48 protein-coding genes and 1 tRNA gene (2 of these 49 cut by a window edge) are annotated in these 57,367 nt (G+C 65.8%); 23 read left to right on the top strand and 26 right to left on the bottom strand.

Annotation, left to right across the window (positions count from 1 at the left end):
* The 8 genes from KF910_RS01740 to KF910_RS01705 all read left to right on the top strand — a co-directional run.
* Nucleotides 1-2,216: the 3' portion of an RHS repeat domain-containing protein gene (locus KF910_RS01740; RefSeq protein ID WP_292258480.1), read on the top strand. Its footprint begins 1,975 nt before the window's first position; only the last 2,216 of its 4,191 coding nucleotides appear in the window; its start codon lies beyond the left edge, outside the window; the stop codon is at nucleotides 2,214-2,216.
* Nucleotides 2,217-2,266: 50 nt separating this feature from the next.
* The gene (locus KF910_RS01735; RefSeq protein WP_292258479.1) at nucleotides 2,267-2,620 is read left to right on the top strand and encodes a hypothetical protein; all 354 of its coding nucleotides are present in this window, start codon (nucleotides 2,267-2,269) and stop codon (nucleotides 2,618-2,620) included.
* Nucleotides 2,621-2,649: 29 nt separating this feature from the next.
* On the top strand, nucleotides 2,650-3,786 hold the full coding sequence (locus KF910_RS01730; protein WP_292258478.1) for an RHS repeat-associated core domain-containing protein: 1,137 nt from the start codon (nucleotides 2,650-2,652) through the stop codon (nucleotides 3,784-3,786).
* 2 nt (nucleotides 3,787-3,788) lie between these two features.
* Nucleotides 3,789-4,328, top strand: a complete 540-nt coding sequence (locus tag KF910_RS01725) for a hypothetical protein (protein ID WP_292258477.1) — start codon at nucleotides 3,789-3,791, stop codon at nucleotides 4,326-4,328.
* Between the two features lie 191 nt (nucleotides 4,329-4,519).
* On the top strand, nucleotides 4,520-6,397 hold the full coding sequence (locus tag KF910_RS01720) for an RHS repeat-associated core domain-containing protein (RefSeq protein WP_292258476.1): 1,878 nt from the start codon (nucleotides 4,520-4,522) through the stop codon (nucleotides 6,395-6,397).
* A 205-nt stretch (nucleotides 6,398-6,602) separates the two neighbouring features.
* The gene (locus tag KF910_RS01715; protein ID WP_292258475.1) at nucleotides 6,603-7,997 is read left to right on the top strand and encodes an RHS repeat-associated core domain-containing protein; all 1,395 of its coding nucleotides are present in this window, start codon (nucleotides 6,603-6,605) and stop codon (nucleotides 7,995-7,997) included.
* A gap of 348 nt (nucleotides 7,998-8,345) precedes the next feature.
* Nucleotides 8,346-9,818: an RHS repeat-associated core domain-containing protein gene (locus KF910_RS01710; RefSeq protein ID WP_292258474.1), complete on the top strand. Its 1,473-nt coding sequence runs from the start codon at nucleotides 8,346-8,348 to the stop codon at nucleotides 9,816-9,818.
* 335 nt (nucleotides 9,819-10,153) lie between these two features.
* Nucleotides 10,154-10,693 carry an RHS repeat domain-containing protein gene (locus KF910_RS01705; RefSeq protein WP_292258473.1) on the top strand — a complete coding sequence of 180 codons (540 nt, stop codon included), beginning with the start codon at nucleotides 10,154-10,156 and terminating at the stop codon, nucleotides 10,691-10,693.
* A 217-nt stretch (nucleotides 10,694-10,910) separates the two neighbouring features.
* Here KF910_RS01705 and KF910_RS01700 read toward each other — a convergent pair whose 3' ends face one another.
* From KF910_RS01700 to KF910_RS01685, 4 genes are all read right to left on the bottom strand, one after another.
* A complete protein-coding gene (locus tag KF910_RS01700; RefSeq protein ID WP_292258472.1) occupies nucleotides 10,911-11,273 on the bottom strand; it encodes a hypothetical protein in 363 nt (120 codons plus the stop codon).
* Nucleotides 11,274-11,387: 114 nt separating this feature from the next.
* On the bottom strand, nucleotides 11,388-13,466 hold the full coding sequence (locus KF910_RS01695) for a recombinase family protein (RefSeq protein WP_292258471.1): 2,079 nt from the start codon (nucleotides 13,464-13,466) through the stop codon (nucleotides 11,388-11,390).
* Nucleotides 13,466-13,738, bottom strand: a complete 273-nt coding sequence (locus tag KF910_RS01690) for a hypothetical protein (protein WP_292258470.1) — start codon at nucleotides 13,736-13,738, stop codon at nucleotides 13,466-13,468. The genes KF910_RS01695 and KF910_RS01690 overlap by 1 nt, the downstream gene beginning before the upstream one ends.
* Nucleotides 13,735-13,917 (bottom strand): hypothetical protein, encoded by a 183-nt coding sequence (locus KF910_RS01685; protein ID WP_292258469.1) that lies wholly within the window; start codon nucleotides 13,915-13,917, stop codon nucleotides 13,735-13,737. Before KF910_RS01685 ends, KF910_RS01690 begins: the two co-directional genes overlap by 4 nt.
* A 116-nt stretch (nucleotides 13,918-14,033) precedes the next feature.
* Between KF910_RS01685 and KF910_RS01680 the strand changes: the two genes are divergently transcribed.
* Entirely contained in the window at nucleotides 14,034-14,612 is a 579-nt protein-coding gene (locus tag KF910_RS01680) for a helix-turn-helix domain-containing protein (RefSeq protein WP_292258468.1), read from the top strand.
* Nucleotides 14,613-14,738: 126 nt separating this feature from the next.
* On the opposite strand, the gene KF910_RS01675 is transcribed toward KF910_RS01680, so the two are convergent.
* The 3 genes from KF910_RS01675 to KF910_RS01665 are packed head-to-tail and all read right to left on the bottom strand — an operon-like array spanning nucleotide 14,739 to nucleotide 19,512.
* On the bottom strand, nucleotides 14,739-17,291 hold the full coding sequence (locus KF910_RS01675; protein ID WP_292258467.1) for a GIY-YIG nuclease family protein: 2,553 nt from the start codon (nucleotides 17,289-17,291) through the stop codon (nucleotides 14,739-14,741).
* On the bottom strand, nucleotides 17,288-18,862 hold the full coding sequence (locus KF910_RS01670) for an Eco57I restriction-modification methylase domain-containing protein (RefSeq protein ID WP_292258466.1): 1,575 nt from the start codon (nucleotides 18,860-18,862) through the stop codon (nucleotides 17,288-17,290). The genes KF910_RS01675 and KF910_RS01670 overlap by 4 nt, the downstream gene beginning before the upstream one ends.
* A complete protein-coding gene (locus tag KF910_RS01665; RefSeq protein WP_292258465.1) occupies nucleotides 18,859-19,512 on the bottom strand; it encodes a DNA methyltransferase in 654 nt (217 codons plus the stop codon). Before KF910_RS01665 ends, KF910_RS01670 begins: the two co-directional genes overlap by 4 nt.
* A 133-nt stretch (nucleotides 19,513-19,645) precedes the next feature.
* Here KF910_RS01665 and KF910_RS01660 point away from each other — a divergent pair, with 133 nt between their 5' ends.
* The gene (locus KF910_RS01660) at nucleotides 19,646-21,898 is read left to right on the top strand and encodes an AAA family ATPase (protein ID WP_292258464.1); all 2,253 of its coding nucleotides are present in this window, start codon (nucleotides 19,646-19,648) and stop codon (nucleotides 21,896-21,898) included.
* Nucleotides 21,895-23,181 carry an McrC family protein gene (locus tag KF910_RS01655; protein ID WP_292258463.1) on the top strand — a complete coding sequence of 429 codons (1,287 nt, stop codon included), beginning with the start codon at nucleotides 21,895-21,897 and terminating at the stop codon, nucleotides 23,179-23,181. Before KF910_RS01660 ends, KF910_RS01655 begins: the two co-directional genes overlap by 4 nt.
* Before the next feature lie 102 nt (nucleotides 23,182-23,283).
* Here KF910_RS01655 and KF910_RS01650 read toward each other — a convergent pair whose 3' ends face one another.
* The 6 genes from KF910_RS01650 to KF910_RS01625 all read right to left on the bottom strand — a co-directional run bounded on the left by KF910_RS01650 (nucleotide 23,284) and on the right by KF910_RS01625 (nucleotide 30,908).
* Nucleotides 23,284-25,821 (bottom strand): S8 family peptidase, encoded by a 2,538-nt coding sequence (locus KF910_RS01650; RefSeq protein WP_292258462.1) that lies wholly within the window; start codon nucleotides 25,819-25,821, stop codon nucleotides 23,284-23,286.
* Nucleotides 25,821-26,927, bottom strand: coding sequence for an AAA family ATPase (locus tag KF910_RS01645; RefSeq protein ID WP_292258461.1), 1,107 nt, complete (start codon nucleotides 26,925-26,927; stop codon nucleotides 25,821-25,823). The genes KF910_RS01650 and KF910_RS01645 overlap by 1 nt, the downstream gene beginning before the upstream one ends.
* 229 nt (nucleotides 26,928-27,156) lie before the next feature.
* Nucleotides 27,157-28,395, bottom strand: coding sequence for a type II toxin-antitoxin system HipA family toxin (locus KF910_RS01640; RefSeq protein WP_292258460.1), 1,239 nt, complete (start codon nucleotides 28,393-28,395; stop codon nucleotides 27,157-27,159).
* Nucleotide 28,396: 1 nt separating this feature from the next.
* Nucleotides 28,397-28,735 carry a helix-turn-helix domain-containing protein gene (locus tag KF910_RS01635; protein ID WP_292258459.1) on the bottom strand — a complete coding sequence of 113 codons (339 nt, stop codon included), beginning with the start codon at nucleotides 28,733-28,735 and terminating at the stop codon, nucleotides 28,397-28,399.
* Nucleotides 28,736-28,873: 138 nt separating this feature from the next.
* On the bottom strand, nucleotides 28,874-30,733 hold the full coding sequence (locus KF910_RS01630; protein WP_292258458.1) for a site-specific integrase: 1,860 nt from the start codon (nucleotides 30,731-30,733) through the stop codon (nucleotides 28,874-28,876).
* 99 nt (nucleotides 30,734-30,832) lie between these two features.
* A tRNA-Lys gene (locus KF910_RS01625) sits at nucleotides 30,833-30,908 on the bottom strand.
* Nucleotides 30,909-31,075: 167 nt separating this feature from the next.
* On the opposite strand from KF910_RS01625, the gene KF910_RS01620 reads away from it, so the two are divergent.
* Both KF910_RS01620 and KF910_RS01615 read left to right on the top strand, forming a co-directional pair.
* Entirely contained in the window at nucleotides 31,076-32,503 is a 1,428-nt protein-coding gene (locus KF910_RS01620; RefSeq protein ID WP_292258457.1) for an amino acid permease, read from the top strand.
* Nucleotides 32,503-32,856: an Hpt domain-containing protein gene (locus KF910_RS01615; protein WP_292258456.1), complete on the top strand. Its 354-nt coding sequence runs from the start codon at nucleotides 32,503-32,505 to the stop codon at nucleotides 32,854-32,856. Before KF910_RS01620 ends, KF910_RS01615 begins: the two co-directional genes overlap by 1 nt.
* Here the strand turns inward: KF910_RS01615 and KF910_RS01610 are convergent.
* Nucleotides 32,853-33,197 (bottom strand): chorismate mutase, encoded by a 345-nt coding sequence (locus KF910_RS01610; RefSeq protein ID WP_292258455.1) that lies wholly within the window; start codon nucleotides 33,195-33,197, stop codon nucleotides 32,853-32,855. The genes KF910_RS01615 and KF910_RS01610 overlap by 4 nt on opposite strands.
* Nucleotides 33,169-33,993 (bottom strand): ferredoxin--NADP reductase, encoded by an 825-nt coding sequence (locus tag KF910_RS01605; protein WP_292258454.1) that lies wholly within the window; start codon nucleotides 33,991-33,993, stop codon nucleotides 33,169-33,171. The genes KF910_RS01610 and KF910_RS01605 overlap by 29 nt, the downstream gene beginning before the upstream one ends.
* A 113-nt stretch (nucleotides 33,994-34,106) precedes the next feature.
* Between KF910_RS01605 and KF910_RS01600 the strand changes: the two genes are divergently transcribed.
* From KF910_RS01600 to KF910_RS01590, 3 genes are read left to right on the top strand one after another with little or no spacing between them, the layout of a single operon-like run.
* Nucleotides 34,107-36,383, top strand: coding sequence for a S9 family peptidase (locus tag KF910_RS01600; protein WP_292258453.1), 2,277 nt, complete (start codon nucleotides 34,107-34,109; stop codon nucleotides 36,381-36,383).
* A gap of 34 nt (nucleotides 36,384-36,417) precedes the next feature.
* Nucleotides 36,418-36,900, top strand: a complete 483-nt coding sequence (locus tag KF910_RS01595; protein ID WP_292258452.1) for a low affinity iron permease family protein — start codon at nucleotides 36,418-36,420, stop codon at nucleotides 36,898-36,900.
* Nucleotides 36,897-37,163: a SemiSWEET family sugar transporter gene (locus KF910_RS01590; RefSeq protein ID WP_292258451.1), complete on the top strand. Its 267-nt coding sequence runs from the start codon at nucleotides 36,897-36,899 to the stop codon at nucleotides 37,161-37,163. The genes KF910_RS01595 and KF910_RS01590 overlap by 4 nt, the downstream gene beginning before the upstream one ends.
* On the opposite strand, the gene KF910_RS01585 is transcribed toward KF910_RS01590, so the two are convergent.
* The 4 genes from KF910_RS01585 to KF910_RS01570 form a co-directional block, all read right to left on the bottom strand.
* Complete coding sequence (locus KF910_RS01585; RefSeq protein WP_292258450.1) at nucleotides 37,160-37,975, bottom strand: hypothetical protein; 816 nt, start codon at nucleotides 37,973-37,975, stop codon at nucleotides 37,160-37,162. The genes KF910_RS01590 and KF910_RS01585 overlap by 4 nt on opposite strands.
* 88 nt (nucleotides 37,976-38,063) lie before the next feature.
* Entirely contained in the window at nucleotides 38,064-38,576 is a 513-nt protein-coding gene (locus KF910_RS01580) for a hypothetical protein (protein ID WP_292258449.1), read from the bottom strand.
* Between the two features lie 266 nt (nucleotides 38,577-38,842).
* On the bottom strand, nucleotides 38,843-39,493 hold the full coding sequence (locus tag KF910_RS01575; RefSeq protein WP_292258448.1) for a 3-oxoacid CoA-transferase subunit B: 651 nt from the start codon (nucleotides 39,491-39,493) through the stop codon (nucleotides 38,843-38,845).
* Nucleotides 39,493-40,197, bottom strand: coding sequence for a CoA transferase subunit A (locus KF910_RS01570; protein ID WP_292258447.1), 705 nt, complete (start codon nucleotides 40,195-40,197; stop codon nucleotides 39,493-39,495). Before KF910_RS01570 ends, KF910_RS01575 begins: the two co-directional genes overlap by 1 nt.
* A gap of 394 nt (nucleotides 40,198-40,591) precedes the next feature.
* On the opposite strand from KF910_RS01570, the gene KF910_RS01565 reads away from it, so the two are divergent.
* The 4 genes from KF910_RS01565 to KF910_RS01550 are packed head-to-tail and all read left to right on the top strand — an operon-like array spanning nucleotide 40,592 to nucleotide 44,702.
* Complete coding sequence (locus tag KF910_RS01565; RefSeq protein ID WP_292258446.1) at nucleotides 40,592-41,473, top strand: DUF459 domain-containing protein; 882 nt, start codon at nucleotides 40,592-40,594, stop codon at nucleotides 41,471-41,473.
* 5 nt (nucleotides 41,474-41,478) lie between these two features.
* The gene (locus KF910_RS01560; RefSeq protein ID WP_292258445.1) at nucleotides 41,479-42,738 is read left to right on the top strand and encodes a GDSL-type esterase/lipase family protein; all 1,260 of its coding nucleotides are present in this window, start codon (nucleotides 41,479-41,481) and stop codon (nucleotides 42,736-42,738) included.
* On the top strand, nucleotides 42,739-44,142 hold the full coding sequence (locus KF910_RS01555; RefSeq protein ID WP_292258444.1) for an MBOAT family O-acyltransferase: 1,404 nt from the start codon (nucleotides 42,739-42,741) through the stop codon (nucleotides 44,140-44,142).
* A 14-nt stretch (nucleotides 44,143-44,156) separates the two neighbouring features.
* The gene (locus tag KF910_RS01550) at nucleotides 44,157-44,702 is read left to right on the top strand and encodes a hypothetical protein (protein WP_292258443.1); all 546 of its coding nucleotides are present in this window, start codon (nucleotides 44,157-44,159) and stop codon (nucleotides 44,700-44,702) included.
* Between the two features lie 82 nt (nucleotides 44,703-44,784).
* Here the strand turns inward: KF910_RS01550 and KF910_RS01545 are convergent, their stop codons facing one another.
* From KF910_RS01545 to KF910_RS01535, 3 genes are all read right to left on the bottom strand, one after another.
* Complete coding sequence (locus tag KF910_RS01545) at nucleotides 44,785-46,104, bottom strand: PepSY-associated TM helix domain-containing protein (protein WP_292258442.1); 1,320 nt, start codon at nucleotides 46,102-46,104, stop codon at nucleotides 44,785-44,787.
* An 11-nt stretch (nucleotides 46,105-46,115) separates the two neighbouring features.
* Nucleotides 46,116-48,227, bottom strand: a complete 2,112-nt coding sequence (locus KF910_RS01540) for a TonB-dependent receptor family protein (protein ID WP_292258441.1) — start codon at nucleotides 48,225-48,227, stop codon at nucleotides 46,116-46,118.
* 75 nt (nucleotides 48,228-48,302) lie between these two features.
* Nucleotides 48,303-48,665: a hypothetical protein gene (locus KF910_RS01535; protein WP_292258440.1), complete on the bottom strand. Its 363-nt coding sequence runs from the start codon at nucleotides 48,663-48,665 to the stop codon at nucleotides 48,303-48,305.
* A 174-nt stretch (nucleotides 48,666-48,839) separates the two neighbouring features.
* Between KF910_RS01535 and KF910_RS01530 the strand changes: the two genes are divergently transcribed.
* The 3 genes from KF910_RS01530 to KF910_RS01520 are packed head-to-tail and all read left to right on the top strand — an operon-like array spanning nucleotide 48,840 to nucleotide 54,344.
* Nucleotides 48,840-49,568 (top strand): ImuA family protein, encoded by a 729-nt coding sequence (locus KF910_RS01530; RefSeq protein WP_292258439.1) that lies wholly within the window; start codon nucleotides 48,840-48,842, stop codon nucleotides 49,566-49,568.
* The gene (locus KF910_RS01525) at nucleotides 49,480-51,018 is read left to right on the top strand and encodes a Y-family DNA polymerase (RefSeq protein ID WP_292258438.1); all 1,539 of its coding nucleotides are present in this window, start codon (nucleotides 49,480-49,482) and stop codon (nucleotides 51,016-51,018) included. The genes KF910_RS01530 and KF910_RS01525 overlap by 89 nt, the downstream gene beginning before the upstream one ends.
* Nucleotides 51,015-54,344: an error-prone DNA polymerase gene (locus KF910_RS01520; protein WP_292258437.1), complete on the top strand. Its 3,330-nt coding sequence runs from the start codon at nucleotides 51,015-51,017 to the stop codon at nucleotides 54,342-54,344. The genes KF910_RS01525 and KF910_RS01520 overlap by 4 nt, the downstream gene beginning before the upstream one ends.
* A 6-nt stretch (nucleotides 54,345-54,350) precedes the next feature.
* Here the strand turns inward: KF910_RS01520 and gspM are convergent, their stop codons facing one another.
* The 4 genes in view from gspM to gspJ are tightly spaced (each overlapping or abutting the next) and all read right to left on the bottom strand, a layout consistent with a single transcriptional unit that may run on beyond the window.
* A complete protein-coding gene (gene gspM / locus KF910_RS01515) occupies nucleotides 54,351-54,794 on the bottom strand; it encodes a type II secretion system protein GspM (protein ID WP_292258436.1) in 444 nt (147 codons plus the stop codon).
* Nucleotides 54,791-55,891 (bottom strand): type II secretion system protein GspL, encoded by a 1,101-nt coding sequence (gene gspL, locus KF910_RS01510; RefSeq protein ID WP_292258435.1) that lies wholly within the window; start codon nucleotides 55,889-55,891, stop codon nucleotides 54,791-54,793. The genes gspM and gspL overlap by 4 nt, the downstream gene beginning before the upstream one ends.
* Nucleotides 55,888-56,871 (bottom strand): type II secretion system minor pseudopilin GspK, encoded by a 984-nt coding sequence (gene gspK / locus KF910_RS01505; protein ID WP_292258434.1) that lies wholly within the window; start codon nucleotides 56,869-56,871, stop codon nucleotides 55,888-55,890. The genes gspL and gspK overlap by 4 nt, the downstream gene beginning before the upstream one ends.
* Nucleotides 56,868-57,367 carry the 3' portion of a type II secretion system minor pseudopilin GspJ gene (gspJ, locus tag KF910_RS01500; RefSeq protein ID WP_292258433.1) on the bottom strand. It continues 85 nt past the right edge of the window, so 500 of the gene's 585 nt are visible here — the last part of the coding sequence; the start codon falls outside the window, past its right edge; its stop codon occupies nucleotides 56,868-56,870. Before gspJ ends, gspK begins: the two co-directional genes overlap by 4 nt.

The following is a 57,367-nucleotide window of genomic DNA, read 5'->3' as shown; positions in this document are numbered from 1 at the left end:
ATGACCTGCAGGGCCGCAAGATCCGCGATTCGGCCTTCGTCGGCTCGACCCATCCGCTGATCACCCAATACAGCTATGACGCCGCCGGCCGGCCCACCTGCACGGCGGTGCGGATGAATACGGCGGTGTTCGGAAGCCTGCCGACCTCGGCCTGCACCGGCTCGGCCGCCGGGAACTGGGGCCGCGACCGGATCACCACCAACAGCTATGACGTGGCCGACCGGGTGGTCCAGGTCCAGCAGGGCGACGGGGCGGGCGCCACGCGGGTTCTGATGGCCCAGGCCTACACCACCAACGGCAAGGTCAGCTGGATGGAGGACGGGGTCGGCAACCGTTCGGCCTTCACCTACGACGGGTTCGACCGTGTGTATCGGCTGAACTATCCGTCGGCGACGGTGGGGGCGCATGCGGCCAATCCGTCGGACTATGAGCAGTACGGCTATGACGCCAACGACAATCCGACGACCAAGCGGACGCGTTCGGGCGACAGTTTCGTCACCAGTTTCGACACCCTGAACCGGATCACGGCGATCGACGCGCCGGTGGGGTCGAACGACGTCTGGTACGTCTATGACAATCTGAGCCGGCGCACCTCGGCCAGCCACGCCTCGGGGACGCCGGCGTGCGGAACGACGGCGGTGTGCATGACCTGGGACGCCCTGGGCCGCCAGCTGACGGAAACCCAAGTCCTGGGCGTCATGACGATGCAGTACGACCTGGCGGGACGCCGGACGCACCTGTTCTATCCGGACGCGTTCGAGATCCGTTACAGCTACGACCTGGACGATGCGCTGAGGCTGGTGACCCAGGCGGGGGTCTCGACGATCGCGGGCTTCACCTATGACGACCTGGGCCGCCGCACGGCCCTGACGCGGGGCAATGGGGTGACGACCACCTATGGCTATGACGGGGCGTCGCGGATGAACGCCCTGGCGCACGACCTTACGGGGACGGGGTCGGACGTGACCTATGGCTTCATCTACAGCCCGGCCAGCCAGGTCGTGGTGCGCCAGATCAGCAACCCGGCCTATCTCTACACCCCCTCGGCGGGGGCCCAGGCCCTGACGCGCAACGGTCTGAACCAGCCGACCTCGGTCAACAGCGTGGCCATGAGCTCGGACGCGCGGGGCAATCTGACCAACGACGGGACGCGGGCCTATGCGTTCGACAGCGCCAACCGGATGACGGGGACGGGGACCTCGACCCTGGCCTATGACCCGCTGGACCGGCTGGTGGAGATGACGGGGACCGCCGGGGGGATCTACCTCTACGACGGGGACATGATCGCCGGGGCGGCGGCCAACGGCGGGGGAACGACCATCGTCAACCGTCTGATCCGGGGGCCGTGGCCGGACGAGCTGCTGGTGGCCTATCAGGGCAACACGGCCGCGACGCCGCTGTGGAGCCTTCAGGACCACCAGGCCTCGACCATCGCCATCACCGACGCGGCGGGCACGGCTCCCTACACCCTGGCCTATGACGAATACGGCCAGCCGCGGGCGGGCAACGCCGGCCGGATGCTGTTCACCGGCCAGCTCTGGCTGCCGGACTTCGGCCTCTACCACTACAAGGCCCGCGCCTATCACCCCGGCCTGGGCCGGTTCATGCAGACCGACCCGGTGGGGTATGAGCAGGGGATGAACCTGTATGCCTATGTGGGGCTCGATCCGGTGAACAGGACCGATCCGAGTGGGATGAGTTGCGCTTCAATCGGAGCGTTAGGACTAAGCGGCTCCTGTATGGAATCTCGTAACTTCAATCCGAAGACGAACGCATTTCGGCGCACGGCGGTTGGCAGTGGAGAGTTGGACCAACACGCGTCGTCCATGAGTCCTGAAGCCCTTAGAAACCGCAATGAAGTAGTGTATAGACTTGACGTCACAGATGCAGGAGTGACGCATCAAGACATCACCAATCCCGGCGCCACTCCCTCAAGGTCGGAAACAACATCCGCAAAAATTGCTGGTGCAGCCGCGGTAGCGCATTCGCATCCAGATATTGGAGGCCAAGGACCAGGCCCAAGTAGCATCGACTGGCGCCATTCCGCCCAATTTGGTCTCGCTAACTATATTCTGGAAGGCGATGCCGTTGTTGTTCTGGAGATATCAGAAGGTCAAGCAAGCGCTAGAGTAGTTTCTGGGCGCCTCACGCCGGGCCAGAGACAGACGATTTTAAGGGCCCTGGACGCTATTCAGAACCACGGTGAAGGTCAATGAATAAGTGCGCGATATTTTCTCTTTGCATTTTGTTACCATCGTGCGCCGGGGTGCATGATAATGCATCAAATCCAATTGATTTATTTGAAAATCCTAATATATACACAAATAATATCGTAACTGCTTGCGGCATGCTTACGATAAGTGGAGAAGATCAAAATATCCGCAAAACTGTAAACCGTGATTCCGTAGTTGGAAAAGTATATGAGTTGGGAGTTCGTGTTGAAAAATTTGATCCAAATCTAATTATTTCAAACAAATTTATGTGCGTTACAGGAGTTCTTGTAAGAACCGGCTGTGATGACGAGAACATTTGCTCTTGGTCAAACTCCTCCCATGCAATATCTGTTCTCGACACGAATGCGCTGTATGGAAGGACCGGTAGAACACCTGCAACGGACTGAACCAGCCGACCTCGGTCAACAGCGTGGCCATGACCTCGGACGCGCGGGGCAACCTGACCAACGACGGCGTGCGGGCCTATGCGTTCGACAGCGCCAACCGGATGACGGGCACGGGGACCTCGACCCTGGCCTATGACCCGCTGGACCGGCTGGTGGAGATGACGGGGACGGCCGGAGGCGTCTACCTCTACGACGGCGACATGATCACGGCGGTCAAGGTCCCGGCCGCCCCCAACATCAACAACCGTCTGATCCGGGGCCCGTGGCCGGACGAGCTGCTGGTGGCCTATCAGGGGAACACGGCCTCGACGCCGCTGTGGAGCCTTCAGGACCACCAGGCCTCGACCATCGCCATCACCGACGCGGCGGGAACGGCGCCCTACACCCTGGCCTATGACGAATACGGCCAGCCCAGGACCGGGAACGCCGGCCGGATCATGTTCACCGGCCAGCTATGGCTGCCGGACTTCGGCCTCTACCACTACAAGGCCCGGGCCTATCACCCCGGCCTGGGCCGGTTCATGCAGACCGACCCGGTGGGCTACGAACAGGGGATGAACCTGTACGCCTATGTGGGGCTGGATCCGGTGAACAGGACCGATCCGACGGGGACTACTTGCGTAAACAACGGCACAACCGAAAGGCCGAATTACGCCTGTAAAATTGACGAGGTGAAAGGCACGCCAAGCACGGAGCAACGCGCCCAGATCGCAGCTTATGAGCGGGCGTATACGAGTTCAGTGAATCTACTAATGTCCAACCCTAGCAGACCGGCTAGCACGAGCGTTCCCGTAGTGGGACGGAATGGCCAAGCGACCGGCGAAACGCGAGAAGTGAGAACTACTGCTGGCGAAATAGGTCAGGAGTTGATTGGCCGAACGTTTGTTGCTGATGTTGCCGGATCGGGAGGAAGGGGTGTGACAGCGACGACAGACTCGTTCGGTCGAGCAAACACCACTACAGTGTTCCCCTTGGGATTAGGTGGTGGATACGGTCGAAATGCAACCGAACGCCAGACTCAACGCATGAGGACAACAGTCCACGAAGGCATTCACGGTTCACGTGGAGAGGGGCGTGCATTTGTTGATCCCGCCTCTCCGAGTACCCGAGCGCTCACACACCAACAACCCTACTCAGACCTGGTTGATCAACTTATGGGATGGTAAAAATGACATTTAGATGGATTCTCCGATCCATCCTTACTGCGGGAATGCTGTCAGGTTGCGGAACGCAAGCCGCATACAGTCAGTCAAACGAAACTGAATACCGCTTTGAAGGACAACTATTATCCATAAGTTCTGGATCGGTTATCAGGCGCTTTGATGGTGGAGAAGAAATTTTTCTAAGCTCAAAATTAGAGTGCTCTACATCGGAATACAGCTGCGTATTTGCGGCATTTCCTTTTGTTGTACCTAAAGGTGATTTTTTTGATGGGGTAGAATACGGTTTTCACGGATACAATTTCTACCCAGAATGCGCGGCGAAATTATCTACAGTTTGTGATGCTTGGATCATTAGATTTGTCTCGATCGACAGGCGCGAATCGGAGGTTGCCGACCAAGGTTTCTTTATTTATGAGCCGCAATTTGGCGTGAGAGCGTTTGCTCGTTTTGACAACGAGCAAGGCCCCAGCAGAAAACTCTCTCTTGGCCCAGTTTGGTATTACGCGGACAAAATTCCGCTGCTCGCCCCCGACCCAATTGATTAGTCTGTATAATCATAAACAAAGACGTGACGGAGTTAAGAGGCTTGAGGGCGAGATAAAAGCGGTATCGTAACTTATTGCTTCGAAATCGGTTTTAGAGACACCGACGACTTAACTCTGAGTTGCCTCTCTTTAGAGTCTTAACGGCGCCTTCTGAGACTTGTTCGTTGCGGCGTGACCGATCAAACTCCGACATGGTCATCAGACGGGAAACCAAGCAGGGCTTCACCTATGACGATCTGGGCCGCCGCACGTCCCTGACGCGGGGCAATGGGGTGACGACCACCTATGGCTATGACGGGGCGTCGCGGATGAACGCCCTGGCGCACGACCTGGCGGGGACGGGGTCGGACGTGACCTATGGCCTGATCTACAACCCGGCCAGCCGGGTGGGGGTGCGGTCGATCAGCAACCCGGCCTATCTCTACACCCCCTCGGCGGGGGCCCAGGCCCTGACGCGCAACGGGCTGAACCAGCCGACCTCGGTCAACAGCGTGGCCATGAGCTCGGACGCGCGGGGCAACCTGACCCACGACGGGACGCGGGCCTATAGCTACGACAGCGCCAACCGGATGACGGGCACGGGAACCTCGACCCTGGCCTATGACCCGCTGGATCGGCTGGTGGAGATGACGGGGACGGCCGGGGGCGTCTACCTCTACGACGGGGACATGATCACGGCGGTCAAGGTGCCGGCGTCGCCGACGATCAACAACCGGCTGATCCGTGGCCCGTGGCCGGACGAACTGCTGGTGGCCTATCAGGGGAACACGGCCTCGACGCCGCTGTGGAGCCTGCAGGACCACCAGGCCTCGACCATCGCCATCACCGACGCGGCGGGCGCGGCGCCCTACACCCTGGCCTATGACGAATACGGCCAGCCCAGGTCCGGCAACGCCGGCCGGATCATGTTCACCGGCCAGCTATGGCTGCCGGACTGGGGCCTCTACCACTACAAGGCCCGGGCCTATCACCCCGGCCTGGGCCGGTTCATGCAGACCGACCCGGTGGGCTACGAACAGGGGATGAACCTGTATGCCTACGTCGGGCTCGATCCGGTGAACAGGACCGATCCGAGCGGGAAGTGCGTATGGGATGTGTGCGTTGTTGAGGCGACGGTAGCGGTAGCAGTAACTGGCGCGGTTATCGCCTGCATAGCCGCCGATTGTCTCCGGCCTGTCACTGATGCGATTGTTAGCGGAGCTGGAGCGGTCTGGGACTGGTTGAAGGGCCCCGTTCGCAACACTCCGACCGTGGAAACAACCGATCCGATCCCGGCTCCCGATAGTGCAACTCCAAGTGATCGCCCGACCGGAGCGGATGGTAAGACGGGTTCGACAGGTGGCCCTGGTGCTGGACGGCGCTTTCCGGCTGAAACGCCTGAGGTTCGAGCAGGGAAAGAAGGCGTACCATGCGCGTATTGTGGGCAAGCAACGACCAACGAACCTGGACATCCGAATTCTCGCGAACGAGATCACATCGATCCACGATCTAGAGGCGGGAATAATACGCCAGAAAATGAACGTGACTCATGTCGAACATGTAATCGTGGCAAAGGGGCACGAAATCCAGATGAATGGACGCCTATCGCAATGATAAACAAAGCAATTGATGGTGTATTAATTTCATTCCCTATTGGAGATGGAGACAATTTCTTTTTCGAAAATATCCACGCTAATAAAATTGGAGATCGGCTGGCTGTTCTCGATAACTCTCCTTTTTATGCGTATGGGGTAAGCCTGAATGATATCGTCAATTACAAGATATATGAAGATGGTAGATTGGAGTTCATTCAGGTCGCCAAATCTGGCGGGCATTCTTGCTACAGGATACGAGTTCCCGGTAATGACGGGGCTAAAGAATTTCTTAAGCGCTGGCCTGATTTTGAGCGTCACGGATGTAGTTATGAGGGGACATTCTCGAGTGGGTCCTACTACCTCGCATCCATAGATGTTCCTCCATCAACGAAGATAGATGCGGTCTACGGGTTGCTGGAGGAAGGTCTCCGCGACGGGATATGGGATTTCGAAGAAGCGAACTTTGCGAATACTCCTAGTAAAGACCAGCTTTAAGTCCGGAGTGTAAGTTCTGAGCGACCTCGGTCGAGAGATCCAAAAGGTTGCGCTTCCAAAAAAGCGGCGGCTTGCTGGGCGCCGCCATTCGCCATGGCCCGGACGCCGCCGAGGTTTCAGCCATCGAACGCGCCGGACGCACCTGTTCTATCCGGACGCGTTCGAGATCCGCTACAGCTACGACCTGGACGATGCGCTGAAGGGTGTGACCCAGGCGGGGGTCTCGACCATCGCGGGCTTCACCTATGACGACCTGGGCCGCCGGACGTCCCTGACGCGGGGCAATGGGGTGACGACGACCTATGGCTATGACGGGGCGTCGCGGATGAACGCCCTGGCGCACGACCTGGCGGGGACGGGGTCGGACGTGACCTATGGCCTGATCTACAACCCGGCCAGCCAGGTGGGGGTGCGGTCGATCAGCAACCCGGCCTATCTCTACACCCCCTCGGCGGGGACCCAGGCCCTGACGCGCAACGGTCTGAACCAGCCGACCTCGGTCAACAGCGTGGCCATGAGCTCGGACGCGCGGGGCAACCTGACCCACGACGGGACGCGGGCCTATAGCTACGACAGCGCCAACCGGATGACGGGCACGGGAACCTCGACCCTGGCCTATGACCCGCTGGACCGGCTGATCCAGATGGTGGGGACGACGGGGGCGCGATACCTCTACGACGGAGACATGATCGCCGGGGCGGCGGCCAACGGCGGGGGAACGACCATCGTCAACCGCCTGATCCGGGGCCCGTGGCCGGACGAGCTGCTGGTGGCCTATCAGGGCAACACGGCCTCGACGCCGCTGTGGAGCCTGCAGGACCACCAGGCCTCGACCATCGCCATCACCGACGCGGCGGGCACGGCCCCCTACACCCTGGCCTATGACGAATACGGCCAGCCCAGGACTGGCAACGCCGGCCGGATCATGTTCACCGGCCAGCTATGGCTGCCGGACTTCGGCCTCTACCACTACAAGGCCCGGGCCTATCACCCCAGCCTGGGGCGGTTCATGCAGACTGACCCGGTGGGCTACGAGCAGGGGATGAACCTGTATGCCTATGTGGGGCTGGATCCAGTGAACAGGACTGATCCGAGTGGCAGATGTGTCTGGGATCTGTGCGTTACCGAGACGTATTTGGTTGCTGCTGGTGCGACTGCTGTGGCTACCGTGGCAATAGCCTCGTGCAGTGCTAACGCTTCATGTCGAGATGGCTTAGTTCAGGCCGGGGCGGCAATCGCGGGGGGAATTAGGACCGGCGCAGAGGCGGGCCGTGAATTATTCGGTAACATCCTCAACAATGATCGCGATGATCGCGCCGCACAAGATCGTCGCAGAGGCTCTCGACCTACGAACGCTCCGCGAGGAACAAGACCAATCGACCAGTCTGACATTGATCGCGGCGGTATTCACGATATCAAGGATGGTATAGGCGCCCAGCCGGATGACTGGGTTGGTGTAACTCCAGATGGAGGCATCGTTACCACGGACCCTAAAACTGGACTCTCTGTTGATCAGGGCAATATCAGCGATCACGGTGTAGAGAGAGGTCGTGATAGACGAGGCCGAGGGCAAACTAGACATCGAGATGATCGAGAATAGACATGGCTAGGTTTGAAATAGCAATTTGGCACCCAACCATGAAGGTTGAGGAAATTGAAAAAAAGGTAGACATGCGAGCAAAGCTCTCGTGGTCTTTTGGTTCAGAAAGAATAACTGGATCTGGGACGAATAGAGAAACGTATTGTCGGTTTGATATCGGCACGCACACGAAATATAATGGCCCCGATATTTTGCATCTTATCAAGCCATTTGAATCTTTTATATCGGATTATGTAAATATAATAAGTAGTGCAACATGCATATTGTATATTACTCTGAATGTATGCGACCCAGAATGTTATTTAGACAGTAATACAATTGAATATATATCAAGTATTGGGATTGGAGTTGTTTTTAGGGCGTCTGACAAATAAGATATTATCGTCCCGTTACAGCCACGACCTGGACGATGCGCTGAAGGGTGTGACCCAGGCGGGGGTCTCGACCATCGCGGGCTTCACCTATGACGACCTGGGCCGCCGGACGTCCCTGACGCGGGGCAATGGGGTGACGACGACCTATGGCTATGACGGGGCGTCGCGGATGAACGCCCTGGCGCACGACCTGACGGGGACGGGGTCGGACGTGACCTATGGCTTCATCTACAACCCGGCCAGCCAGGTGGGGGTGCGGTCGATCAGCAACCCGGCCTATCTCTACACCCCCTCGGCGGGGACCCAGGCCCTGACGCGCAACGGTCTGAACCAGCCGACCTCGGTCAACAGCGTGGCCATGAGCTCGGACGCGCGGGGCAATCTGACCAACGACGGGACGCGGGCCTATACGTACGACAGCGCCAACCGGATGACGGGCACGGGAACCTCGACCCTGGCCTATGACCCTCTGGACCGGCTGATCCAGATGGTGGGGACGACGGGGGCGCGATACCTCTACGACGGCGACATGATCGCCGGGGCGGCGGCCAACGGCGGGGGAACGACCATCGTCAACCGCCTGATCCGGGGCCCGTGGCCGGACGAACTGCTGGTGGCCTATCAGGGCGACACGGCCGCGACGCCGCTGTGGAGCCTTCAGGACCACCAGGCCTCGACCATCGCCATCACCGACGCGGCGGGCACGGCTCCCTACACCCTGGCCTATGACGAATACGGCCAGCCCAGGACTGGCAACGCCGGCCGGATGATGTTCACCGGCCAGCTATGGCTGCCGGACTTCGGCCTCTACCACTACAAGGCCCGGGCCTATCACCCCGGCCTGGGCCGGTTCATGCAGACCGATCCGGTGGGCTACGAACAGGGGATGAACCTGTATGCCTACGTCGGGCTCGATCCGGTGAACAGGACCGATCCGACGGGGATGTTTAAGCCTGGAGATAAGTTCGCAACTGCCCAAGAAGCTTCTGTAGATGCCCTAAATTTCTACGCTAACGAAGCTGGAGATAGTATAAAGGAATATTCTGGATCTACTTATCAAAGCTCTGACGGATCGTTTGTCGCCACAGAAGCTGAAGTATTATCTCCATCCGGAGGCCAAGCAAATTATCGCACCGACTCTGTCCAAATTTGGCATACACACACAGGTTATATCAGGCGAGAATCTAACGGGGATGTTAGAGCTAGCGGACCTAGGGACGATGAGTATGCCTCGGATTATATGTCCGAAGTAGACATTATGGCCGCAAATATGGCATCTGATAGTGCTAAATTCTCGCGATATGAAAGCACCTTAGTAAGAGGTCCAAGCGGGATAATACGCCAATATACGCCAGGACAAGGCGCCCCCGTAATCGTTCAGCAGCCATCTGGACAACTTACTAGAGCGCCGCAGAACATGCGTGACATAAGGAAACTTTATCGATGAAATTTAAGTCTCTAACATTTACATGCTTAATGATATCTGGATGCTCATCAGTATCGGATATGAATCAGCGAACAGAGAATTCATATCTTATGATAGCAAAAGATAGTGGGTGGACCATTAGTGAATGGCAGGAGGCGTTAATTAGGGTCAATATAGATGGATCGGTAGATATTCTGACAAATCCCCCAGATTTTTCTCAAAATAATTCCATACCAACTGGAGACATGGGGAGGGGGTCAACGGTATACTACATCGGACGGGATGGAAAAATTAAAGGACATACTCGTCAAAGGTGACTCAAGCGTAAGCTGACGGAAACCCAGGTCCTGGGCGTCATGACGATGCAGTACGACCTGGCGGGCCGCCGGACGCACCTGTTCTATCCGGACGCGTTCGAGATCCGTTACAGCTACGACCTGGACGATGCGCTGAAGGGTGTGACCCAGGCGGGCGTCTCGACCATCGCGGGCTTCACCTATGACGACCTGGGCCGCCGGACGTCCCTGACGCGGGGCAATGGGGTGACGACCACCTATGGCTATGACGGGGCGTCGCGGATGAACGCCCTGGCGCACGACCTGGCGGGGACGGGGTCGGACGTGACCTATGGCCTGATCTACAATCCGGCCAGTCAGGTGGGGGTGCGGTCGATCAGCAACCCGGCCTATCTCTACACCCCCTCGGCGGGGGCCCAGGCCCTGACGCGCAACGGTCTGAACCAGCCGACCTCGGTCAACAGCGTGGCCATGAGCTCGGACGCGCGGGGCAACCTGACCAACGACGGAACCCGGGCCTATACGTACGACAGCGCCAACCGGATGACGGGGAGATCTGGGAAGATGACGATGGTGGGTGATGTAGGGAATGGACTGTAAGGCGATATGGTGCAGCAAAATCATCATGTTATGCGGATTTGTGCAGCCTGATTTTGGATAAGAATCGTATAGAGGCGCCATTTTGCTCAATGGTGGGTTATTCACCATACGAACCCCACCAGTCTGCGGAACGTCACGGTCGTCTGCAGCGACAATGGACGGCTGCAGAGGGTTAGGTGTCGGGCACGGCCCATGAGCGGTTCGACGGATAGCGACATCAGTTCAACGTGCCGCCGGGCCCTGGGTCAGCGTATGCGGCGAGCACCGCAGCGACGGCATCGGCTTCCGAGCGGTCGATCAACTCGACGCCTATGGCGGCCGTCCAGCCATCTGCGTCCGATGCCAGGTAGCAGTGCTTCTGAACGACCTCGTCCGCCGAACCCGCCCCAAGAAGAGCGCGCATGTCGGCACTGATCTTGTCGGCGATCCACTCGGCCTGGGGCAGATCGATGCAGCGTTCGACCTTCAGAATCGCGAAAACGCCGTCGCCATCCGGCGCTGGCCGAACGGCGACGGCGACCCGCTGGCTGTTCGGCCTGAACTCAAACGATTGCAGGTGGTCAGCGAGGCGGTGCTTCATTCGTGCCCCCCGACCGGACGCGGCCCGCTGAAGTCGATGACGACAGTCGCCGCCTTGTCGGGGCACCGCCTCATCGAAGTAGCAGTGCTGACGACCGAGGTTCAATCAGTCCAATCACTCGGCAGGCTCATCATCAGAACGCGGCGGGCCGATCACGACCACCACGGCCTCGGGCGGACTGATGCGCATGACCGGGATGGTCTGGGTCATGGGCGGCTCGGCGATGCGGGCTTTCCACTCGGCATCGCTCAGGCCACGGTCCATCCAGACGTAGCCAGTGGCGGGGCCGCGCATGTTGACGCAGCGGGTGAAGCCCTGGGCCTGGAGATAGGCGACAGCGTTGCGGGCGCGTTGCTCGGGCGAGCGGTCCGCGTCAGGGCCTGTCGTCGGTCCGGCGTCGCCCAGAGCCTTTGCCATCCCCGCCATGGAGACTGGCACGTCGGCCTCGTCGAGCAGGCGAGCGATGATCGGCAGGTCAGCGCGGACCGTGGCCAGGCGGGGATCGCGCCACACCAGGGGATAGGAGAAGGCCCAGACGGAAGTCGCGTTATCCAGACCGAACATGGGCCGATGTCCATCCTTGGCAACGCGATCGACGTTGAGGCTGGCGAGATCGATCAGGGCCGCCATCGGCCCCTCCACAGTAACGGTCATGTCGCCGGCGCCGCGCCCATCGGCGACCGACCCCGGCTTCGGCTCCAGCACGATCCTGGTGATCAGGCCGCGCAGCAGTTCCTTGGCGCGCGCCGCCTCAGCGTCGTCGGCCTGAAGGGCTTGGTGCAGGTCGTCCAACGTCGTGGAGATCGAACCGATGATCGCCTTGACGTCGCCGATCACGGGCGGCGGCGGAGCGCGGCGGGCCTGCTGCTCCAGCCGGCGCTTCTCGGCCCCCAGCTGGTTCATATCTTCTCTCAGCATCTGACTGGCGAACGAGTCTTCGGTCTCAGCCCTCAGTTGAACCCTCAGATTGCTGATTTCCTGATCGATCGCCTTGAGCCGCGCCGTCTGGCTTTCGACGCGAGCGGCGTGGTCGGCGCGGGCGCGCTCGACCTCCTCGCGGAGCGCCGTCAGCGCCGGGCCGGCGACGGCCGTGTTCAGGACGTGGACCTTGATGCGGTCGAAGATGGAGGTTTCGACCGCCTCGCGCGGCACGCGGCGGGGGTTGGAGCAGATGCCCTTTTGCTGGCGGCCCGTGCAGACATACTTTCCGTCACTGACGATGCAGCTGGAACCGCAGACCCCGCAGCTGACCTTGCCGGTGAAGACGTATTCGACCTTACGCTTGGTGTGGAAGGGGCGGTCGAAGTTCTCGGCCAGGCGGGCCTGGTTACGGTCCCACAGGTCTTGGTCGATGATGGCCAACTCCGGATGCTGCGTGATCATGCGTTCCGAGTGGGCCGTGAAGCGCGTTTTCATCCGCCCCTTGCGGCGACGGCGGCTGGTCTTCCGGAAGTGGTATTCACCGATGTAGATGGGGTTGCGCAGGATGCCCAAGCCGCCATGGCGGTTGCCCAAGAGGGCGCCGGGCCGCCAGTCCTTGCCCTTGGGGCCGGGGATGCCGTCCGCGTTCAGGTCCGCGCAGATTTGGAAGGTGGTGCGACCGGCGTCGAACTCCGTGTGGATGCGGATGACGATGACCTGCTTCTTGGGGTCGATCTCTCGCAGTCCGTTAATAGGGTCGCCCTTGTCGTCCAACTTGTGGACCTTGCGGTAGCCGTAAGGAATTGAGCCGGACATGCGGCCTTTGCTGATCGCCAGTTCCTGCCCGCGCTTGGATTTGAATACGTTCTGCTTGATGAACTCCTTGTTGTGGACGGCCTTGAATGCCAGTTCCGCGTCGGAGAGCACGCCATTGGCGACCGTGCAGATGACGATGTCCAACTCTTCCAGGTCCTTGACGATCTTGTGCATATCGGCCGCATCGCGGCTGGTGCGGTCGATGTCCTCGACAAGGAGCACGTCAAATTCGCCCCGTTCGGCCGCCGCCATCATCTCGAACAGGCCAGCGCGGCCCATGGTGGTGGTGCCGGATTTTTCCGCATCGCTGAAACGATTGACCTCGACCCACTGCTTCTCCGCCGCGTAGGCGACGCAGAGCCGCTCTTGACCCTCGATGGAGGTCTGCTTCTGGCGGCTGCTAGAGAAGCGGCTGTAGTAGACGACCCGGCTGCCGGGCGGCGGCATCGCGCGCATCAGTGCGCCACCGCCATCAGGGGGGCGCCGTCCAACGGATCGTCGCCCTGGACAATGAACTCGTAGAACTCGTCGCCCACGATGCTGAACAGCTGATCGAAGTCGTCGCCCAGACGATAGATCAGGTCGCCCAGCGCCTCCTCTTCGCCGGCCGCGTCCTGCGCGAGGGTCACCACGCGCCCGCCGGCGTCCTGAACTTGCTGGAAGACGGCCCGGAGCACGGCGCGGTCGATCGGCGGCGGGCCGGAGAGGTGGATGGCGACGCGGTTCATTGACCGGCCTCCTTCACCTGGGCCCGCGCCGACAGGCGCGCCACCGCGAGAGCGAAGGGAAGCAGCAGGGTGTCGAGTTCGCCCATGCCCTCGCTCATCTCGGCCTCGTGACGGCGGCGGCGGTCCTTCGCCAGGGTCTCGGCCATGTCGTGGCCGCTGACGTCGATCTTCGAGATCATCTTCCTTCCTCCTGTAATTGCGCTTGCGCTATGCGCCGGCGCGGTCCATAACGTAACCAACATCCAATACCGTGTCGTCGATGCGGTTATTGATCGCATCACACGGATTAGGCGGGATGTCAAGCGCCCAGATTTCGCTGCGTTATCGAGAGGGGCAGTTCACGCCTTCCGAGACGGCGGCCATCACCGGCACGCCGCTCCACCTTCAGCGGGACTGGCGCAGCCAGGGCCTATTGCGCGCACGCGAGGGCGGGCGAGCCAGCTTCACGCCCCGTGAACTGGCCGAGATGCGGCTGATGATGCGCCTGCGGAGCCTGGGCGTGTCCCTGCCCGATGCGAAGCGCGCGGCGGTGGAAGCGGCGCCCGGCGTGGTATTCGCGGCCTTAGCCGACCATCAGATGCGGACACTGGCGGTTGATGGAACGGCGGAGGAAGCCGCCGCCTACATCGGCACGCTAGAGGACACGGGCGATCACACCTACATGCTGATCCTGGCCGAGTTGGACGGCATGGATCAGGTCTATCGACATGCGGTGATCGAAGATGGCGAATGTCGACTTCTTCACGCCCTAAGCGAAGACGCGGCCGACGAGACGGTCGAAGCCGCCGGGCTTATCAATCTATGGGCGGTGGCGGCTGCGATTGCCAAGCTGAGCCCCAGACCATTGTTTACGCTCGTTGCGCCAAAGCGCTGAACCTGCACGCGACCCTGTCCGCCTTCGGCATGGCCCTTCTGTGAACTCAAGAATCCCGCAAAAATGCTAAGATGACTCAGCCGCCGGCTGGGGACGACGCCCCCAACCCCAACCGGCGGCTGCTGCTCAAGAACTGACGGCTCCGGCCTCGTCGGAACCCACGACCTCAACCACAGTGTCATAGCCGCCGACACGGTCTTGGTCGGGATGGCTGTCGATACCGGTGTAGCTAAGAGAGGCGTTCTCGTAGCGGCGGAAGGCGAACACCGCCTCGTTCATGCGTTCGGTGTTGAACACCCGCAGGTCCACGAGGAGCTGGAAGTCGGCGACGGTCAGGCCCGTCACCGACTGGAACAGGTCTGGCTCGATCCGGGTGATGACGTCCTTGAGCGCATTCTCGCGGAAGTCCGTCAGATACATGAAGGCGGGGATGCGGGTGGCGAACTTGATCAGCTTCTCCTGCACCTTCTTCCGCAGGGATTTGTATTCCTTCTCTTCCTCGGTGAGTTGCTTCTTCTCCTTGGGGGACAGCTCCTCGTCGCGAGCCTTCTTCTTTAGCTCCTTCACCGCGTCCGAGCGCGCGATGATGGTCTCGATGACGTTGTCGCCCAGCGCGCGCCAGCCCTCGATGCGCTCGACCACCTTCATCGCCTCCTCGTCGGCGAGAACCTCTTTCAGGGTCGCGTCATCGACGTTGACCAGCAGCGCCGACTCCCACTTGCGCGCCAACAGGGTGCCGGAGGTGCCGGCCATGGCGATGTCGAGAATTTCCCCGGCGTTGACCGCGACCATCTTGCCGTCCGCATAGGCCAGCACCGGGAGGAACGACACCAGATCGGCCACCGCCTTTTCCAGGTTGCTCTCACCGGGTGACAGCCCCGCGCCGTATTGCCAGACCTGCCGCAAAGCGCGCGTCGGCGCGAAGTCGAAGACGAAGCACACCGGCTTGACGATGTCCTCGCGATTGGGATCGTCGCCGTCCGGATTCTTGATCGACCACGGCGACTGAACGCGAAACGCGGCCTGGAAATAGGTCTCGGGCGACTTCAGGTTCCGCAGCATCAGGATGGACGACCATTCCTTGATCGTCACACCGGTGGTCAGCTTGCCGCACGACAGGGTGATAGTCTTGGAATTGTAGCCCTCGCCAATGGCGGCGCGCACCGGACCGACCGCCGCCAGACCGAGACCCGCCGTAGGGCCAGCGGCCATGACGACGCGATACTCATGCCAGAACTGGTTCTGTAGCTCCGCCAACAGGTTCCGCATCGCCTCGCACGCGGCGACGCTGGGCAGGAACCACAAGGCGTGGTTCAGCCACGGCAGGAGCTGAGCCTGGGCATATGGCCAGGGCGGCCGCGAACCTGACTTTAGCGCCTCCTCCGGCGCATGTTCTCCGCGAATGACCTGAAGCCACTTCTGCACGTCGCTCTTGTGGGTGAAGGTCGCATCGGCGCCCGTGCCCGTGGCGGCGAAGAAGGCGTTCAGATCGAACTCGTTGAACTCGCCGCCCGAGGCGATGGCCAACAACTCCTGCGGCATCTGGTAGGTCAGCAGCCGCATTTCCGGCAGGGCGGCATAGGGGTTGCGCTCGCCCGGATGCGCCTTGGCGAACTCGGCCTTGGCCCGCTGCTCGTCGGTATAGGTCCAGTTGAAGATTTGCTCTTCGATGAACTCCCCGGTCGCCAGCGCCTTGAACGGCGTGCCCGACAGATAGAGGTAGGCTCGGGTCGTGATGGGCAGGAACTCGGCCTCGGCCTCGGAGAGAACCTCCAGGTCCTCGTTCACTTGTTCTAGATCGGCGGAATACTCGCTCTTCGCCGCGCGCGCGTCGGTCTCGCCCTCGAACAATTCCTTGGCCGTGTCGCGCCAGGCGCCGAAATGGTATTCGTCGAAGATGACGAGGTCCCACTCAGTCGTGTGAATCCACTCGTTGTTGGGCTTGATGGCGCCAGTTCCCGCCTCTCGCCCGAGCAGGTCCTGGAAGCTGCCGAAGTAAACCAGCGGCCGGTCGGGGTCGGCGTCGCGGGGATCACGGCCACTGGCCCGTGACAGATACTGCCACCCCTCGAAATCGACATGGCTCTCCAAGTCCGCCTGCCAGGCGTCCTCGACCGCCGGCTTGAAGGTGACTACCAGCACCCGTTTGGCGTTCATCGCTTGGGCCAGCTTGTAGCTGGTGAAGGTCTTGCCGAACCGCATCTTGGCATTCCACAGGAAGCGCGGGACGGCGGCGGGACCCTCAGCCCATCGGGACTCAAAGTAGGCATGGGTAGCATCGACCGCGTGCTGTTGCTCGCGGCGCGGTGGGAATCTTTGGTCGCGGACCCCCTCGACAGTCCGCCCGGCCCGTAGGTCGTTCAGCGCCGCTTTCACGTCGGCGACGGTGCAGCGCATCCATTCGCCCATGATCGTATCGTGCCGGCGTGCCGTCAGCGCGGCGCGGAGCTCGAAGTCTGTTATGCGCGAGCTGTCGTCGCGGGTGGCGTCATCGTGCCACTCGATGCGGGGGACGAAGCCGGCTGTGCGGGTCTGTTCGGCGATCCGCTGCGCCACATCGCGCGTTGTCTGGCCGATCTTCAGCAGGCCAGCATGGCTAGGTGCGTCGATAGCATAGGCGTAGAGGCGCGGGGTGAGTTCCGGCTTAGATGGGAGAATCTCGTCGATTGGCCGGCTCAACCCGCTGCCTCCATCGAGCGGATTAGGGAGTCGATGTAGGCCTGCTCGTCCGCCGTCAGGCCATACTCATTATACAGTTGAGCATCGGTCCAGATTCGGTCCATAGCAAGGTCTGGGACGAATGCGAAAACGTCCGCCTTGTTGTCCTGCGTCATTTTTCGGAGAGACACAAGAAACCGGAAGAACTTCGTGCGCATGTATGCTGCGATGCGCTCAGCCTCGAGTTTGCTGGAGGCAACCGCTGCGACCAAACAGGTCTCGGTACACGCTTCACCCGGACCAGCTACAAAGGGTCCCCGCTGATCCCAGATCGGCAAGGGATATTTCTCATTGCCATCCGTGGCCCTACCAATGAGTACCTTCCATCGGTCGATCAATTCCCAGTTCACACGCACTTCAGACGGCTTGACCCACGTCGTCCTTCCCGACGAGTACAACTTCACAGTGCGTGTTGCCGATTTGGAGTCTGCTCCAAAAAAGTTGGTCGGGAGCCCGAAGGGCTTTCTGGAAGAAACGCGCCGGTCAAAGGTAGGTCCGCCTTTGGCCAAGACCTTCCGCAAAATCGGGACGGCCCCGTTACGCCTTACGAGAACATCAAATTCATCCAGAGGCCGAGTCGCGGGGTCCCCCACAAGCCCGCCTGGCTCGACCGTAACGATCGTGCAGTCACCGACGTGATCGCGTCCCCATAAGAAGTAATTCAGCCCACCGTTGACGTTGACCTTTGGAAAGGCATCCTTATCCAGAATATAGTCAACGATCGTCTGAAGGCGTTGGTCTTTGAGCATCTTTGCTCGAAATTCGTCTAGACCCTTACCGCCACCGAACCACCTCGATGGAACAACCATCGACAAATATCTGGGTTCAAGCATCATCGATTGCTCGATGAACTTCTGGTATATTGGACTGGCGCTGGCAGACTCGCTAGCATCCGAAAGTTGGTACGGCGGATTGCCGATAATCACATCGAACTGCATGTGTGCTCCAGCAATCTTGGCGCACAGTGTCGCCGGATCGTCAGTATGGATAAAAGGGTATGCGTAGGTTTCGCTGGCGTCGCCACGATCAAGGTTGTGACTAGTCGCCCCGCAAAATCGGCATTTGTCGCCCTCCCAGTCGTGCTTGGTCCGTTCGAACCAAACGTTGCCGTCCTCATCGTCGAACCCGGTTGCGATCGAATGCTCGCCATTAGCCCATTTGGAGCAGTAGAGGCTGCGGCGAGCCAATAGGGCGGTCAGCTGAGTGATCCCGATCCCGAACACCTGGTTCGTCAGGATATGATCGACCCGCGTCTGAAGGTCAGGGATTTCGTCGGCCAAGCCGTCGATCAGCCGCTTGGCGATCTCGCGTAGGAAGACACCCGACTTGGTGCAGGGGTCCAGGAAGGTGATGCTTCTGTCGGCCCAGATATTCGCGCCGTCGTTGGCGCTGGCCCAGCCCTCGGCCAAGGTGTCGAGCATACGCTGCGCGAACTCCGGCGGGGTGAAAACCTCGTCGTTCGACAGATTGGCGATGCAGGTCAGGACGTCGGGGTTGCGTTTCAGCAATGCGAAAGGCGCGGTGTCGGTCATGCGGCGGCGCCCTCCGGCGTCTGATCTCGTGCCGCCAGCTCGCGCACCGTCATCGGCGGCCAAGCCTTCACGGGCTGGAACACCTCATGCTTGCCGAGATGCTGGAACAGGGAGCCCTCTTCACGCAGGCCGGCGGCCTGGGTCAGGCGGTCGAGGCGGAAATCCCGGCGCTGGAACTTGCCCGCCCCGATGTGCGCCCATTCGACAAAGGTGATCGGCCCGCCGTCCGCCGCCAACATCGACAGGGCGTCACCGTGGATCAGATTCAGCGACAGAATGTGCGAGGCGGCGTGATACGCCTCGTCGTCCGGCGTCACTCCCATATAGTCGCAGAACAGCGCCAGCATATTGGCCCGGCATTCAGCGATGTTGTCGGCCAGGAGCTCGATGCCATAGCAGGACGCCACGGCCACCAGGCCGTAGATATGCTTCTCGAACCTGGACCGACCATACTTCACCTCGACCGTATCCAGTTTGCGCTGAAGGATACGGACCAGGAAGTTGCCGCTCCCGCAGGCGGGTTCGAGGAAGCGAGAATCGATCCGCTCGCTCTCCCCTTTGACTAGATCGAGCATGCGCTCGACCAGCCATGAGGGGGTGAAGACCTCCCCGTGGTCGGCGACCCGCTTCTTGGATTTGATGAGACTCATGTAAGCGCCAACGATTATTGGTGAGCGAGCTTAGCGGGCTACGGCAGGTTGTGGCAGAGCCAATCCGGTGAAATGGGCCCCGGACGCGCGGCCGACGACCGAAATTGACGTCCGGGGAGGACAAGGCAAGAGAATGGACGAGGCGGGTTTCAGGCAAATGCTGCTGGCGCGGGGGAACGCGCCGACCGGAGTTGAGACCCGGATCAATTACCTCAAGACCATCGAGAAGAATTTGGCGGGCTTGGGTCTGCCCTTCACCGACCTGGATGCGGCGTTCGAGGCTGACAGTTTGGCGTCGATCATCGAGGCGATGCGCGGCCTGATTTCCGACCACAAGGCAGGCGGGACGGCCTACCTGCTGCTGTTCCCTCGGTCTGAAAACCCCGGAAACCGGTTGGCGAACCTGCCGACCTTCCTAAAGCACTATCGCGACTTTCGATCAGGGAGCGACATGAGTAGCCGCGAGGGTGCCGGCACGGGGCTCGGCAACGAAGGAGCGTTCCTTCTCTTCGATGCCGCGAACATTCCGTTTCAACCCGTAAGAAACTTCAACAGGAAGACCGGCGTGTCCGCCTTCCGCATCAAGCCCAAGGGGGCAGGAAATAAGGCGGAAGAAGCGATTGAAACGACCGACATCGTCGAGGTCGCACGCGCCATGCTGATCGATGGTCTGCCAGCACGGATCAAGGCGATCAGCGGTGGGGACGTCAACTACCTGACCTATGGCGGTGAAAAGCTCGTCCGCTACGAGCTTGCTCCAGGGATAGCTGCCGCTCTCGGCCTACCGCCGCAAGGTCACACGGCCGGAATGAAGATGACGAACGCGGGCGGTATGGCCGCATCCGCGACCGATGAAAGAACGTCCTCTATGAACCTGATCCTCTATGGCCCACCCGGCACCGGCAAAACGTTCGCCACGGCGGGGGAAGCGGTGAAGCTGTGCTCGCCCCAAGTCGATCCGGATGACCGCCCGGCCGTCGAGGCTGAATATCGGCGACTGGTCGATGCGCGACAGGTGGAGTTCGTCACCTTCCATCAGTCCTATAGCTATGAAGACTTCGTCGAAGGTCTGCGCCCGCCTTTCTCCAGCAAAGATGGAGACGGCGATGACGAGAAGTCCGGGTTCCGCCTGGAGGTCAGCCCTGGCGTCTTCCATCGCATCGCCACCCGCGCCGCCGCCAGCAAGGGCTCGACCGGCAAGGCTTTCGACCTGACCGGGCGTCAGGTCTTCAAGATGTCGATCGGAGAGGCGGCCAATCCGGAAGACGCCTACCTGTTCGAGGAGTCACTGGAGAATGGCTATGCTCTTCTCGGCTTCGGACAGATCGACTGGCGTGATGACCGGTTCGCCAAGCGCGACGCCATGATCGAGGCCTGGAAGGAGGAAGAGCCGGACGCCGAGCCACCGACCCCGCGCAGTGCCTCAGTTCAATGCCCGGACATGTTCCGCAACTGGATCAAACCAGGCGACATTCTGATCGTGTCCAAGGGTAACGGCAGCTTCCGGGCCATAGGCGAGGTTACCGGCCCCTACGAATATGCGCCTCGCGAGGACGGCGGCTATTTTCACCGGCGAGCTGTCAGTTGGCTCTGGAGCGATCGCACCGGCGTCCCGGTCGAAGAGATTTACGCCAAGCGGTTCAGTATGCGCACGCTCTACATGCTGACGCCCTCGGACCTGAACATGAGCGCGCTAGAACGCTACATCACCAGTCAGGAGCCCGGTGGTCCGCCCGAGCCGTTCGTGCTGATCATCGACGAGATCAATCGCGCCAACATCTCCAAGGTGTTTGGCGAACTGATCACCCTCCTGGAGCCGGATAAGCGAATCACGCCGGAAGGTGGCGGGCTGAAGGTGCGCCTGCCCTATTCCAAAGAGGCTTTCGGCGTTCCGGCAAATCTACACGTCATCGGCACGATGAACACGGCCGACCGTTCGATCGCCCTGCTCGACACAGCCCTGCGTCGCCGCTTCGAGTTTCGCGAACTCATGCCCAACCCGGACCTGCCCGAAATGAAGGCCGCCGGCGCGAGCTGCGGCGTCAATCTCGGCAAACTGCTGCGCACGCTGAACGACCGGATCGAATACCTATTCGATCGGGAGCACCAGATCGGCCACGCCTACTTCATCAAGTGTGCATCGCGAGCTGACCTTGATGCCGTCATGCGCCACAAGGTGATCCCGCTGCTAGCGGAATATTTCTACGAGGACTGGAGCAAAGTCGCTTTGGTGCTGGGCGACGCGGACACAGGCAAGGCGGGTCGGTTCCTGGAGCGCACAGAGCTGAAGCCGCCCGCCGGTTCCGACTTCGAGGGCGGCGAGACCCGTTGGCGTTGGACGGTGCGGAGCGAGTTCGCGCCCGACGCCTACGCCGACTTCCAGTGATCCGCCGCACCGTTCTCGAATGGGGGTCTCTGCCCTACGGCGAGGGCGACGACGCCATCCCCGAAGACGCCGCCGATCGCTTGGTGGCAGTCGCCCGTGCTTCTCCGCTGGGCGGCAAGGACGGCGGCCGCATTCTGACCCACGGTCGTCGGGCCCTGGGCGCGCGGCAGGTGGTGGGCGTGCTGGCCGCCGATGGCATCGCGCTGGAAATTCTGCCGAAGATCGACGTGCCCGACGCGACTGGGGCGACGGCTCACGGTCAGATTCGCCAGCGTCTTGTCCACATGCTGGCGGTCGCTCTCGATCTCGACATCGCCGCCGGCCCCATGACAGAGCTGGGCTGGCAAAAGGAGACTCTGCTCGAAATCCTGATCGGGCTGTTCGCCCGCAAACTGGCCGACGAAGCGCGTAAGGGCATGCCGCGCCGCTATCTGGTGCACGAAGGCGATCTGACGGCGTTGCGCGGTCAGATGGATGTGACGCGTCAGTTCACGACCCTGATCGCCCGGCCCGACCGACTTGCCTGCCGCTATGACGATCTTTCGCCTGACATCTTGCTCAACCACATCATGAAGGCAGCCGTGGAACGGCTGATCCGCGTGACGGCGTCGGCGGAGAACCAGCGCCGCCTGCGCGAACTTGCTTTCTTCTACGCAGACATTCGCAGCCTACGGCCCAGCGCCTTGGCGTGGGACAGCCTGATCCTGGACCGCACGAACAGCCGATGGCGAGAACTGGTGGAACTGGCCCGCCTGCTTCTTGGCGACCGATTCCAGACCACCTCACGCGGCTCACAGAACGGGTTCTCGCTGACCTTCGACATGAGCCGCCTCTTCGAAGCCTATGTGGCGCGTAGCCTCAAACGAGCGTTCAGCGGCACCGAACTAAGCGTTCACGCCCAGGGCGGCCGCCTCTACTGCCTCGAAGATGCCGAGACCGGAGCAGGCCGCTTCATGACCAAGCCGGACATCCTCGTGAAGCGAAAGGGCAGGGTCGGGCTTATCATCGACACCAAATGGAAGCGCATCAGCCGTGTGGTCGACGACCCCAAGCAGGGCGTCAGCCAGGCAGACGTGTATCAGATGATGGCCTACAGCCAGCTCTATGAATGCTCTGAGCTTTTACTGCTCTACCCCCACCACCGAGGGCTCAGCGCGGAGGCTGGAGAGCTGTCCATCCACTCGATACGCAATACGTCGAGTTGGTTGCGGACGGGGACGGTCGATTTGGCCGGAATCTCCCATCAAAACTGGCGTGAAGCAGTGGGCTTCGGCCGCTTCTGACTCATCTTGGAAGTTGGGCATGCCCGTTCACGGCAGGCGCGTATCAGGTGCCGAAGACGTCACACGGAACCATGCTGGAAGCCCTACGAGTTGGCCTAGGCGTCACACGCGCGTGGTGATTCGTGCGGCTGTTCGGATGTCTTCCACCCGCACGCCGGTGCGGGTCAGCAATGCGCGCACGTCGTTAAAAACGGGTGCTTCGCCTTGTGGATCGGAGATAGTGAGCAGGACGGTGAACGGCACGCCGTCGTCGGGCATTTGTTCTCCGGCGCGGGTCAGGTATTTCATAAACAAGCGCCAGTTCGTCGAGTTACCAATCCCGCGTGGCATGGTCTTCGACAGGCATTTCACGGGACTCCACTTTAGCCCATGCTCGATGCGTTCCGCCTCGATTGCCGGGCCATTCTTCCGGTCTGGCAAGTAGATTGGATCGAGACGGCCGTGCCAGCTCTGCTTGCCATCCTTGTCGAAATTTTCTTGCTGGAGCGTGGCATCGATATTCACGCGAACGAACTCCGAACCGAACCGGCGGTCCAGCGGGGGCGTCGAGACCAGCGTCAGTTTCGCCGAGCCTCGGCACTTCCCATCGGGCGTAACTAGCGACGGCGGCCAAGCAAAACCGAACGAGATTTGTTGATCTACTCGCAGTCGAGAGGCGAACACCAGTGTGATCTTGTGCTCATCACCCTCAAGGATCTGGCGGGCTGCCGGCGGCATGCCGAAGCCTACGAGGTCGCGTGCAACTCCGGACAACGCCTTGGTGCGAAGCGCCTCCGGCATCTCCGCGTGATGCAGCAGCAGGCCGATCAGCGTTTCCCGCGAGACCTGTCCTTCGATGTTTTGGTCAAGCACCGCCGCTGTCTTGGCGATCAATGGAGCTGCATAGCTTGTGCCGCACCCATCGATGATAGAGCCGTCCGGCAAGATCGAGAAAAGCCCGTGGCCAAATGGTGCTTGCGGCGACCCCGACCCTCCGAAATGAGCCAGGTCCGGCTTCACTCCAGCACGCAGGCCCGGACCTCGACGCGAATACCGCGCCGGCATATGACTGATCGAGCTTGCGCAATCGGGCGGGTTCAACGCCGCGACCGACACGTTCCGCACGCTCTCCGCAGGAACGAGCAGTCCGTCCCCGCGCGCGGTGGCTAGCGCCACTAGCGCTTGGGTTTCATCTGCAGGCCATTCTGTTCGCGCGCCCTGCGGCGAGGTATTGCCTGCCGAGATGAAGAACACTGAGTCATTAGTCTCGGCGATGCCGTCGAGCCGCGCTGCCGTAGAGCTGTATTGATCCGGTTCAGCAGGGTGCTGGACGTTCAAGCTGAAGTTGAAGACGCGCACATCATGTCGCGCCTTCGCGTCGGCTACGGCATTGTCGATTTCGTCGAAGAAGTCGTCGAGCCCGCCGGGATAATATTGCTCGAACGCCGCCGGCTGGTCGTCGTCTGGGAACACGGCAATATCGACGAGGTCGATGCCATCGGGCTCGGGGCAAACACTCCCGTTTAATGCATTGCCGCCGACAGCAAGGCCCGCGATGAACGTCCCGTGCGCCCGATCCGCATGTTCGTCAGCCAGTGGCTCCCACCGATCCAGGACCCATTCCGCCGCTGCATCGCTGATGCCGCCATCGATAATACCAAGTCTGGGATAGTTGGCGGCGGGATCACGCGCCAGCAGATCGCCGCTTGTCGGAATGGCGCGCCCTGTGCCGGCCATTGATTGCGCCGACATGCGTTCCCCGATGATGGTGCGCGTCAGCACCGGCGGCAACTCAATGCGACGAACAAGCGGATGATGGTCGAGGAACGCGAGCAAACTTTGATGCCGCCCCTTGTCCGTCTCGAACGGCGCGACTTCGCGGTCTCGCTTTCGGTCCTGCGCCGAACGTTGCAGCAGCACGAGCGGCGGGCCCTCGGCCTTGGTTAGTCGCAGGGCAAGTTGCGGCTGATCGCGGCCCACCGTCTGGACACGCTCTACATTTAGCCCATGACCGATTGCTGCCAGCCCTTCGATGAAACTGGCATAGAGCCGTTGGCGCCCTTCATCGACCGCATCCCACTGACTATGAGGCGGCGGGATATCGAAAAGCTCAACGCGGTAGTTGCTACCCGTCATCGGGTTCGACAGCCAGTCCATAGCCTCGTCGACCGAGAACTTCCGGCGGTCTGCTGCACTGTAAAGTTCCAACCGATCCAATGCGCCGGTCTCGCTGCGTCCGGCGCTGGGGTGCGGGATGAGCTTACCGTTGTTATCCGGGCGCAGGTTAGTGTGTTCTTCGGTGCCACGCACCGCCTGCGCGATCAGGCGCAACCCGCCGGGGCGTGCCTCAACATACATTTCACCAAGGTCGCCACCACCGACCAGTGGCGTGATCTCCGCCTTGAACAAGGCCCGCAACGGTCGGTGCGACTTGGCCCAAGCATCCCGCCGCAAGATGACTTTCACAATGCCAAGCTGGCCTTGCGGTTGACCTTCGAGAGCGACCGCCAGTCCTTCCAGTTGGTCCTGCATCGACCGCTTGTGACGAACATAAGCCTCGTCACGCTCGGCGAAGAAGTCCTTCTTCGGCCCGCCGCCCACGACCTCACGTGCCTGCTCAAAGTTCTCTTGGTTCAGAACGACCTGGATCGGGCTTGCCATCAGCTTGCATCCGTCGCGCCAAGAGCTTCATCACTGCGGCTGATCTGCCGGCTGACCGTCGATTTGTCTTTGCCGGCCATGTTGCCGATGTCCTCGTAAGACACGCCGAGGCGGCGATCGCGGCTGATGGTCTTAAACAGCACGCCGGCGTCCGCGAACAGCAGCTCACGGCGCTCCGGGTCGATGCGTGCACTGTTCAGCGTCGCGAACTGGCGCAGCATATCGAGCATCGGGCGCGGGCTGTCGGCCTGCACCGCCATCGACTTTTTGTAGGTGCGCACCAAGGCTTCGATCTCCGCGCCGGTCGCACCCTCAGTGAACCAGGCGATCATGCGCAGATGCGCATCGGGGGGCGTGATCGGGGGCATAAAGCTCTTGGCGATCTCCAGCCGCACGTCGAAGTCAGGCCGGGGCATCTCAAGCTGCACCTCGAAACGACGCCATACCGCCGGATCGAGCAGGCGTTGGTGGTTGGTGATGCCCACGGTGATCCCGACGTCGTGGCGCATGTCCAGATTTTGCAACAGGGCGTTTACCACCCGCTTGATCTCGCCGACTTCCTGCGGGTCGTCGCGCAGCTTCGCCACCGCATCGAACTCATCCAGCAATAGCAGGCAGCGATACCGGTTAGCGAAGGCGAAGAGATTGCCAATATTGCGCGCGGTTGTTCCTAGGAACGAGGACACCAGGCCATCAATCCGGGCTGAAACGACCGGCAGGTCCAGTTGCGCCGCAATCCATAGGGCCAAGCGTGTCTTGCCCGTTCCCGGCGGGCCGTAGATCAGACAGGTGCGCATGGGCTGCACCCCCATGTCGGACAATGCGCCAGGGCTTGCCCACTCCTCCATGATCGAGGACACGGCCGCGCTGATCATGGGGTTGAAAATCGGCGGAGCGGGATTGACCTCAGGCGGGAAGATCAACTCCGCCAGCGGCGCAGCCGTCTCTCGATCAACCGGAACCTGGGTGTTTCGGGTCAAATTCTCACCCGGCAGTTGGGCTTTCGAGCGCGCAATGCGACTTGGTGCCAACTCTACAGTGCGGTCCGCGCTTGTCAGCAAACTCGACAGCGCCGCTGACGCCTTCACGTCGCCCTCTTTCTTCAAGGCATCTCGAAGTCGCTCTACCTGCTTTCGAACCGCCGGACTGGGCTGCCCCAGTGCCGCTCGGCAGAGCGCTTGGATGATCGGAAAATGGTCCACAAGATGCACTCGTTGCGAAAAATCAAACTAGATTGCTCCTATCAGTGATTTAGTTGCGTGTCTATCGCCCGTTGATGCATGATACGTTAAATGTGTTGCGGGTGGACCTGTCTTGGCGTCCCAGTCGAGGCGATCATCGGCGGAAGCCAGGATAGCCGTATGCGGTTCGAACCGCCTCGCAGTTTGCCTCGCTGACCCCCGCCGATCGTGAAGTCGCATACCACTCGGCGGACGTTACGCTCTCGATCTCGTCAACGATCGCTCGGGCCTGATCATCGGACAACAGAAACCGCCCGCACTCGCTCAGCAGATTCCCGGCGTTGGCGAACCGTCCTTGCGAGCCGCAGGCCATCGCCAAGTCGCGGCGATCCTCGCTTATCGAGGGCGTCGGCGTCAGGTCGTAGGCGGGGGCGAGCCGCCAGCCTCGGCCGGGCGCGATGGCGGCGTGGTTGCGGGGGTGGTCGTCGGTGTTGGAGATCAGGGCGTTGAACACCATGCGCCGGAACAGTTCGTGGGCGTCCTCGCGCGGGCGCTCGCCGATCCGCCGCAGGGTCTCGGCCAGGATGATGTAGGACCAGCGCGCGCGGCCGTCCGGCGTCTCGTCGGTTTCCAGCAGGGTGAGGGCGCTGACCATGCGGGCGCGGGCATAGCCGTCCTCGATCCGCTCGCGGTCGAAGCGCCGCACGAGCAGGACGTCCTTGCCGCCGACGGTGACGACCTGGCTGTCGGCGGCCTGTAGTCCGCACCGGCGGGCCAGCATCAGGGTCGCGTGTTCGACGCGCGCCATGTTCCAGCGGTCATCGGGGCGGTTGAACTTCGCCAGCCACAGGGCGTCGTCATGTTCGACCACCACCTTGGGCCGCGCGCCGCCCATCGAAGTGCCGAGCAGCAGCAACTCCTCGACGGCCGCCGCGTCCCTGGGCGCCTGGTCCGCGATCAGGGCGTCTGCCAGGGCCTGGAGCTTTTCCAGGTCCCACGTCTTGTTGAACTCGCGGATCGGCGCAGGCGGGTCCACGCCCAGGCCGAAGCCGAGCGCCCCGGCGCGGTCGTCGGGCGAGTGCAGCAAGTAGTCGATCTCGCCCAGAGCACCGACGCCGGCGTGCTTCTCGATCACCCGCCGGCCCCAATGGTCCGGTCCGGCGTCGCGCAGGGCGCCGAAGATGCCGTTGAGGCGCACGGTCTCGAACTGCGCTCGACCCAGGCGAAGTTCGACCGGGTCGATCTCGACCGCGTCCGGGCGATCCCGATACCGGCGACCATAGACGAAGCGGCCGACCGGGACGCCGTTCCGGTCGATCTCATGCTCGAACCGCCCGGCGGTGACGGCCTGGGTGGTTCCGGGCAAGGTTATGTAGACGTAAACCTCGGACATGTCAGAAGTCGTCGTCCAGGGTTTGAGCCCCGCGCGCATGTCGACGCTCGGTCAGGCTGACGAGGCGAAGGCCTTCTTCATCGCTGCCCGGCTCCGCCAGGACGGCCATGCGCTCGACCAGCCCATAGGACCAGAGAAGAGCGGCATAGACGGCGATGCTGGTCGAGGGCTTGCCGCGCTCGGCGTCGGCGATCACGTCCCGCCCGACACCGAGACGCTCGGCGGCATCGACCAAGGTGATGTTTCGGCGCAGCCGTGCGGTGCGCAGGTCGGCCCCGAGACGCTTGATGGCGGTCTCGACTTCATACGGCGGCGTGGTGAGCAAAGGGCTGCGGCGCATCAGGGCCTCCGAAGCGACTATGCGGCTTTGAGGCGACAAAAACCAGCTTTTTGTTGCTTTAAGACTGCAAAATATCCGCCCTGTGGCTCTTTCGCCGAGCGCACACAAGAAGCCGCCGGCAAGGCGGCTCGCCTTCCATCACAGCTTGAGCGGTCCAAAATCGATCCGGGCGAGTTGTTCGTCCAGGGTCGTGATGTAGTTCACGCCGTAGCGCTCGCCCACGCTCTTGGCCGCCCAGCCGCCGAGGGCGTTGATGACCTCAGGCGAATAGTTGAGCATCCGGCCGCGCTCCCTGAGGGTGTGCCGGAAGGAGTGATAGACCAGCGCCGGATCGGTGCTCACGGCCTCGTCGATCACCACGCCGATCCACTTGGAGAAATAGTGCGACCAGTCGGTGACGCCGTCCTTCTTGTAGGGCTTGTAGTCGGGAAACAGACGGACATCACCGGACTTGCGACGCCGAGCGACCAGGTCAAGGAACCCGGCCTCTATCACCAAGGGATGGATCGGGGCGGGACGCTGGCTGCCCCGGTTCTTCAGACGCTTGGATGCATCGCGGCGACCGGTGCTGTCGAAGACGCTGAGGTCCAGATAGGTGACGCCCTGCTCAGTCCTCACGTCGGTCGTGCGAAGCTGAAGCAACTCCGACATCCGGGCGCCGTTCAGGTTCAAGGCCGGGACCCAGAACTCGGCGAGATCGCGCGCCTTGTATTGCGCCAGACGCGCGAACAGCTTGACCAGTTCGTCGTTGGTGAAGCCGCGCCGGCGCACGCTGGGGTCATCTTCGCCCGCGAGGCCTTCGAAGGGATTGAAATCGGCCCAGCCGTCTTTCTCGCGGATTGCCCATCTCCAGAACGAAGAGGCGTAGTTGATGTAATTGCTGACCGTATTCGGAGCCAGGGACGGTCGACCGTCCTTCTGGGCGCGTTCGATAGCCGTCAGGAGAGGTTGGCCGACATAGTGCTTGGCGGCGTTCTTCGGCGTCTTGGCGAGCAGTTCGTGGACCCGTCGCGCATCGGTGCGCGAGACGGCGCGCACCGGCTTGTCCGCTCCGAGGAACTCACGCAGCGCCCGCATGACGACGGCGGTCTCCTTGTCGGCCGTCGGACCGCGACGCGTGCGGTCGGCGGCCCCATAGGCGTCCAGGAGTTCGCCCACCGTGCGGTCGCCGGCCTGCGGCCGATAGGCGCCGGGGCGGGCGGGGACCACGATGGCCGTCGCCCCGAAGCCCTCGACCATGTTGATGATGTTCGCGGCGTAGCGACGCTCGGCCTCCTGGGCCTGGACGACCTCGCGCCAAGCCTTGGCGAAGGCCGAGCGGACAGCCAGTCGGACTTTCGCGCTCACGCCCGAGCCCAGGGCCTCGGCCATGGCGTCGTCGAAGCCCGGGACCTCTCGCGAGCGGGCAGGATCAGCTTCCGCCTCCGACAGACGATCGATCAGGAGGAAGGTCGCCAGCGGCGTATCCTGGCCGCGCTCGGCCTCCGGATTGGCGTCGAAGTAGGAGAGAGCCCAGCGGTGACTGCCGTAGTCCAGTCCGGGGGCTCCAGCATCGCGCACGGGGCGGCCGCGCAACCTTTCACCAGCGGCCCAGTGATCCAGGATGGCGATCTCGCCTTCGAACCCCTGCGCTCGGGACAGGGCGCCGGAACGCCACTCATCGAGTCGATCCAGGGCCTCCCCGACATCCTGGGGGTTGCCTTTGGAACGAAGCGCCGCGATGTCGCTGGCCCAGCGACGCTGGACGTCTCGGGCCACCCGCCTGGCGTTCTCGAAGTCGTTGTAGCCCGTGGTCTGGATCAGCTCTGTCCGGGGCTTTCCCGATGGACCGATGAACGTCTCATGTCGCGGATCAGTAGCCGGAAGGGTCGCGGCGATCGCCCGAACGTCGGCGGGGACGACGCGCCGCACGTTGTAGGTGGCGTCCTCATCGACCGCCCACTGACCGCTCGCCATCCTGTAGCGAGGCTGGAAAAGCCCAAGGCCCTTACCGCTCATACACGCATCTCATTTTGTATAAGATTTGTATAGAATATGATGGTGCGAAAAGCCCCTTGGGTCAAGCCTGCTAAGGATTTCAGGGGGTTAGGAAGACGATGGTGGGTGATGTAGGGTTCGAACCTACGACCCGCTGATTAAGAGTCAGCTGCTCTACCAACTGAGCTAATCACCCGTACCGGTCGCCCGGCCTTTCGCTGCGCTGGTGGCGCCTGCGAAGGGCGCTCGGAATAGGGGGGATCGCCGCGCGACGCAAGCGGCATTTCGTCGCCCCGTGGTCGCCTATATGGTCGGGATTCGCAAAAACAGGCCGTCCGGGCGATGGCGAGGGAGGGGCGAGCGATGGCGTTCTGGAACCGCAGGCGGTCGATCGAGGCGATGGCGGCGGCGCATGACGGACCGCCGCTGAAGGCGACCCTGTCGTGGCCGCACCTGCTGGGCCTGGGCGTCGGCGCCATCGTCGGCACCGGCATACTGACCCTGATCGGGGTCGGGGCGGGCCTGGCCGGGCCGGCGGTGATGATCAGCTTCGCCCTGGCCGGCCTGGTCTGCGCCTGCGCGGCCCTGGCCTATGCCGAACTGGCGACCATGATGCCGACCGCGGGCAGCGCCTACACCTATTCCTACGCCGGGCTGGGCGAGATGGCCGCCTGGATCGTGGGGTGGAGCCTGATCCTGGAATATTCGCTGGTGGTCTCGGCGGTGGCCGTGGGCTGGTCCGGCTATGCCGTCGGCTTCCTGAACGGGTTGGATCTGGGCGGGGTCAGCCTGGCCCTGCCTCAGGCCCTGTCGGTGGGGCCGCATGCGGGGGGGATCGTCAACCTGCCGGCGGTCTTCATCATCGCCGTGGTCGCCGGCCTGCTGATGCTGGGCACGCGCGAGAGCGCGACGCTGAACGCCGGCCTGGTGGTGGTGAAGATCCTGGCCCTGCTGGTCTTCGTGGCCATCGCCCTGCCGGCCTTCAACCCGGACCATTTCACGCCCTTCATGCCCAATGGCTTCGGGGCGCCCTTCGTGAAGACGGGGGTGATGGCGGCGGCGGCCATCATCTTCTTCGCCTTCTATGGCTTCGACGCCATCTCGACCGCGGCCGAGGAGACCAAGAGGCCCGAGCGCGACCTGGCCATCGGCATCGTCGGATCGATGGTGATCTGCACGATCCTGTACATGGTGGTGGCCGCCGCCGCGATCGGCGCCGCCCCGGTGTCCGATTTCGCCGACAGCGCCGAACCCCTGGCGCACATCCTGCGCGGCATGGGCCAGGGGGCGGCGGCCCAGTGGATCGCGGCCTCGGCCGTCGTCGCCCTGCCGACGGTGCTGCTGGCCTTCCTGTTCGGACAGAGCCGCATCTTCCTGGGGATGGCGCGGGACGGCCTTCTGCCGCGGCGGCTGGCGCGGATTTCGTCGCGGGGGGTTCCGGCCCTGGTGACGGTGTTCACGGCCGTGGTGGTGGCGGCCCTGGCGGGGGTTATGCGGCTGGATGAACTGGCGTCCCTGGCCAATGCGGGGACCCTGATGGCCTTCTTCGCCGTGGGGGCCTGCCTGATCGTGCTGCGCCTGCGCGAGCCGGGGCGGATGCGCCGGTTCAAGGCGCCGCTGTGGCCGGTGGTGGGGGCGGTCTGCATGATCGGCTGCGTGATCTTCTTCCTGAGCCTTCAGCCGCGCACCCAGGTCTGGTTCCTGATCTGGAACGCGGCCGGACTGGGGGTCTATTTCGTCTGGTCGGCCCGGAACTCGCGCCTGGCCAGGGGCGAGGAGACGCCCGCCTGATGGCCCGTCGCGACCTGTCCGGTGCGGTGGACTTCTCGGTCCTGGAGCGGATGACCGGCGGCGACGCCGCCGTCACCGAGGAGATCCTGGGCCTGTTCGTCCAGCAGGCGGCCATCTGGACGCCGCTGCTGGATGTGCGCGAGGAGGGATGGCGCGACGCGGCCCACACCCTGCGCGGCGCGGCGGCGGGGATCGGGGCCGAGGCGGTGGCCCACGCCTGCACCCTGGCCGAGATGGTCGACAAGGCTGACGCCCCGCCGCTGCTGGACCGGGTGCGGACGGCGCTGGAGGCGGCCCTGGCCGATGTGGCCGCCTATCGCCACGAACTGATGCTGAGGGGCCTGAAGGGTTAGGTTCGGGTCCGGTCCCAGACCGCCAGCTCATGGGCGATGCAGCGGTCGATCAGGGTGCGCCAGACCGGCTCGGCGATGGCGGCCGACAGGCCGGCCGGACCGGCGGCGGCCAGCACCTTGGCCACCACATCCTCGATGCGGGCGTCATCATGGACCACGTCACGGCTGGGCTTAATGCGGGCGGCGGCGTCCATATAGCGCTGGCGCTCGGCCAGCAGGGCCACCAGGGCCCGGTCCAGGGCGTCGACGCCCTGGCGCACCTGGATCATGGTGTCGCAGGCCTCGGGCGCGGTGCGCGGGTCGATCTTCAGCTCATCCGACAAAGGCGCGCTCCAGCACATAGTCGCCCGGCTCGGCGTTCGAGCCTTCCTTCAGCCCATAGGCCTCCAGGATTTCGCCCGTCTCCTTGATCATGGCCATGGAGCCGCACAGCATGATCCGGTCGCTGTTGGGCGAGAAGCCGATGGGCAGGCCCAGGTCGGCGAACAGATCGCCGGACTTGATTCGGTCGGTGATCCGGCCCGGAGTCTCGAACTTCTCGCGCGTGACGGTGGGGTAATAGGTCAGCTGGGCCTTCGCCTCGTCGCCCACCAGGGGATCGTCGTGGACGCCCGAGGTGAAGAAGTCGCGATAGGCCAGGTCGGCGACATTGCGCACCGTGTGGCAGACGATCACCTGGCCGAAGCGGGAATAGGTGTCGGGGTCGCGCGCCACCGACAGCCAGGGCGCCAGGCCCGTGCCCGTGCCGATCAGCCACAGACGCTCGCCCCCGGTCAGGGCGTCCAGCACCAGGGTGCCGGTCGGCTTCTTGCCCATCAGGACCTGGTCGCCGGCCTGGATCTTCTGCAGGCGCGAGGTCAGGGGACCGTCGGGAACCTTGATGGAGAAGAACTCCAGTTCATCCGCCCAGGCGGGGCTGGCGATGGAATAGGCGCGCAGCACCGGCTTGCCGCCATCCTCGCCCGGCAGGCCGATCATCACGAACTCGCCCGAGCGGAAACGGAAATCCTCGGGCCGCGCGACGGCGAAGCTGAACAGCTGGTCGGTCCAGTGGCGAACCCACAGCACCTCCAGCGAATGGAAGGCGCCGGGCTTGGCGGGCGGGGGAGGCGTGGCGGCGACAGGGGCGTCGGTCATGGCGCCTAACTATGCGGTCGAACCGGATTGCGAAAGGTTCGCGTCGCACTTCCGGCCGTATTGGGCGGATTTGCGCGTGACGAGGTGAAAATGAGGCGATAGCGTCCCGCCCCATGCGCACAGTCCTTCTCGCCTCGACCTTCCTGCTGGCCGTCACGGCCGCCCATGCCCAGACGGGGGCGCCGCCGGCCCAGGCCGCCGCCTCCGCGCCGGCGTCTTCGATCCTGACGCCCGAGCGGGTGTTCGCCAACCCGTCCCTGGCCGGGCCGGTGGCGCGTGGCGTCAGCCTGTCGCCCGACGGCGAACTGGTCGCCTTCCTGCGGTCGCGCGCCGACGACGCCGAGGTGCAGGACCTGTGGGCCGCCCCGGTCGCGGGCGGGGAGCCATTCAAGCTGATCGACGCCCGGGCTCTGGTTCCCGACGCGGGCGAACTGTCGGAGGCCGAGAAGGCCCGGCGCGAACGTATGCGCATCAGCGCCCGCGGGGTGGTGGAATATTCCTGGGACGAGCAGGGCCGATACATCCTGGCGCCGCTGGAAGGCGACATCTTCCTGGCCGAGCGCCAGGGCGGGGCGGTGCGCCGCCTGACCGAGACGACCGCCGACGAGATCGACGCCAAGGTCAGCCCCAAGGGCGCCTACGTCAGCTTCGTGCGCGACCAGAACCTGTATGTCCTGGACCTGGCGACGGGCCAGGAGACGGCGATCACCGACGACGGCGCCGGCCTGATCACCTGGGCCACGGCCGAGTTCATCGCCCAGGAAGAGCTGGATCGCGACACCGGCTACTGGTGGAGTCCGGACGAGCGCTACATCGCCCTGCAACGCACGGACGAGAGCCCAGTCGACATCATTCCGCGCCTGGACATCGGCGGCGGCGGGGCGACGGTGGTCGAGCAGCGCTATCCCCGCGCCGGCCGGCCGAACGCCGTGGTCGAACTCTATATCCGCGACCTGCAGAGCGGCGCGCGGGTCAAGGTGGACCTGGGATCGAACACCGACATCTATCTGGGCCGGGTCAACTGGGCGACCGACGGCCGCACGGCCTATGTCCAGCGGCTGAGTCGCGACCAGAAGCGGCTGGACCTGCTGGCCGTCGATCCGGCCACGGGCGCCAGCCGGGTGATCGCCAGCCAGACCTCGAACGCCTGGGTCAATGTCACCCACGACTTCAAGGCCCTGAAGAGCGGCGACTTCATCTGGTCCTCGGAAGAGAGCGGCTGGCGGCACCTGTATCTGTACAACCGCGACGGCCGCCGCCTGCGGGCCATCACGCGCGGAGACTATGCGGTCAAGTCGCTGAACGGGGTCAATCAGGACACGGGCGAGGTATTCTTCACCGCCTCCATGCGCGACGGGCGGGAATATCCGATCGAACAGCAGCTGTTCCGCGCCAGCCTGCGGCGCACGTCCGAGCCGGTGGCCATCACCCCGGCGGGCGGCTGGTGGAGCGCCTCGGTCAACGGGCCGGGCACCGCCTATGTCGGCAACTATACGGACCTGAACACCCCGTCCCAGTCGGCCCTCTATTCCATCGACGGCACGCGGGTGCGCTGGATCGAGGAAAACCGGCTGGAGCCCGGCCATCCGTTCTGGCCCTTCGTCGAGCGCCAGCAGAAGCCTGAGTTCGGCACGCTGCAAAGCCATGGCCAGACTCTGATGTGGCAGATGACCACCCCGCCCGGCTTTGACCCCACGCGCCGCTATCCGGTGGTGATGCAGGTCTATGGCGGGCCGTCGGCGGGCGGGGTGCGCCGGGCCTGGCAGCCGGCCTCGACCCAGTTGCTGACCGAGGCGGGCTATATCGTCTTCCGCCTGGACAACCGGGGCGAGGGCGACCGCTCGGCCGCCTTCAAACAAGCCCTGTATCTGAAGATGGGACAGCCCGAGATCGAGGATCAGGTCATCGCGGCCGACTATCTGCGCAGCCTGCCCTATGTCGACGCGGATCGGATGGCCATCATGGGCTGGTCCTATGGCGGCTTCATGAGCCTGATGGCCCTGACCGAGCCCAAGATGGGCCTGGCCTCGGCCATTGCCGGCGCCCCGCCGACCGAATGGGGCCTGTACGACACCGCCTATACCGAGCGCTACATGTCGACGCCCCAGGCCAATGTCGACGGCTATGCGGCCTCGGACGTCCTGGCCCGGCTGGACAACCTGACCGGCCGGCTTCTGCTGATGCACGGGATGGCGGACGACAACGTCATATTCGAGAACAGCACCCGGGTTCTGAACGCCCTGCAGGCCAAGAGCATCCCGTTCGAGACCATGGTCTATCCGGGCCAGCGCCACGGCATCCGCGGCAATGACCGCCAACTGCACCAGTGGCGCACCTATCTGGACTTCCTGGACAGGACCATCGGCTCGCGCGCGCCGGCGCGCGACTGACGCAACCGGGGCGAAGCGGAGCCGTTAGGCGGAGATGGAACGTCTTTTCATCCGCTTCGCCAACCAGACGGCCAAGGTCGCGGGCAAGCCGTGGACCTTCGTCGCCTGCCTGGTGATCGTTCTGGTCTGGGCCGTGTCGGGGCCGATCTTCGGCTTCAACGAGACCTGGCAGCTGATCATCAACACCGGCACGACCATCATCACCTTCCTGATGGTCTTCCTGATCCAGAACACCCAGAACCGCGACGCTGCGGCCATGCACGCCAAGCTGGACGAACTGGTCTACGCCACGACCAAGGCCGAGAACCGCTTCGTCGGCATCGAGCACCTGACCGACAGGGAACTGGACGCCATCCTGGAGGAGGTGGAGAAGCGCGCCATCGCCATCCACGCCGAACGGCGGGCGCGGATGAAGTCCGAGGCCGGACGCGGCAAGGCGGTCTCCAGAGCCCAGCCCGCCAAGGCCAGTCCGGCCAGGGGCAAGACCGCCTCGACCGGCAAGAAGGCGCGTCGATGAGCACGGCGGCCGTGGCCATCGGATCGGCCGCGGCGGCCTGTTCCATCGCCAGTTTCGCGCCCCAGATGATCAAGATCTGGAAGGAACGCGACGCCTCTGCCGTCAGCCTGAAGACCTATTCCCTGACGGTGACCTGTTTCGCCCTCTGGACCGTCTATGGCGTCATGACCCACGCCTGGCCCATCGTCTTCGCCAACGCCTGCGCCCTGGTGATGGCGGCGGGGGTGCTGACGATGAAATGGCGGTTCGAGCGGAAGGCCTAGCCCAGGCGGTCGGCGATCTCCCGGCGGCGCTGGGCCGCGCGCGACACTTCCGTCTCGATCCCCGCCAGGGCGGCCTCGACGGCGTCGCGGGTGGGGGCCAGGGCCTCGGGCGCCGGCCTGACCTTGCGGGGGCGTTTGCGGTCGAGGCCCAGATGGCCTGTCCAGTCGGTTCGCCAGGCCTCGATCGTCCTGGGCGCCGCGATCAGGCCCTCCCGGACCCTGGCGTCGGCGTTCTGAAGCGCGCGCACCAGGGGCAGGGCGCGAACGGTGGCCGCCAGCCGCGCCTCCAGGGCCGCGATACGCGACCGGAAATCATCCAGCCCCTCGACCTCCTCGGCCTGGCGCGACAGCCATTCGCGGGCGGCCGCGACCTGTTCGCCCAGGGCCGAGACGGCGCCGCGCAGATCGTCGGCCAGGGCGTCGAGGCCCGCCGTCAGCCGGTCGATGTCGCCGGCGCGCTCGCCCAATCCCGCGGACAGTCCGGCCAGGGCGCCGCCCCCGTCGCGGAACGCCGCGCGGAAGGCCTTCAGCCGTTTGCCAGGGCTGTCGAACAGGCCGGCCAGACCCCGGCGCGGAACCAGACCCTGGGGCGCCAGTCGCGTCATCCGGTCGCGGACGCTGGCGATCAGATCGGCGCAATCGGCGCCCTTCGCCCGCGCGGCCTCGCCCAGCCGGGCCAGGCAGTCCGCGACGGCGGCGTCTGCCTCGGCCCCGAAATCGGCGGAAGGCGTCAGCCCGTCGGCCAGCTGGGCCACGCGCGCCGGATCGGGCGCGGGCGCGCCGCCGGGGATGCGATAGGAGCCGTCCGCCATGCCTGCCTCCAAACTGAAGACGGCACTATGTCAGGACAGGCGGCGCTTGCAAAAGCCGGTTCGCCGAAGGGGTGCGCGACCTTGCGTCTCAGCGGACGTCCGGACCTGCGGTGAAGGGGTTGGCCTCGGGGTGGAGCAGGCCGCCCGACCAGACGAAGGCATGCTCCGGCTGGATGCGACCGGCTTTTGTCAGGACGGTCAGGGTTCCCAGAACCGACACCAGGCCGAGGATGGCCGCCAGCAGGGTGGAAACCGCCCAGCTCTTGATCTGAAGCGGCTTGGGCGTCGGGGCCTTCAGCGGGCGGGCCAACCACATCAGCCACAGATAGAGGGCTCCGGCGACCACGACGGAAAGCCTCAGGGAAGCGGCCGCTCCAAAGGGCGCTTCCGGCGCAAACTGCGTGCTCAGCACAATACCGCCAAAGATCGAGGAGGCGACGCCGCCGCTGACCACCATCGCAGCGAGAAACAGAAACCCGGTCTTCAGCCAGCCGCGGCGCAGCGGCTGGCCTTTGAACACCGCGCTGGTGATCAGCGCGGCCGCCAAAGCCGGAACCGCCAGCGGCGCCATGTTGATGACGACGACCACCCCGCCCAGCATCGCGATCAGGACGGCGCACCCACGGCCTTGGGCCCCATCGGACGGCCGCGACGCGGCCCCCGCATGGAATTTGGTCCAGTCGCCGTTGGGCGGAGCGAGCGCTCCCGAACGGCCAGCCTCGAAGTCCGGATCGTGCATTCGTCACCCCGCCCCTGAATGGCCGGCATGCAGCCACCGTCCGCCATGCCAAACTGTCGGGCGGCAGTATGTGGGCGGGCCGTCGAGTTGCAAAGGCCGGTTCGCCGAACGAGTGCGCGCGTTGGCGCTCAGTTCAGTCCGGGGCGGACGGCGTAGCTGGCCTCGGTCTTGGCCGCGACCTCTTCCAGGGTGACGCCGTCGGCCAGTTCGATCAGCTCCAGCCCGCCGCCGTCCGGCCTGACGTCGAAGGTCGCAAGGTCGGTGATGATGCGGCTGACCACCCCCGCGCCGGTCAGGGGCAGGGTGCAGGCTTTCAGGACCTTGGACTGGCCGTGCTTGTTGGCGTGTTCCATGACCACCACCACGCGCTTGACGCCGGCGACCAGGTCCATGGCCCCGCCCATCCCCTTCACCAGCTTGCCCGGGATCATCCAGTTGGCGATGTCGCCGTTCTGGGCCACCTCCATGGCGCCCAGGATGGACAGGTTGATGTGGCCGCCGCGGATCATGGCGAAACTGTCCGAGGAGCTGAAATAGCTGCTTTCGGGGATTTCGGTGATCGTCTGCTTGCCGGCGTTGATCAGGTCGGGGTCGACCTCGTCCTCATACGGGAACGGACCCATGCCCAACATTCCGTTTTCGGACTGCAGGGTGACCTCCATGCCGTCGGGAATGTAGTTGGCCACCAGAGTCGGGATGCCGATGCCCAGGTTGACGTAGAAGCCGTCCTGAAGCTCCTGGGCGGCGCGCTCGGCCAGTTGTTCGCGGGTGCGAGCCATTACGCGGACTCCTTCTGACGCACGGTGCGCTGTTCGATGCGTTTCTCGGGCGTCGACTTGATGATGCGGTCGACGTAGATGCCCGGGGTGTGGATGTGGTCGGGATCCAGCGAGCCGGTGGGCACGATCTCCTCGACCTCGACCACGCAGGCCTTGCCGGCCGTGGCCATCATCGGGTTGAAGTTGCGGGCGGTCTTGCGGAACACCAGATTGCCGCGCTCGTCGGCCTTCCAGGCCTTGACGATGGACAGGTCGGCGACCAGGCCGGTCTCCATCACATATTTGCGGCCCTCGAACTCGCGCACCTCCTTGCCCTCTGCGACCAGGGTGCCGACGCCGGTGGCGGTGAAGAAGGCGGGAATCCCGGCGCCGCCCGCGCGGATGCGCTCGGCCAATGTGCCCTGGGGGTTGAACTCCAGCTGCAGCTCGCCGGCCAGATACTGGCGCTCGAACTCCTTGTTCTCGCCGACATAGGACGAGATCATCTTGGCGATCTGGCGCGTCTCCAGAAGCTGGCCCAGGCCGAAGCCGTCGACGCCGGCGTTGTTGGAGATGACCGTCAGGCCCTTGGTCCCGGAATCGCGCAGGGCGGCGATCAGGAATTCCGGGATGCCGCACAGGCCGAAGCCGCCGGACATCACCGTCATGCCGTCGAAGGTCAGGCCCTCCAGCGCGGACCGGGCGTCGGGATAGATCTTCCGCATCGCTTCCTCATTTATTTCACCGATAGATGAATATCGGCGGCTTTGTCGCTGCATACGGCGGGCGGGGCGCCGGGGCAAGAAAAACACCGTGCAATTGGTGCAATTGGTGCAAAGGCCGCGTGCGCCGCGACCTTTTCACCGAGCATCCTACCACGACGGCGAAGGGCGCCAGGTTGAAAGTCGATTCTTGGGACCGAAGCCCCGGACTCCGGGATTGTCAGCCGATGGTCGGCGGGGTCGGCTATCTGGGCGCCCGGTGGGCCGAGCGGTCGACAGGCTGATCCGCGAGGGAGGCTTAACCCTGTTGTTCGCCCGGCGGGCGCAGGGCATGGCGCCGTTCGCCCGATAGGGTAAAAGGGCCGTTCACCAATTTCGCGCCGGGGCTTTCGGGGACGTGCGGGCGATCAATGCATTGACGGCGGGCCTGCTGATCGGCGTGGCCCTGGGCCTGGCGGCGACGCCGGACGGTCGCGCCTGGCTGCGTCATCCCACCCTGTTGCTGGGCGGCAGCGCCAACGCCTCGGCCCCGCCGGCCCCGACGCCGGCCCCCTCTGTAGTGACTCCGGCCGCGCCGGCGCCTGTCGCCCCGACGGTGACGCCCCTGCGTCAGCGCATGGCCGCCGGGCGGCTGCGGATCGGGGTGTTCGGGGATTCCATGGCCGATGGGCTGTGGACCGCCCTCTATCGCGACCTGAACGGCGAGCCGGGCGTCAGCGTCACCAGGTTCAGCGAGGTCTCGACCGGCCTGTCGCGCTATGACTATGTCGATATCCAGGCCAAGACCCGCCGCCAGCTGGACGACCAGCCGGTGGACGTGGCTGTCCTGCTGTTCGGCACCAACGACGCCCAGGGGATCAGCCTGGACGGAGTGGTCCATCCGTTCGGTTCGGATGGCTGGAAGGCCGCCTACGCCCGGCGGGTGACGGACCTGGTGACCCTGCTGCGCAGCCGGGACGTGGCCGTCTACTGGGTCGGCCTGCCGCGCATGAAGCGCGAGAGCTTCGACGGCAAGATGGGCGTCATCAACGCCGTGGTCGAGGAGCGGATGCGCGCCCTGGGCGTGCCGTGGCTGGACACCACCCGGATCACGGCCGAGGCGGACGGCGCCTACGCCCCCTATCTGCCCGACGCCTCGGGCCGCAAGGTGCTGATGCGCGCCAACGACGGCATCCACATGTCGATGGCCGGCTATCTGCGGATCGGCAAGCCGGTGGCCGAACGCCTGCGCCGCGACGCCGGCATCGGCGAGATCAACGCCGCTCCGGCCCAGGGTTGAGCGGAATGCGGCGGGCGGCGTCGCTGGCGGCCGCGCTGCTGGTCTGCGTGACGGCGCCCCGGGTTTGGGCCCAGGAAATCCCGTATCAGCCCCAGACCCAGCCGCCGCCCGGCGCTTCGACCTGTCCGGGCGGCCTGTGCGGGGCGGAGGCCCTGGCGCCCCTGTTCCAGGCCCTGGAGGAGACCGAGGCGGGGGCGCGGCGCACCCCGGTCCATATCGTCCAGATCGGCGACAGCCATACGGCCGGGGACCGCATCACCGGCGCCGTGCGCGCGGCCCTGCAGGCCCGGTTCGGCAATGGGGGGCGCGGCGTCCTGCCGGCCGGGGCGCCCTATGACGGCTATGCCCCCTATCAGGTCCAGGTGACGGCGGACGGCTGGATCAACCGCACCGCCCCGCTGACGCCGCGCGGCGGCTTCCAGCGGGCGGAGGTCGGGCTGACGGGGGTCGGCGCGCCCGCCTATGGCCGCGCGCCAGCCCTGACCCTGACCTTCGATCCGGGCGCGGGCGCCGATCTGCTGCGTCTGTGCGGGCGGGCCGGTCAGGGGTTCGACATCGTGCTGGGCAAGGCGCTGGTCCCCTTTGACTTGCGGTCGCAGCGAGCGGGGCCGGTGTGCGAACGCCATCGCCTGTTGATGGGAACCGAGAGGCTTGAGGTGCGGCCCGCTGGCCCCCAGGCCCTGGCCTACAGCCTGATGTTCGAACGTGACGGGCCGGGGGTGATCCTGTCCAACCTGGGCGTCGTCGGCGCCACCCTGCGCGACCTGGCGGCGCGGGACGAGGCTGTCGCGGCGGCCGAATTGGCCGAATGGGCCCCGGCCCTGATCATCGTCGCCTTCGGCACCAACGAGGGGTTCGAGGGCGATCTGAACCCCGCAACCTACGAGGCCCTGCTGCGCCAGCAGATCGCACGGCTGAAGCGGTTGTCGCCCGGTTCGGCCCTGATGATCCTGGGCGCGCCGGACGCCCTGCGGACGGGCGCCGCCGGGCCGTGCAGCGCCGATGGCCGCCGCGCCCCGCCGCCGTCCCTGGCCGTGGTCCGGAACCTGCAACGGCGGGTCGCCGCCGACATGGGTGTGGCGTACTGGGACTGGCAGGGGCGGATGGGCGGCGACTGCGTCTCGGACCGACTGGCGACGATGGCCGAGCCTTTGATGCGGGGCGACCGGGTGCATTTCACCTCGGCCGGCGCCGACTGGATCGGCGGGATCATGGCCGCCGACCTGATGGCCGCCTATGCCGCCTGGAAAGGGGAGGGCGCATAGATGCTGTTCCCGACCCTGGCCTTCGGCGTCTTCTTCCTGTTCGTCTATTTCACCGCCTGGTCGCTGGATCGCGAGAACGGGCGGCGCAAGCTGTTCCTGCTGCTGGCCAGCTGGTTCTTCTATGCGCAATGGGACTGGCGGTTCGTCGGCCTGCTGATCCTGTCGGCGGTGCTGAACTGGGGCGTGGCGGCCCTGATCGCGCGCAGCGATGCGGTGGGGCGACGCAGGCTGCTGGTCGGCCTGGGGGTGGCGGCGAACCTGCTGATCCTGGGCTTTTTCAAATACTACGGCTTCTTTGTTGAGCAGGCGGGCGAACTTCTGGCCCGGTTCGGGTGGGAGCGGGACCTGCCGCTGCTGCAGATCGTGCTGCCGGTGGGGATCAGCTTCTTCACCTTCCAGGGCATCAGCTATGTCGTGGACGTGCATCGCGCAAAGACGCCACCGGCCCGGTCGCTGCTGGACGTCATGCTGCTGATGAGCTTCTTCCCGCATCTGGTGGCGGGGCCCATCGTGCGGGCGTCGGATCTGTTGCCCCAGTTCGACCGCGTGCCGCGCCTGACGCGCGAGATGGCGACCCACGGGCTTCTGCTGATCGTCTGGGGCCTGTTCAAGAAGACGGTGATCGCGTCCGAGCTGGCGGTGCGGCTGGTGGACCCGGTCTTCTTCGATCCGTCGGCCTATGGCGCCATCGACATCGCGGCGGCGGTCTATGGCTATGCGATCCAGATCTATTGCGACTTCTCGGCCTATTCGGACATGGCCATCGGGATCGCGGCCCTGCTGGGCTACTCCTTCCCGCGCAATTTCGACCAGCCCTATCGCGCCAGTTCGATGCAGAGCTTCTGGCGCCGCTGGCACATCAGCCTGTCCAGCTGGCTGAGGGACTATCTCTATGTGCCGCTGGGGGGCGGCAAGAAGGGGCTGATCTCAAGCTGCATCAACGTCATGATCACCATGCTGCTGGGCGGGCTGTGGCATGGGGCGGCCTGGACCTTCGTGGCCTGGGGCGCCCTGCATGGGGCGGTTCAGGTGGCCGAGCGGATCGGCCGGGCCGTTCTGGGGGACCGCAAGCTGATCCCGACCGTGGTCGGGGTGCTGGTCACCTTCCACATCGTCTGCCTGGGGTGGATCCTGTTCCGGGCCGAGACCTTCGACCTGGCCGTGGCCATGGTTCAGGGGCTGGGCCGGTTCGGGCCGGTCACCGTGCTGACGCCCTTCCTGCTGACGCTGATCGTCGGCGGCCTGGCCATGCACTGGCTGCCGCCGCGTGCGGTCGAAAGCCTGACGCTGAAGCTGAAGCCCGCGCCGTCGCTGACCCTGGGCGTTCTGATCGGCCTGGCCATACTGCTGATCGAGGCGGTGCGGCCGGACGGCGTGGCGCCCTTCATCTATTTCCAGTTCTGAGGCGTTAGGCGGCCATGGGCGATCATCACGACGAAGACGAAGGGCAGGGGGCGGCGCCGCACGAACGGCCGGTCGATCCCTTCCCCACGGCCTTCGCCCCGCCCCCCACCAGCCTGTTTCCGCCTGTCGCCGACGCGCCCCAGATGGCGGCGGCGCCGACGCCCGACGATCCGCCCAGCGACTGGAACGCCGGGGCCGACGCCCATGACCTGCCGACCCGGGAGAGCCCGCTGACGGCGCTGGGCCGGTTCGCCTTTCCGCCCGGTCCGCCCCTGGACGGCGAGGGCCAGGGCGCGCGGGATCGCCGCTGGACCAGCCGGGTGATCGTCTTCGCCGCCCTGATCCTGGTGGTGTTCAACGCCGCCTCGGCCCAGAACTGGTCGCGGCAGCAGGCGCCGGGCTGGGGGACCGAGACGGTGCGGCGTCTGTCCGATGTCTGGGCCGAACAGATCGCCCAGACCGGCGCCGATCGCCCGCGCCAATGGCTGCATGATCAGTGGCGCGCCTGGCAGGAGCAGAGCTTCGGAACCGGAGCCCGCGACGCCGCGGAGGTCGAATAGGGGCTCAGCCTTCGCCGGATTTCATCTCGAACAACCCCGGCGCCTGCGCGCCATGACCGAGGGCTGGGCGCCAGACTGAGCCTCAGCGCAAGCGCTTCAGGCGGCCCGCCACACGCTCCACGACCAGGGCGGCGATCAGGCTGAGGCCCGTCAGGGGATAGAGAACCGCCAGGGGCAGGACGATCCCCAGCACCGCCGCCCGCGCCCGCGGTCCGGGCGGCGCCGGCGGGGCGCCCAGGCCGCCGCGTCGCGGCCTGCGGATCCACCACATGGCCAGGCCGCTGATCCCCAGCACCCAGACCCCGATACAGCCCAGCAGCATCACCAGCCGGTTGATCCCGCCATATTGCAGGCCCTGGTGGACGGCGATGCCCCATTCGAAGGCCCTGGCCCCCGGCCCGAACTGATCCCAGCGCAGGTCGGCCTTCACCGCCCCGGTGCGGCCGTCGACATAGAGACTGCGCGCGTCCTCGGCCTTCTCGACCGAGCGGGCGACCGTATAGGCCAGGGTCGGATCGTCGGGGATGGACACCGTATAGGGGGCGGCCAGGCCCTGGGCCCGGACCGTGGCGATGACGGTCGAAAGTCGCGCCGGGCTGGCGTCCGGGCCATGGCCATGGGCGTGCAGGACGGCGCCTTCCAGGGTCCAGCCGACGCCGGTCGGCTTGTCATGACCCTTGCCGTGCGACCAGGGGCTGGCCGCCGCCGGGGCCGGGGGGCGACCCAGGCCCGAGGCGTTGATCCACGTCTGCACCCGGTCGCCCCAGACGGCCGACCACGGCATGCCGGTGACAGCCAGGAACAGGACCACCCCGCCGACATAGAGGCCCGTCACCGCATGCAGGTCGCGCCAGAACGGTCGGCGGCGGGGGTCGCCCGGCCTGGGCGCCGCCACGGCCACGCCCTGCCCGCGCGGCCACCACAGATAGAGGCCCGTCGCCGCCAGTATGATGGCCCAGCCGGCGACGATCTCGACCAGGATGTTGAACGGCCGGCCCAGCAGCTCCAGGCTGTGCAGCCGCTTGACCACCCCCATCGGCCCGTCGCCGGCGACCCGGCCGGTCACCTGGGCGGTGTAGGGATCGACGAAGATGGTGGCGTCGCCCGCCTTGACCTGCACCGCCCGGTCGGGACGGGCGGGCACGAAGACCGAGACCGCCGGGGCGCCCGCCTCGGCCTCGGCCGCCGCCTGCCAGCGGTCGGGCGAGGTCAGGGGAGCGGCCGCCTGGACGCGATCATAGGGGCGATAGGCGGCGGCCTCGATCTCGGGCTTGTAGAGATAGAGGCCGCCGCTCAGGGCCATCAGCATCAGCACCGGCATGACGATCAGCCCGGCGTAGAAATGCCACCGCCAGACGGCGCGGTAGGCGTCGGGCAGGGCCGGTGACGGCGTCGGGGTCATCGTCTTTCCCCTCAATAGGCCAGGCGCAGGCCGACGAAGACGGCCCGACCCTCACCCGGATAGAAGACCTCGGTGCTCACGCCCGGCGCCAGGGCGTCGGTCACGGCGCCGAACTCGGGCGCATAGGCCTTGTCGGTCAGGTTGCGGGCGTCGACGTAGAAGGCGACATGGTCGTTGATCGTCCAGCCGGCGCTGACGGACCAGACGGCATAGCCCGGCGCCTTCATCGTATTGGCGTAGTCGACCCAGACGTCGCCCGGTCGCCATTCCACCGCCGGGGCGATGAACCAGCCGGCCGGATGGGCGTATTTCAGCTCGGCCCGATACTGGTGTTCCGGGATGACCGGCAGGCGGTTGTCGCCATAGACGGCGTCCCCGTCGAACCGGAAGTCCGACCAGGTCCAGCTCTGGCGCAGCGACAGCCGCCCGCCGCCGGGCGCATCCTCGGTCAGGGTCCAGTCCAGGGCCGCCTCCAGCCCCTGGTGCACCGTATCCCCCGCGTTGAAGGTGGCCGAGGGGATGCCGGGGGTGATGACATAGTTCAGCAGTTCGTCCCGGACCTGGGCCCGATAGAGGGTGACGTCCCAAAGCATCGGCCCGCGCCGGCCCCGCGCCCCGATCTCTCCGGTCCAGGCCTTCTGGGTTTCCAGCGGCACGAAGCCGATGCCGGTGAAGGACGAGTTGCGCAGGGAGTCATAGATCGGCGGCTCTTCCGACCGGGTGACGTTGGCGTAGACCTGCGATCCGTCCGCCGCCTCCCACAACAGGCCGAGGCGGGGCGAGAACCAGTCGTAGGTGACCTGGTCGCTGTTGGCGCCCAGGTTGTCGACATAGTCGCGGGTGGCGCGGCCGAACGACCCGCCGGCCACGACAGCCAGTTGGTCGGTGACGAACAGCCGCCCCTCGGCGAACAGGTCCAGCCCCGTCGCCTGCTGTTGGGCCGAGCCGACCAGGAAGGGGCTGGGGGCGCCGCCGAAATTCAGCGAGACGCGGCTGTCCAGCTCGCCGGAGCGGTAATAGGCGCCGACGAACAGGTCGGCCCGCCGTCCGCCCAGGCTGCCTTCCCAGTCCAGTCGGCCGAACCCGCCCCAGGTGCGGTTGTGATTGTCCAGCACGACCGGGATCGGGTGCCACAGGGTGTCGTCGGTGACATAGACCCCGCCCTCGAACACCAGGTCGTCGGCCAGCCGCCAGCGGGTCTGAAGGGTGGCGCGCGCGACATCGACGTCACGGCGCCAGTTGTTGGCGATCGTCGCCGGATTGGCCATGCGCGGCCGCGTCAGGGCGTCGGCCAGGCTCAGCGTTCCCGGAACCGCCTGCTCCACCTCGGCGGCGCTGACGATCAGCCGGACTTCGCGATCCTCGCCAAAGCGGCGGCCCAGGTTCAGGCTGAACCGCGCCTGCTGCTGTTGGCTGTGTTCGCGGAAGCCGTCGGCTTCGAGCCCGGACAGGGCGGCGTAGGCGTCCCAGTCACCCCAGTCGCGCGCCAGGGCCAGCTGGCCGCGTCGCAGGCCATAGGCGCCGCCTTCCAGGCGGATCAGGGCAGCCTGGGCGGCGGTGCGCCCGGTGGGGGTGACGAAATTCAGCGCCCCGCCCAGCTGGGCCCCGCCGAACCTGAGGGCGTTGCCGCCGCGATAGACCTCGACATAGCGGGCGCCCAGGGGATCGATCTTCTGAAAGTCGGAGAAGCCGTCCGCGTCGGCGAAGGGCACGCCGTCCTGGGCGAACAGGACGCCGCGCTGGTGATAGGCCTGGGACAGGCCGGAACCGCGGATCGACAGCCGCGCCTCTTCCCCGAACCGTTTCTGGGCCAGGACGCCGGGTGCGTCGCGCAGGATGTCATACAGGCCCTGGGCGGCGCGGTTCTGATAGGCCTCGGCCGAGACCACCGAGACGGCGCCGGGGGTGCGCGACAGCCGGGCCCGCGCCTCGGCCACCACGGGCGGATCCTCGGGATTTCGGCGGCCGGTGACGATGACCGTGTCGACGCGCACGGGCTCGGGCTCGGTCGTCTGGTCGGGACTGGCGGGAGACGCCGGCTCGGGCGGGGCGGCAAGGGCGGGCGCGGGCGCACAGGCGGCGATCAGCAGCGCCCACGGCGCCGCATGAGATTTGAGAGACATGAGAAGGGGTCCTGAAGACAGACGAAGACGCAAGGCGCGGCCGTCAGGGCCGCGGGGCGAGGGTTCGGGTCTGTTTCAGAGGATGGGCGGCGCGGTCGACGGCGGCCTGGGCGCCGGGGACGGGACGGTCGCGGCCGTGCGCGGGGCGAAGGCCGGGGCGGGGGCGGACGTCCGGATCGGCGCCAGGGGTAGGGGCGGCGCGGGCGTGTCGACGGCCGACAGGCCGGACAACAGGGCGGCGGCGCAATCCAGGCTGGTCGCGGCCTTCTCGCCGGGCTGATGATGCGCTTGGCCCGCCTGGTCGAAGGCGGTGATCAGCCGGCCGCCCGAACACAGGACGATCGGCGCCCCCGTCGCGGGCGAGGCCGCCACCGCCGCCGGCAGCAGGCTGGCGAACACGACAGCGAAGACCGCGGCCAGAAAGGCCAGCGATCGCATCGGCCCCCAATGTTCGGACGAACGACGCATTGCCTGTGCAGCTTTAGGGGCAAGTCCCGGCGATAGGAAGCCTGCCGCGTTGCGACCCTAGGCCACGGCCTTGGGGAGGTTGAACGGTCTCGCTTGACTCCAGCGGGATGTTGGGTGGCATATACGAGAACATAAAGTGAACAAATGGCTCCTTCTCGTCCCATCTCCGACCTGGCCGCCCACAGGTCGCGCGCCCTGACGCCCCTGCGGCCGTATGCGAAAGGGCCGCCGGCTGTGGGCGTGCAGCCAGCCCTGCACGAAATCTATGCCGCCACGGCCCTTCATGCGGCGGCGGCGGACGGGTTCGCCCTGGGGATGGCGCTGGCGATGGGCGGCGCGCCCCTAGTCTGGATCCGGGAGGATCGCGGGCGGCATGAGACCGGCGATCTTCATGGCGCCGGGCTGCACGAATGGGGGCTGGCGGTCGATGACCTGCTGCTGGTGCGGGCGCCCGACGCCCGGGCCCTGTTGGCGGCGGGGGAGGAGGTGCTGCGCAGCGGGGCGGCCAGGGCGGTGGTGATGAGCGGATGGGGCGAGGCCCGGGCCTTCACCCTGACGGCCAGCCGCCGTCTGGCCCTGGCGGCCGAGAAGGGCGGGGCGGCGGCCCTCTTGGTGCGGGCGGGGGCGCGGCCCCAGCCCAGCGCGGCGGCGACGCGATGGTCGGTTCAGGCCGCGCCGTCACGGGCGCTGGCGGCGCGGGCCCCGGGGCCGCCCGCCTTTCGGGCGACGCTGCTGCGGGGTCGGGCCGGCCTGGCCCCTGGAGAATGGATCATGGAGTGGGATCGTGACGCCCGCGCGTTCACAGAAGCGAAGACATCTGGCGATCTGGTTTCCCTTCCTGTCGACCGATCGACTGGGGTCCGCGCGGCCTGAGGGGCCGTTCGCCCTGGTCGAAAGGTCCGGGAACGCCCTGCGCCTGGCCGCGCTGGACGCCCCCACCGCCGCCCTGGGACTGACGCCGGGCATGACCCTGGCCGATGCGCGAGCCCAGGCGCCGGACCTGGCCGTCCAGCCGCATGAGCCGGCCGCGGACGACGCCCTGCTGGACCGGATGCTGGAGGCGTTCGGGCGGTTCAGCCCGATGGCGGCCCTGGACCCCCCGCACGGCCTGGTGCTGGACGTGACCGGCTGCGCCCATCTGTTCGGGGGGGAGGGCCGGCTGCTGGCGGCGGCCCGGTCCCTGGCCCGGCGAGGGGGGCTGCAGGCGCGGCTGGCCCTGGCGCGCACGCCCCAGACGGCCCGCGCCCTGGGCCGTTTCGGCTCCGAAGGGGTGACGCCGGAAGGACAGGACCGCGCCGTCGCCCGCCGCCTGCCGGTCGCGGCCCTGGAACTGAAGCCGGCCGAGGCCCAGGCCCTGCGCCGCGCGGGCCTGGTGGTTCTGGGCGACCTCGACGACCGGCCGCGCGCACCCCTGGCGGCCCGTTTCGGGGCCGATTTCCCGACGCGGCTGGACCGTCTGCTGGGGCTGGAGGACGCGCGCATCACCCCGGCGCGGCCGCCTGCGCCGATTGTCGCCGACCGGGTGCTGATGGAGCCCCTGATCACCACCGAGCCGCTGCAGACGGTGATCGCCGACCTGCTGGCCGAGGTCGAACAGGCGCTGGAGACCCGAAGGGCGGGCGCCCAGGGCTTTCGTCTGACCGTCTTCCGCATCGACGGGGGGACGCGCGTCATCGGCCTGGGGACGGCCCTGCCGATCCGTGACGCCGCGGTGATCGGTCGCCTGTTCCGCGAACGTCTGGCGGCCCTGACCACGCCTCTGGATCCGGGGTTCGGCATAGATCAGTTGCGGATGGAGGCCCTGACGCTCCAGCGGCTGGAAGCGGTCCAGACCGATCTTGACGCTTCGCCGCGACGGGAAGAGGCCCTTCAGGCCCTGATCGACCGGCTGGCGGCGCGGCTGGGACCGGCGGCGGTGGTGCGGGTGCGGCCGGCGGACTCCCATCTGCCTGAACGGGCCAGCCGACAGCTTCCAGCCGGCCGCGCCCCGTCGGACGACGGGGTCGAATGGCCCGAGCGCGATCCCGGCTCGCCGCCGCTCAGGCCTCTGCATCTGTTCGACCCGCCCCAGCCGGTCGAGGTGGTGTCGCCCGTGCCCGACGGTCCGCCGGCCCGCTTCACCTGGCGACGGGTGATCCATCGGGTCGCCCTGGCCGAGGGGCCCGAGCGGATCGAGGGTGAATGGTGGCGGCGTGGCGGGGGCCGGGTGCGCGACTACTATCGGGTGGAGGACGCCGAGGGCCGTCGGTTCTGGCTGTTCCGCGCCGGGCATTTCGGGGATGAGCCGGCGCCGCGCTGGTATGTCCACGGCCTGTTCGCATGAGCGCGCCCCCCTATGCGGAGCTGGTCGCGGCCAGCAATTTCTCGTTCCTGCGCGGGGCGTCGCCGCCCAAGGCCCTGGTGCTGACCTCCCTGGTGCTGGGTCAGGCGGGGCTGGGTCTGGCCGACCGCAACACGGTGGCGGGGGTGGTGCGGGCCTGGTCGGCGCTGAAGACCCTGCGAGAGGAAGGATGGGCCCCGCCGGACAGGGTGCGCCACGGCGGCTCTCCCGGCGAGATCGGCTGGATCGCCGATCCCCTGAGCCCGGAGGAGAGGGCCGAATGGATCAAGGCGCGGGCGCGGGATTTCCGCCTGCGGACCGGGGCGCGCCTGCTCTTCGAGGACGGGACGCCGGACATCGTCGCCTATCCCGAGGACCGCGAGGGCTGGGGTCGGCTGACGCGGCTGCTGACCCTGGGCGCCCGGCGGGCCAAGAAAGGCCAGTGTCGCCTGCGGGTGGAGGATCTGCTGGCCCATCCCGAAGGCCTGCTGCTGATCGTCATGCCGCCACGGCGAACGGAAGAAATCTCGCCCCTGCTGGATCGGCTGAACGCCGTGCGGCCTGGGGCGGTCTGGCTGGGGGCGACCATGCCCCGGCGCGGCGACGACCGGCGGCGGCTGGCGGGGTTGCAGGCCTTGGCGGATGCGGCGGACACACCCCTGCTGGCCACCAATGACGTGCTGTATCACGCCCCGTCCGAACGCGACCTGCAGGATGTTCTGACCTGCATCCGCCTGGGGGTGTCGGTCGATCAGGCGGGGCGTCGCCTGCTGGCCAACGCCGAACGCCACCTGAAGACGCCGGGCGAGATGGGCCGGCTGTTCGCCGACGCCCCCCAGGCCCTGGCCGAGACCGTGGATTTCCTGAACCGGCCGATCTTCGACCTGGGCGATCTTCGCTACGAATATCCGGAAGAGCCGATCCCGCCGGACCAGACGCCCCAGAGCTGGCTGGAGCATCGGGTGCGCGAACGCCTGCCGGGGCGCTATCCCGCCGGGGTTCCGGACAAGGTCGAGGACGCCCTGGCCAAGGAGCTGGCCTATATCGCCGAACGCCACCTGGCCCCCTATTTCCTGACCATCCACGACATTGTGCGCGAGGCCGAGAACCGGGGCATCCTGTGCCAGGGGCGGGGGTCGGCGGCCAATTCCGCGGTCTGCTACGTGCTGGGGATCACCAGCGTCGATCCGGCCCACAATGAATTGCTGTTCGAGCGGTTCATGTCGGCCGACCGCAACGAGCCGCCCGACATCGACGTCGATTTCGAGCACGAGCGGCGCGAGGAGATCATCCAGTACATCTATGGCCGCTATGGCCGTGAGCGGGCGGGCATCGCCGCCACCGTCATCTCCTATCGCCCCCGCAGCGCCATCCGCGAGGTCGGCAAGGCCCTGGGCCTCAGCGAGGACGTGACCGCCCGCCTGGCCAATGGTCAGTGGGGCAGCTACGGCGCCTCCATCCCTGATCGCGACATCGTCCAGGCGGGCCTGGACGCCGACAACCCCCAGATCCGCCGTGCGGTGGACATGGCGACCCGGCTGCTGGGCTTTCCACGACACCTGTCCCAGCACGTCGGGGGCTTCATACTGACGCGCGGTCGTCTGGACGAGCTGGTTCCCATCGGCAATGCGGCCATGGCCGACCGCACCTTCATCGAATGGGACAAGGACGACATCGACGCCCTGGGCCTGATGAAGGTCGATGTGCTGGCGCTGGGCATGCTGACCTGCATCCGCAAGGCGCTGGACCTGATGCGGGCGCACGAAGGGGTCGACCACGACCTGGCCACCGTCCCGGCCGAGCAGGCCGACGTCTATGACATGCTGTGCCGGGGCGACTCCATCGGCGTCTTCCAGGTCGAGAGCCGGGCGCAGATCAACATGCTGCCGCGCCTGCGCCCGCGCGAATTCTATGATCTGGTGATCCAGGTGGCGATCGTGCGGCCGGGCCCGATCCAGGGCGACATGGTCCATCCCTATCTGCGGCGTCGCAACGGCCGGGAAGAGGTGACCTGGGCCACGCCCGCCCCGCCGCACGATCCGGACGAGTTGAAGAAGGTTCTGCGACGGACCCTGGGCGTGCCCCTGTTCCAGGAACAGGCGATGAAGGTCGCCATGGTCGCTGCCGAGTTCAGCGACAAGGAGGCCAACGGCCTGCGCAAGGCCATGGGCACCTTCCGGGGCGACGGAACCCTCTACACCTATGAAGACCGCATGGTCGGCCGGATGATCGAGCGGGGCTATGACCCCGACTTCGCCCGACGCTGTTTCGATCAGATCAAGGGCTTCGGCTCCTACGGGTTTCCGGAAAGTCACGCCGCCAGCTTCGCCCGGCTGGTCTATGTCTCCAGCTACATCAAACGCCGCCACCCGGCCGCCTTCGCCGCCGCCCTGCTGAACAGCCAGCCGATGGGGTTCTACGCCCCGGCCCAGATCGTGCGCGACGCCCAGGAACACGGGGTCGAGGCAAGGCCCGTCGATGTGAATCAGTCCCATTGGGACAGCACCCTGGAAGGACAGGCGGGCGCCCTGGCCCTGCGCCTGGGCCTGCGCCAGATCGACGGTTTCAGACAGGACTGGGCCGACGATGTCGCCCTGGCCCGCACCCGTCCGTTCGACAGCATAGAGGGGCTGATGCGCCGCGCGCGCCTGCCGGTCGCGGCGGTGCGGAAACTGGCCGACGCGGACGCCTTCCGCTCGCTGGGGCTGGATCGGCGTCAGGCCCTGTGGGAGGTGCGCCGCCTGCCCGACGATGACGCCCTGCCGCTGTTCCAGGCCGCCGCGGCGCGCGAACTGGGCGAGGAGGAGGATGCGCGCCTGCCGGTCATGGCTCTGGGCGAACACGTCGCCGCCGACTACCAGACCACCCGGCTGTCGCTGAAGGCTCACCCCATGCGCATTCTGCGCCCGGTCTTCGCCGCCGAGGACCTTCTGACCTGCGCCCAGGTCGAGGCGAAACGGTCCGGCGCTCGGGTCCGCACGGCCGGGGTGGTTCTGGTGCGCCAGAGGCCCGGCAACGGCAAGGCCGTCTTCATCACCCTGGAGGACGAGACCGGGATCACCAATCTGGTCCTGTGGATCCCGGTGTTCGAGGCGCACCGCCGCATCGTCATGGGCGCGCGGCTGCTGGGCGTCGAGGGGGTGGTGGAGAAGAGCCCCGAAGGCGTCGTCCACCTGATGGCCCAACGGCTGTTCGACCGCACGGCCGAACTGAATCGCCTGTCGCCCGACCAAACCCCGGTGATCGCACCGTCCGGGGCGGACGCCTTCGCCTCTCCCCAACATCCGCGCGACCGGCGTATCCTGCCGGGATCGCGCGACTTCCACTGACGGCGTTCAGCCGCCGGCGAAGGCGCCTTCGATCTCCAACGTCCCGTCCGCGGACAGGATGGAAAGGCGCGTCGGTTCGGCGCCGGTCGCGGTGCGGACGTCGGCCAGCCAGGCCAGGGCCTCGGCCCCGCGGGGCGCCGTCAGACGGAATCCCAGCCCGCCTTCGGGCGACATGCCCAGGCTCGGTTGCAGGCCTCGCGCCGTGGCGGTGGCCTTCAGGGTCGCCTCAAGGGTTGGAGGCGCGGTCTGCGGCGCCGGGGCGGCGCGCGCCAGGGCCAGGAGCGCCTCTGCTTCCGAACGTCTCTGCCCTGCTCCGGCGGCCCAGGCGTCCAGGGGACGCACCAGCAACAGCCAGACCGCGAACCCGGCCAGGGCCGCGGCCATAAGCGCCAGCATGGCCTGTTCCCGACGGGTGCGGCCCGTCCAGAATTGTGCAAAGGCGGACATCATCGGGCGGCCTCCACGACCAGATCGCTGACGACCCGGCCCTGGTCCTCGGTCGTGCTCAGTTCGGTCAGGGCCAGTCCGGCGGGGGCGACGGCGCGACGCAACGTCTCCAGGTCCTGGAACGCCGGATAGGCCATCCCGACCCGCAGGCCGGTGTCCGGCGCCAGAGACAGGTTTTCCATCGCCGCGCCCGGCACGCCTTCGACCGCCGCGACGACGGCGGCCAGGGCGTTCAGCGCGCCACCCGGCGGGGGCGCGGTCTCCAGCCGGTCGCGCAGGTCGGCCGCCGGATCGTCGGACCCGGCCAGGTCTGGCGCCGTCCGCACCGCCGTGGCGCGGGCCTGGGCCTCGGCCCGGTCGGCGGCCAGGTTGTCGCGCAGCCCCGCTGCTCCGGTCAGGACCAGGGGCGAGACCAGCAAGGCCGCCGCCAGGGCCGCGGCCCGCATCCAGCCCTTGCGCGCCGCACGGTCCGCGCGTCCGTCGTCCAGCAGATTGATTGGCGGGTTCAGGGCCGTCTGGATCAGCAGGGCCTCGACCGCCTGGGCGTCCTCGATGAGAACGGCCTGGCGATCGCCGCGGATCAGGGGCTCGATCTCGGCCTGGACCGTGGCCGCCAGGCCCTGGGCGCGCACCGCCCGATGGGGGCCTAGAACGACGACATGGGCGATGTCCGACCCTTCCGGCTCGGGCGCCGCGAGACAGTCGGGCGCGATGACGTCGGCGGGGACGCCCAGGGCCTCCAGATGCTCGCGCCACGCCGTCAGCAGGGCCGTATCGACGGCCGCCGCCAGACGCGGCCGCCCGGGCTGGATCGGTCCCAGGGCCACGGTTGTCCTCTCCGCCCGCGTGGCCAGTTCGTCCCTCAACCGCCACAGGGCCGCCGCCCTCTGCTGGACGCCGCCCCCGGCCGGAAGGTCAAGCCAGCGCACCAGAACCTCGGCGCCGGGCGCGATCGCCACCGTGGGCAGGGCGGGCAGGTCGCGGGGCGCATCAAGCGACAGCCGCCCGCGTTCCATCACCGTCCCGGCCGCGTCGAAGGTCAGGAAGGTGGCGGGCAGGGCCGAGGAGTCCGGCAGCAGGATCAGGCGTTTCAGGGTCATTCTTCCAGTGTCCATCGGCGGATGACGGTGTGGGCCCGCCCATCGGGCGCGACCGAGATCAGGGCGGTGCGCACCGCGCGCATCCCGGCATGCTGAACCTCGACGCGCAGGTCGAACCAGGTGGTTAGAAGGCGGATCTGGCCGCGCGTCTCCTCGTCGATCACCAGGCCGCGCAGGGCCGACTGGTTCCAGAAGGCGTCGGCCGTGGCCCACCCTTCGGCGGGACGGGCCTGAAGCACCGCGCGGGCGGCCGGGACGGTCAGCCGCCCATGGGTCAGCATTACCAGGATCGGCGCCTGATCCGGCGTCAGGGTGTTGGGATTGACCGGCGACAGGCGCGCTACGGGCAGGGCGCAGAGATGCGGCCGCAGGATGCGATACAGCTCCGCATCCACCCCCTGAACGGCGCGCAGTTCGCTGACCTCGGCCAGCAGCACCCCGCCGGTGCGATACGGCTCGGCCAGGCCGGCGTAGCGCGCGTCTTCGGCGCCGCCGGGGCGCACGGCGGGGTCGGCGTCCAGCCAGTCGACCAGGGCGTCGGCCACCGCCCGCATCTTGCCCTCGGCCACGCCCAGCGCCCGGCCCAGGGCCACGAATTGCGCCACGCCCTCGGGCTGGATCATCAGATCCTCGCCCTGGCCGAAGACGACGCTGTTCAGGTTGAAACAGCCCTGGCCGTCGCGCACCACGGCGCTGACCGCGCCGCTATCGGTGGGGAAATCCAGCCGCCGTCCGTTCCAGTCGGGCTGCAACGGCGTGCGCGTCGGGTTGGCGGATACCAGCCGACCCACCTGGCGTCGGGCCAGAGCCTCGGCCCCGTCGGCGTAAAACTGGGCCTGGGCCTGGACCTCGGCGTTGGCAGCGCGCCGGATCGAGAAGCGCACATCGTCCAGCACCACCGAGGCCACCGCCGCCATCACCGCGACAAGCAGCAGAACGGTCAGCAGGGCCATGCCCTCGCGTTCGGTCGGACGCCTCATGCCGGCCCCACGAGGAACAGTTGGTCCACCGGGCCATAGCCGTCCAGCGTCAGGCTGATCTTCACCGCGTCGGGCAGGGGCCGGTCGGGCGCGACGATATAGGCGGGCGCCTCGGCCCCGTCGCGCACGAAGATCACCTGCGCCTGCCGCACGCCGCGGAACAGCACCTGGGGCGGCCCTGGTCGGGCGCCGTCCAGATAGCGCGAGGCGCGACGCTCGAGCCGGTCCCCGACCAGCCGGTATTCGACCCGTTGCAGCGACGGCCGCGCCTCTTCGCCCGGATTGCTCCAGCCCGCGCGGGTCAGGACCAGCAGCGGCTCGCCCGGCGCCTGGCCCGCGACCATCGGCTGGGGCAGGGGGCGGCCGGTGGGGGTGCGGGTGCGGCGGCCGACCGCCTGGCCGATGTCGGCCCGCATCAGGGCGCGGGCGCGCTGGATCTCGGCGATCCGGTCCGAGGCCGTCCTGACCGCGAACCGGCTATCCACCGCCTGCGACA

The sequence above is a fragment of the Brevundimonas sp. genome (genome assembly GCF_019636155.1).
In the GTDB taxonomy this organism is placed as follows: domain Bacteria; phylum Pseudomonadota; class Alphaproteobacteria; order Caulobacterales; family Caulobacteraceae; genus Brevundimonas.
Note: the sequence above shows the minus strand (reverse complement) of the source record. Positions and strands in the feature narration are given on the sequence as shown.

What these genes read in the sequence shown, in the direction of transcription:
- KF910_RS01730 (WP_292258478.1), top strand. Translation starts at nt 2,650, where the DNA reads ATGACCTCGGACGCGCGGGGCAACCTGACCAACGACGGCGTGCGGGCC.
- KF910_RS01725 (WP_292258477.1), top strand. Translation starts at nt 3,789, where the DNA reads ATGACATTTAGATGGATTCTCCGATCCATCCTTACTGCGGGAATGCTG.
- KF910_RS01720 (WP_292258476.1), top strand. Translation starts at nt 4,520, where the DNA reads ATGGTCATCAGACGGGAAACCAAGCAGGGCTTCACCTATGACGATCTG.
- KF910_RS01705 (WP_292258473.1), top strand. Translation starts at nt 10,154, where the DNA reads ATGACGATGCAGTACGACCTGGCGGGCCGCCGGACGCACCTGTTCTAT.
- KF910_RS01700 (WP_292258472.1), bottom strand. Translation starts at nt 11,273, where the DNA reads ATGAAGCACCGCCTCGCTGACCACCTGCAATCGTTTGAGTTCAGGCCG.
- KF910_RS01695 (WP_292258471.1), bottom strand. Translation starts at nt 13,466, where the DNA reads ATGCGCGCGATGCCGCCGCCCGGCAGCCGGGTCGTCTACTACAGCCGC.
- KF910_RS01690 (WP_292258470.1), bottom strand. Translation starts at nt 13,738, where the DNA reads ATGAACCGCGTCGCCATCCACCTCTCCGGCCCGCCGCCGATCGACCGC.
- KF910_RS01685 (WP_292258469.1), bottom strand. Translation starts at nt 13,917, where the DNA reads ATGATCTCGAAGATCGACGTCAGCGGCCACGACATGGCCGAGACCCTG.
- KF910_RS01680 (WP_292258468.1), top strand. Translation starts at nt 14,034, where the DNA reads ATGTCAAGCGCCCAGATTTCGCTGCGTTATCGAGAGGGGCAGTTCACG.
- KF910_RS01670 (WP_292258466.1), bottom strand. Translation starts at nt 18,862, where the DNA reads ATGACCGACACCGCGCCTTTCGCATTGCTGAAACGCAACCCCGACGTC.
- KF910_RS01665 (WP_292258465.1), bottom strand. Translation starts at nt 19,512, where the DNA reads ATGAGTCTCATCAAATCCAAGAAGCGGGTCGCCGACCACGGGGAGGTC.
- KF910_RS01660 (WP_292258464.1), top strand. Translation starts at nt 19,646, where the DNA reads ATGGACGAGGCGGGTTTCAGGCAAATGCTGCTGGCGCGGGGGAACGCG.
- KF910_RS01650 (WP_292258462.1), bottom strand. Translation starts at nt 25,821, where the DNA reads ATGGCAAGCCCGATCCAGGTCGTTCTGAACCAAGAGAACTTTGAGCAG.
- KF910_RS01640 (WP_292258460.1), bottom strand. Translation starts at nt 28,395, where the DNA reads ATGTCCGAGGTTTACGTCTACATAACCTTGCCCGGAACCACCCAGGCC.
- KF910_RS01635 (WP_292258459.1), bottom strand. Translation starts at nt 28,735, where the DNA reads ATGCGCCGCAGCCCTTTGCTCACCACGCCGCCGTATGAAGTCGAGACC.
- KF910_RS01630 (WP_292258458.1), bottom strand. Translation starts at nt 30,733, where the DNA reads ATGAGCGGTAAGGGCCTTGGGCTTTTCCAGCCTCGCTACAGGATGGCG.
- KF910_RS01620 (WP_292258457.1), top strand. Translation starts at nt 31,076, where the DNA reads ATGGCGTTCTGGAACCGCAGGCGGTCGATCGAGGCGATGGCGGCGGCG.
- KF910_RS01615 (WP_292258456.1), top strand. Translation starts at nt 32,503, where the DNA reads ATGGCCCGTCGCGACCTGTCCGGTGCGGTGGACTTCTCGGTCCTGGAG.
- KF910_RS01610 (WP_292258455.1), bottom strand. Translation starts at nt 33,197, where the DNA reads ATGTGCTGGAGCGCGCCTTTGTCGGATGAGCTGAAGATCGACCCGCGC.
- KF910_RS01605 (WP_292258454.1), bottom strand. Translation starts at nt 33,993, where the DNA reads ATGACCGACGCCCCTGTCGCCGCCACGCCTCCCCCGCCCGCCAAGCCC.
- KF910_RS01600 (WP_292258453.1), top strand. Translation starts at nt 34,107, where the DNA reads ATGCGCACAGTCCTTCTCGCCTCGACCTTCCTGCTGGCCGTCACGGCC.
- KF910_RS01595 (WP_292258452.1), top strand. Translation starts at nt 36,418, where the DNA reads ATGGAACGTCTTTTCATCCGCTTCGCCAACCAGACGGCCAAGGTCGCG.
- KF910_RS01590 (WP_292258451.1), top strand. Translation starts at nt 36,897, where the DNA reads ATGAGCACGGCGGCCGTGGCCATCGGATCGGCCGCGGCGGCCTGTTCC.
- KF910_RS01585 (WP_292258450.1), bottom strand. Translation starts at nt 37,975, where the DNA reads ATGGCGGACGGCTCCTATCGCATCCCCGGCGGCGCGCCCGCGCCCGAT.
- KF910_RS01580 (WP_292258449.1), bottom strand. Translation starts at nt 38,576, where the DNA reads ATGCTGGGCGGGGTGGTCGTCGTCATCAACATGGCGCCGCTGGCGGTT.
- KF910_RS01575 (WP_292258448.1), bottom strand. Translation starts at nt 39,493, where the DNA reads ATGGCTCGCACCCGCGAACAACTGGCCGAGCGCGCCGCCCAGGAGCTT.
- KF910_RS01570 (WP_292258447.1), bottom strand. Translation starts at nt 40,197, where the DNA reads ATGCGGAAGATCTATCCCGACGCCCGGTCCGCGCTGGAGGGCCTGACC.
- KF910_RS01560 (WP_292258445.1), top strand. Translation starts at nt 41,479, where the DNA reads ATGCGGCGGGCGGCGTCGCTGGCGGCCGCGCTGCTGGTCTGCGTGACG.
- KF910_RS01555 (WP_292258444.1), top strand. Translation starts at nt 42,739, where the DNA reads ATGCTGTTCCCGACCCTGGCCTTCGGCGTCTTCTTCCTGTTCGTCTAT.
- KF910_RS01550 (WP_292258443.1), top strand. Translation starts at nt 44,157, where the DNA reads ATGGGCGATCATCACGACGAAGACGAAGGGCAGGGGGCGGCGCCGCAC.
- KF910_RS01545 (WP_292258442.1), bottom strand. Translation starts at nt 46,104, where the DNA reads ATGACCCCGACGCCGTCACCGGCCCTGCCCGACGCCTACCGCGCCGTC.
- KF910_RS01540 (WP_292258441.1), bottom strand. Translation starts at nt 48,227, where the DNA reads ATGTCTCTCAAATCTCATGCGGCGCCGTGGGCGCTGCTGATCGCCGCC.
- KF910_RS01535 (WP_292258440.1), bottom strand. Translation starts at nt 48,665, where the DNA reads ATGCGATCGCTGGCCTTTCTGGCCGCGGTCTTCGCTGTCGTGTTCGCC.
- KF910_RS01530 (WP_292258439.1), top strand. Translation starts at nt 48,840, where the DNA reads ATGGCTCCTTCTCGTCCCATCTCCGACCTGGCCGCCCACAGGTCGCGC.
- KF910_RS01520 (WP_292258437.1), top strand. Translation starts at nt 51,015, where the DNA reads ATGAGCGCGCCCCCCTATGCGGAGCTGGTCGCGGCCAGCAATTTCTCG.
- gspM (WP_292258436.1), bottom strand. Translation starts at nt 54,794, where the DNA reads ATGATGTCCGCCTTTGCACAATTCTGGACGGGCCGCACCCGTCGGGAA.
- gspL (WP_292258435.1), bottom strand. Translation starts at nt 55,891, where the DNA reads ATGACCCTGAAACGCCTGATCCTGCTGCCGGACTCCTCGGCCCTGCCC.
- gspK (WP_292258434.1), bottom strand. Translation starts at nt 56,871, where the DNA reads ATGAGGCGTCCGACCGAACGCGAGGGCATGGCCCTGCTGACCGTTCTG.